This window comes from Herbaspirillum sp. GCM10030257 (assembly GCF_042666555.1).
GTDB lineage: Bacteria > Pseudomonadota > Gammaproteobacteria > Burkholderiales > Burkholderiaceae_D > Noviherbaspirillum.
This window is the reverse complement of the sequence record NZ_JBHTDH010000008.1, coordinates 1-57,671: the sequence shown is the minus strand read 5'-3', so window position 1 is coordinate 57,671 and position 57,671 is coordinate 1. Positions and strand designations below refer to the sequence as shown.

The 57,671-nt window shown below is 56.6% G+C and carries 50 protein-coding genes and 1 tRNA gene (1 of these 51 running past the window's edge); 36 read left to right on the top strand and 15 right to left on the bottom strand.

Annotated elements, in window-relative coordinates; translation table 11 throughout:
* The 9 genes from glpD to lpxC form a co-directional block, all read left to right on the top strand.
* Positions 1–1,512, top strand: partial view of a glycerol-3-phosphate dehydrogenase gene (gene glpD, locus ACFQUU_RS14035; RefSeq protein ID WP_382248104.1) — the 3' portion only. 24 nt of this gene lie to the left of the window's left edge; only the last 1,512 of its 1,536 coding nucleotides appear in the window; its start codon lies off the left edge, out of view; the stop codon is at positions 1,510–1,512.
* A gap of 85 nt (positions 1,513–1,597) precedes the next feature.
* Entirely contained in the window at positions 1,598–2,713 is a 1,116-nt protein-coding gene (locus ACFQUU_RS14030) for an ABC transporter ATP-binding protein (RefSeq protein WP_382248102.1), read from the top strand.
* Positions 2,701–3,786, top strand: a complete 1,086-nt coding sequence (locus ACFQUU_RS14025) for an ABC transporter ATP-binding protein (RefSeq protein ID WP_382248100.1) — start codon at positions 2,701–2,703, stop codon at positions 3,784–3,786. The genes ACFQUU_RS14030 and ACFQUU_RS14025 overlap by 13 nt, the downstream gene beginning before the upstream one ends.
* A gap of 1 nt (position 3,787) precedes the next feature.
* A complete protein-coding gene (locus ACFQUU_RS14020) occupies positions 3,788–4,657 on the top strand; it encodes a carbohydrate ABC transporter permease (RefSeq protein ID WP_382248098.1) in 870 nt (289 codons plus the stop codon).
* Positions 4,654–5,460 (top strand): carbohydrate ABC transporter permease, encoded by an 807-nt coding sequence (locus ACFQUU_RS14015; protein ID WP_382248096.1) that lies wholly within the window; start codon positions 4,654–4,656, stop codon positions 5,458–5,460. Before ACFQUU_RS14020 ends, ACFQUU_RS14015 begins: the two co-directional genes overlap by 4 nt.
* Before the next feature lies 1 nt (position 5,461).
* The gene (locus ACFQUU_RS14010; RefSeq protein WP_382248094.1) at positions 5,462–5,746 is read left to right on the top strand and encodes a DUF2160 domain-containing protein; all 285 of its coding nucleotides are present in this window, start codon (positions 5,462–5,464) and stop codon (positions 5,744–5,746) included.
* A 79-nt stretch (positions 5,747–5,825) separates the two neighbouring features.
* Entirely contained in the window at positions 5,826–7,550 is a 1,725-nt protein-coding gene (locus ACFQUU_RS14005) for an ABC transporter substrate-binding protein (RefSeq protein ID WP_382248092.1), read from the top strand.
* Positions 7,551–7,670: 120 nt separating this feature from the next.
* Positions 7,671–9,155, top strand: a complete 1,485-nt coding sequence (glpK, locus tag ACFQUU_RS14000) for a glycerol kinase GlpK (protein WP_382248090.1) — start codon at positions 7,671–7,673, stop codon at positions 9,153–9,155.
* Positions 9,156–9,288: 133 nt separating this feature from the next.
* The gene (gene lpxC, locus ACFQUU_RS13995; protein WP_382248088.1) at positions 9,289–10,224 is read left to right on the top strand and encodes a UDP-3-O-acyl-N-acetylglucosamine deacetylase; all 936 of its coding nucleotides are present in this window, start codon (positions 9,289–9,291) and stop codon (positions 10,222–10,224) included.
* A gap of 90 nt (positions 10,225–10,314) precedes the next feature.
* Here the strand turns inward: lpxC and ACFQUU_RS13990 are convergent, their stop codons facing one another.
* Entirely contained in the window at positions 10,315–10,827 is a 513-nt protein-coding gene (locus ACFQUU_RS13990) for a DciA family protein (RefSeq protein ID WP_382248521.1), read from the bottom strand.
* 51 nt (positions 10,828–10,878) lie between these two features.
* Between ACFQUU_RS13990 and ACFQUU_RS13985 the strand changes: the two genes are divergently transcribed.
* The 9 genes from ACFQUU_RS13985 to ACFQUU_RS13945 all read left to right on the top strand — a co-directional run bounded on the left by ACFQUU_RS13985 (position 10,879) and on the right by ACFQUU_RS13945 (position 22,616).
* Complete coding sequence (locus ACFQUU_RS13985; protein WP_382248086.1) at positions 10,879–11,829, top strand: M23 family metallopeptidase; 951 nt, start codon at positions 10,879–10,881, stop codon at positions 11,827–11,829.
* A gap of 236 nt (positions 11,830–12,065) precedes the next feature.
* Positions 12,066–14,831, top strand: coding sequence for a preprotein translocase subunit SecA (gene secA, locus ACFQUU_RS13980; RefSeq protein ID WP_382248084.1), 2,766 nt, complete (start codon positions 12,066–12,068; stop codon positions 14,829–14,831).
* 212 nt (positions 14,832–15,043) lie between these two features.
* Positions 15,044–16,282, top strand: a complete 1,239-nt coding sequence (gene argJ / locus ACFQUU_RS13975; RefSeq protein ID WP_382248082.1) for a bifunctional glutamate N-acetyltransferase/amino-acid acetyltransferase ArgJ — start codon at positions 15,044–15,046, stop codon at positions 16,280–16,282.
* 1 nt (position 16,283) lies between these two features.
* Positions 16,284–17,159, top strand: a complete 876-nt coding sequence (locus ACFQUU_RS13970) for an ATP-binding protein (RefSeq protein WP_382248080.1) — start codon at positions 16,284–16,286, stop codon at positions 17,157–17,159.
* Between the two features lie 10 nt (positions 17,160–17,169).
* Positions 17,170–17,580, top strand: coding sequence for an NUDIX domain-containing protein (locus tag ACFQUU_RS13965; protein WP_382248078.1), 411 nt, complete (start codon positions 17,170–17,172; stop codon positions 17,578–17,580).
* A gap of 321 nt (positions 17,581–17,901) precedes the next feature.
* Positions 17,902–19,062, top strand: a complete 1,161-nt coding sequence (gene alr / locus ACFQUU_RS13960; RefSeq protein ID WP_382248076.1) for an alanine racemase — start codon at positions 17,902–17,904, stop codon at positions 19,060–19,062.
* Between the two features lie 34 nt (positions 19,063–19,096).
* The gene (locus tag ACFQUU_RS13955; RefSeq protein ID WP_382248074.1) at positions 19,097–20,392 is read left to right on the top strand and encodes a D-amino acid dehydrogenase; all 1,296 of its coding nucleotides are present in this window, start codon (positions 19,097–19,099) and stop codon (positions 20,390–20,392) included.
* The gene (locus ACFQUU_RS13950; RefSeq protein WP_382248072.1) at positions 20,389–20,940 is read left to right on the top strand and encodes a hypothetical protein; all 552 of its coding nucleotides are present in this window, start codon (positions 20,389–20,391) and stop codon (positions 20,938–20,940) included. The genes ACFQUU_RS13955 and ACFQUU_RS13950 overlap by 4 nt, the downstream gene beginning before the upstream one ends.
* Before the next feature lie 110 nt (positions 20,941–21,050).
* The gene (locus ACFQUU_RS13945; RefSeq protein ID WP_382248070.1) at positions 21,051–22,616 is read left to right on the top strand and encodes a sigma 54-interacting transcriptional regulator; all 1,566 of its coding nucleotides are present in this window, start codon (positions 21,051–21,053) and stop codon (positions 22,614–22,616) included.
* Between the two features lie 169 nt (positions 22,617–22,785).
* Here the strand turns inward: ACFQUU_RS13945 and yacG are convergent, their stop codons facing one another.
* The 9 genes from yacG to ispB form a co-directional block, all read right to left on the bottom strand.
* Positions 22,786–22,971, bottom strand: coding sequence for a DNA gyrase inhibitor YacG (gene yacG / locus ACFQUU_RS13940; RefSeq protein ID WP_382248068.1), 186 nt, complete (start codon positions 22,969–22,971; stop codon positions 22,786–22,788).
* A gap of 8 nt (positions 22,972–22,979) precedes the next feature.
* Positions 22,980–23,735, bottom strand: a complete 756-nt coding sequence (gene zapD / locus ACFQUU_RS13935; protein WP_382248066.1) for a cell division protein ZapD — start codon at positions 23,733–23,735, stop codon at positions 22,980–22,982.
* Positions 23,736–23,883: 148 nt separating this feature from the next.
* A complete protein-coding gene (gene coaE, locus ACFQUU_RS13930) occupies positions 23,884–24,507 on the bottom strand; it encodes a dephospho-CoA kinase (RefSeq protein ID WP_382248064.1) in 624 nt (207 codons plus the stop codon).
* A gap of 10 nt (positions 24,508–24,517) precedes the next feature.
* Positions 24,518–25,387, bottom strand: coding sequence for a prepilin peptidase (locus tag ACFQUU_RS13925; RefSeq protein WP_382248061.1), 870 nt, complete (start codon positions 25,385–25,387; stop codon positions 24,518–24,520).
* Positions 25,388–25,694: 307 nt separating this feature from the next.
* The gene (locus ACFQUU_RS13920) at positions 25,695–26,927 is read right to left on the bottom strand and encodes a type II secretion system F family protein (protein WP_382248059.1); all 1,233 of its coding nucleotides are present in this window, start codon (positions 26,925–26,927) and stop codon (positions 25,695–25,697) included.
* A 13-nt stretch (positions 26,928–26,940) separates the two neighbouring features.
* A complete protein-coding gene (gene pilB / locus ACFQUU_RS13915; protein WP_382248057.1) occupies positions 26,941–28,671 on the bottom strand; it encodes a type IV-A pilus assembly ATPase PilB in 1,731 nt (576 codons plus the stop codon).
* A 179-nt stretch (positions 28,672–28,850) separates the two neighbouring features.
* Entirely contained in the window at positions 28,851–30,116 is a 1,266-nt protein-coding gene (locus ACFQUU_RS13910) for an HlyC/CorC family transporter (RefSeq protein WP_382248055.1), read from the bottom strand.
* A gap of 100 nt (positions 30,117–30,216) precedes the next feature.
* A tRNA-Pro gene (locus ACFQUU_RS13905) sits at positions 30,217–30,293 on the bottom strand.
* A gap of 37 nt (positions 30,294–30,330) precedes the next feature.
* A complete protein-coding gene (ispB, locus tag ACFQUU_RS13900; protein ID WP_382248053.1) occupies positions 30,331–31,320 on the bottom strand; it encodes an octaprenyl diphosphate synthase in 990 nt (329 codons plus the stop codon).
* A 232-nt stretch (positions 31,321–31,552) separates the two neighbouring features.
* Between ispB and rplU the strand changes: the two genes are divergently transcribed.
* The 4 genes from rplU to proB all read left to right on the top strand — a co-directional run bounded on the left by rplU (position 31,553) and on the right by proB (position 34,613).
* The gene (gene rplU, locus ACFQUU_RS13895) at positions 31,553–31,864 is read left to right on the top strand and encodes a 50S ribosomal protein L21 (protein ID WP_057290114.1); all 312 of its coding nucleotides are present in this window, start codon (positions 31,553–31,555) and stop codon (positions 31,862–31,864) included.
* Between the two features lie 42 nt (positions 31,865–31,906).
* Positions 31,907–32,164 (top strand): 50S ribosomal protein L27, encoded by a 258-nt coding sequence (gene rpmA / locus ACFQUU_RS13890; RefSeq protein WP_057290115.1) that lies wholly within the window; start codon positions 31,907–31,909, stop codon positions 32,162–32,164.
* A gap of 104 nt (positions 32,165–32,268) precedes the next feature.
* Positions 32,269–33,378 (top strand): GTPase ObgE, encoded by a 1,110-nt coding sequence (obgE, locus tag ACFQUU_RS13885; protein ID WP_382248050.1) that lies wholly within the window; start codon positions 32,269–32,271, stop codon positions 33,376–33,378.
* A gap of 116 nt (positions 33,379–33,494) precedes the next feature.
* Positions 33,495–34,613, top strand: a complete 1,119-nt coding sequence (gene proB / locus ACFQUU_RS13880; RefSeq protein ID WP_382248048.1) for a glutamate 5-kinase — start codon at positions 33,495–33,497, stop codon at positions 34,611–34,613.
* 59 nt (positions 34,614–34,672) lie between these two features.
* Here the strand turns inward: proB and ACFQUU_RS13875 are convergent, their stop codons facing one another.
* Both ACFQUU_RS13875 and ACFQUU_RS13870 read right to left on the bottom strand, forming a co-directional pair.
* Positions 34,673–35,203, bottom strand: coding sequence for a CNP1-like family protein (locus ACFQUU_RS13875; protein ID WP_382248046.1), 531 nt, complete (start codon positions 35,201–35,203; stop codon positions 34,673–34,675).
* Positions 35,204–35,282: 79 nt separating this feature from the next.
* Positions 35,283–35,867, bottom strand: coding sequence for an RNA pyrophosphohydrolase (locus ACFQUU_RS13870; RefSeq protein ID WP_382248044.1), 585 nt, complete (start codon positions 35,865–35,867; stop codon positions 35,283–35,285).
* 199 nt (positions 35,868–36,066) lie between these two features.
* Here ACFQUU_RS13870 and ACFQUU_RS13865 point away from each other — a divergent pair, with 199 nt between their 5' ends.
* Both ACFQUU_RS13865 and ACFQUU_RS13860 read left to right on the top strand, forming a co-directional pair.
* Positions 36,067–37,791, top strand: a complete 1,725-nt coding sequence (locus ACFQUU_RS13865) for a proline--tRNA ligase (RefSeq protein ID WP_382248042.1) — start codon at positions 36,067–36,069, stop codon at positions 37,789–37,791.
* Positions 37,792–37,804: 13 nt separating this feature from the next.
* Positions 37,805–38,413, top strand: a complete 609-nt coding sequence (locus tag ACFQUU_RS13860) for a lytic transglycosylase domain-containing protein (RefSeq protein WP_382248040.1) — start codon at positions 37,805–37,807, stop codon at positions 38,411–38,413.
* A gap of 153 nt (positions 38,414–38,566) precedes the next feature.
* On the opposite strand, the gene ACFQUU_RS13855 is transcribed toward ACFQUU_RS13860, so the two are convergent.
* Together ACFQUU_RS13855 and ffh are read right to left on the bottom strand one after the other, a co-directional pair.
* A complete protein-coding gene (locus ACFQUU_RS13855) occupies positions 38,567–39,082 on the bottom strand; it encodes an SWIB/MDM2 domain-containing protein (protein WP_382248038.1) in 516 nt (171 codons plus the stop codon).
* A gap of 856 nt (positions 39,083–39,938) precedes the next feature.
* Positions 39,939–41,309 (bottom strand): signal recognition particle protein, encoded by a 1,371-nt coding sequence (gene ffh, locus ACFQUU_RS13850; RefSeq protein WP_382248036.1) that lies wholly within the window; start codon positions 41,307–41,309, stop codon positions 39,939–39,941.
* A gap of 484 nt (positions 41,310–41,793) precedes the next feature.
* Between ffh and ACFQUU_RS13845 the strand changes: the two genes are divergently transcribed.
* The 12 genes from ACFQUU_RS13845 to ACFQUU_RS13790 all read left to right on the top strand — a co-directional run bounded on the left by ACFQUU_RS13845 (position 41,794) and on the right by ACFQUU_RS13790 (position 56,760).
* Complete coding sequence (locus ACFQUU_RS13845) at positions 41,794–43,647, top strand: ATP-binding protein (protein WP_382248519.1); 1,854 nt, start codon at positions 41,794–41,796, stop codon at positions 43,645–43,647.
* Positions 43,625–44,968 carry a sigma-54-dependent transcriptional regulator gene (locus tag ACFQUU_RS13840; protein WP_382248034.1) on the top strand — a complete coding sequence of 448 codons (1,344 nt, stop codon included), beginning with the start codon at positions 43,625–43,627 and terminating at the stop codon, positions 44,966–44,968. Before ACFQUU_RS13845 ends, ACFQUU_RS13840 begins: the two co-directional genes overlap by 23 nt.
* A 129-nt stretch (positions 44,969–45,097) precedes the next feature.
* On the top strand, positions 45,098–45,907 hold the full coding sequence (locus ACFQUU_RS13835; protein WP_382248032.1) for an inner membrane protein YpjD: 810 nt from the start codon (positions 45,098–45,100) through the stop codon (positions 45,905–45,907).
* Positions 45,904–46,149: a PP0621 family protein gene (locus ACFQUU_RS13830; protein ID WP_382248030.1), complete on the top strand. Its 246-nt coding sequence runs from the start codon at positions 45,904–45,906 to the stop codon at positions 46,147–46,149. Before ACFQUU_RS13835 ends, ACFQUU_RS13830 begins: the two co-directional genes overlap by 4 nt.
* Positions 46,150–46,185: 36 nt before the next feature.
* Positions 46,186–47,874 (top strand): nitrogen regulation protein NR(II), encoded by a 1,689-nt coding sequence (locus ACFQUU_RS13825; protein WP_382248028.1) that lies wholly within the window; start codon positions 46,186–46,188, stop codon positions 47,872–47,874.
* A 50-nt stretch (positions 47,875–47,924) separates the two neighbouring features.
* Positions 47,925–49,451: a sigma-54-dependent transcriptional regulator gene (locus tag ACFQUU_RS13820; protein WP_382248026.1), complete on the top strand. Its 1,527-nt coding sequence runs from the start codon at positions 47,925–47,927 to the stop codon at positions 49,449–49,451.
* Complete coding sequence (gene ampD, locus ACFQUU_RS13815; protein WP_382248024.1) at positions 49,448–50,041, top strand: 1,6-anhydro-N-acetylmuramyl-L-alanine amidase AmpD; 594 nt, start codon at positions 49,448–49,450, stop codon at positions 50,039–50,041. Before ACFQUU_RS13820 ends, ampD begins: the two co-directional genes overlap by 4 nt.
* Before the next feature lie 391 nt (positions 50,042–50,432).
* Positions 50,433–53,351 (top strand): ribonucleoside-diphosphate reductase subunit alpha, encoded by a 2,919-nt coding sequence (locus ACFQUU_RS13810; RefSeq protein ID WP_382248022.1) that lies wholly within the window; start codon positions 50,433–50,435, stop codon positions 53,349–53,351.
* Positions 53,352–53,484: 133 nt separating this feature from the next.
* Complete coding sequence (locus ACFQUU_RS13805; RefSeq protein ID WP_057290129.1) at positions 53,485–54,687, top strand: ribonucleotide-diphosphate reductase subunit beta; 1,203 nt, start codon at positions 53,485–53,487, stop codon at positions 54,685–54,687.
* Positions 54,688–55,220: 533 nt separating this feature from the next.
* Positions 55,221–55,826 (top strand): histone H1-like DNA-binding protein, encoded by a 606-nt coding sequence (locus ACFQUU_RS13800; protein WP_382248019.1) that lies wholly within the window; start codon positions 55,221–55,223, stop codon positions 55,824–55,826.
* 98 nt (positions 55,827–55,924) lie between these two features.
* Positions 55,925–56,467 carry a YggT family protein gene (locus ACFQUU_RS13795; RefSeq protein WP_382248017.1) on the top strand — a complete coding sequence of 181 codons (543 nt, stop codon included), beginning with the start codon at positions 55,925–55,927 and terminating at the stop codon, positions 56,465–56,467.
* Positions 56,467–56,760: a DUF167 domain-containing protein gene (locus ACFQUU_RS13790; RefSeq protein ID WP_382248015.1), complete on the top strand. Its 294-nt coding sequence runs from the start codon at positions 56,467–56,469 to the stop codon at positions 56,758–56,760. Before ACFQUU_RS13795 ends, ACFQUU_RS13790 begins: the two co-directional genes overlap by 1 nt.
* A gap of 145 nt (positions 56,761–56,905) precedes the next feature.
* Here ACFQUU_RS13790 and ACFQUU_RS13785 read toward each other — a convergent pair whose 3' ends face one another.
* Positions 56,906–57,277, bottom strand: coding sequence for a glycine zipper 2TM domain-containing protein (locus tag ACFQUU_RS13785; protein ID WP_382248013.1), 372 nt, complete (start codon positions 57,275–57,277; stop codon positions 56,906–56,908).
* Positions 57,278–57,671 lie beyond the last annotated feature (394 nt).

Below are 57,671 nucleotides of genomic sequence, written 5' to 3'. Positions count from 1 at the left end.
GATTGCGACTTGCTTATCGTGGGCGGCGGCATCAATGGTGCCGGTATCGCCCGTGATGCGGCAGGTCGTGGATTGTCCGTAGTCTTGTGCGAAAAAGATGATCTCGCCGCGCATACCTCCTCGGCGTCGACCAAGCTGATCCATGGCGGATTGCGCTATCTTGAATATTACGAATTCAACCTGGTGCGCAAGGCGTTGATCGAACGCGAAGTGTTGTTGCGCTCCGCCCCGCACATCATGTGGCCGCTGCGCTTTGTCATGCCGCACGATAAAGGGCAGCGGCCGGGCTGGATGATTCGCACCGGCCTGTTTCTTTACGATAGCCTGGCCAAGCGGGAAATCCTGCCAGGTTCCCAAGGCATCGATCTGCGCAGGCATGTTGTCGGCGAGCCGCTCAAACCGGAATTTACGCGCGGTTTCGTCTATTCGGATGGCTGGGTCGAGGACGCGCGCCTGGTTGTACTGAATGCGGTCGATGCTGCTGAAAAAGGCGCGAAGATATTTACCCGCACCCGATGCGAATCCGCACAACGCCAAGGCGACCGCTGGATAGCGCAACTGCGGACTGCCGACGGGTCCACGATCAACGCCAGGGCGAAATGCCTGGTCAACGCAGCAGGTCCCTGGACCGCTCACTTCCTGCAGACTGCGGCACAGCGACCGTCAGCCAAGTCGCTGCGATTGATCAAAGGCAGCCATATTGTCGTCAAGCGCCTGTTCGACCATCCGTATGCGTACATCTTTCAGCATCCGGACAGCCGTATCGTCTTCGCCATTCCCTATGAGCAGGATTTCACGCTGGTAGGAACGACGGATATTGATTACCAGGGCGACATGAACAAGGTCGAAATCGACCAGCAGGAAATTTCTTACCTATGCGAACTGGCCAATCGCTACTTCAAAAAAGGCATCACGCCGCAGGACGTGGTGTGGACCTATTCCGGTGTGCGACCACTGGTGGAAGACGAAGCCGCGAGCGCATCGGCTGTGACGCGTGATTACCGATTCGAACTGGATGAGGATGGGGCACCGCTGCTATCCGTGTTTGGCGGCAAGATCACTACCTTCCGCAAGCTGGCTGAAGAAGCGGTCGACATGATCGCGCCTAAACTTTCTGTACAAAAAGGTGCATGGACCGCTGATGCTTGCATGCCGGGTGGCGACTTGTTCGGCAGCAAGCCGAACAATCGTGCAGTGCTCGAATTCGACCGCTTCGTGCAGGAATTGCAGATGAAATATGCATGGCTGCCGGCGCCGCTGGTCGCGCGTTACGCCCGCGCTTATGGCACACGCACCCATGTCCTGCTGTCGGGGCGTACACGTATAGGTGACATGGGCGAAGAAATCGGACCCGGTCTGTATGTCGCGGAAGTGAATTATCTGATGGAGCATGAATGGGCGGCTACCGCCGCCGACATCCTCTGGCGTCGTTCAAAGCTCGGCCTGCATGTACCCGCAGGCACGGAAGCAAAGCTCGACGCCTGGATGCATACCGGTCGGGCAGTCGCATAGATGCAGGAATAGCCCGTCAAGCTGCGCCATAAGTATAACAACGGCGATAACAACGGCGCATAGGGATTTTTAGGAGGAAGACAGCGTGCTTCTAGCATTGGAAAACGTCAGCAAGAAATATGGCGCGGAAGATCACATCTATCCGTTGTCGTTCTCGCTGGTACCGGGGACCATCAATGTCCTGCTCGGAACAACCCGGGCAGGCAAGACAACCCTTATGCGGCTGATGGCCGGGCTCGACCGCCCGAGCACCGGCCATGTAATCGCCGACGGCAAGGATGTCACCGGCATATCCGTCCGCCATCGCGATCTGGCTATGGTGTACCAGCAATTCATTAACTATCCATCGTTCACGGTATTCGAGAATATCGCGTCGCCGCTGCGCATCAAGCGTGTACCCGAAGCCGAAATCAGGAAGCGTGTGCATGACATGGCGGAACGCCTGCACATCACACCTTACCTGCAGCGGTCGCCGGCTGAACTCTCTGGCGGCCAGCAGCAGCGCACCGCGCTCGCACGCGCACTGATCAAGGATGCCGGATTGCTGTTACTCGACGAGCCGCTGGTCAACCTGGACTACAAGCTGCGCGAAGAACTGCGCCGCGAACTCACCGAATTGTTTTCTGAAGGCCGTACCACGGTCGTTTATGCGACTACCGAACCGCTGGAAGCATTGCAACTCGGCGGTCACGTCGCTGTGCTGCATGAGGGCAGGCTGTTGCAGAGCGGGCCAACGGTTGATGTATTCAATACACCGATTTCGATCCAGGCCGCACGGACATTCAGCGATCCACCAATCAATCTGATGTCGGCCAGCATCAACGGCGATGGAACCGCGCATCTCGATGGCGACCTCGCCATTCGTCTTAATCCGGAGCAATTGCAAAAGGCGTCCGGCCACAAACAGGTGATGCTTGGCCTGCGTGCACACAGTCTTCGGCTTGCCGCACGCTATCCCGACGACGTCGCGATCGATGCGCAGGTAGACCTGTCCGAGATCAGCGGATCGGAGACCTACATACACGTACATCGGGGACCGATAGCACTGGTTGCGCAACTGCCCGGCGTGCACGATCTTGAAATCGGATCGCGCTGCAGCATGTACTGCCGCCCCGGGGACCTGTTCCTCTTCGCAGCAGATGGTGCGCTGTTATTCGCACCAACCCACATTCCGGCAGGAGCACAAGCATGGCCCGCATAGAACTCAAGGAACTGGCGCATGCCTACAGGCCGAATCCTTCGCAGCCGAGCGATTACGCGCTGCGCCCAATGGATATGCAATGGGACGATGGTGGCGCCTACGCGTTGCTGGGTCCTTCCGGTTGCGGCAAGACCACACTGCTCAATATCATTTCCGGGCTGGTGCGCCCGTCGCACGGACGGGTCCTGTTCGATGGCAAGGATGTCACTGAACTGCCCCCCGAGGCGCGCAATATTGCCCAGGTGTTTCAATTCCCGGTGATTTACGACACCATGACGGTGTTCGATAACCTCGCTTTTCCCTTACGTAACCGGGGCTGGAAAACCGCGGACATCAACAAGCGCGTGCATCAGATCGGCGAAATGCTGGAGCTGACTCCTGACCTCAAGCATCGCGCCAGCGGCCTGTCCGTTGATGCGAAGCAAAAGATTTCACTCGGTCGCGGTCTGGTGCGCCCTGATGTGGCCGCGGTACTGTTCGACGAACCACTGACGGTGATCGATCCGCACCTGAAGTGGCTGTTGCGCCGCAAGCTCAAGGAAATCCACCATGAACTCAAGTTATCGCTGATTTACGTCACGCATGACCAGGTGGAAGCGCTCACGTTCGCCGACAAGGTGGTGGTCATGACGCAGGGCGAGGTGGTGCAGGCGGGAAGTGCCCAGGAACTGTTTGAAGAACCGGCCCATACCTTCGTCGGCTATTTCATCGGCAATCCCGGCATGAATCTGTTGCCATGCTCCGTTCGTGATGGCCTTGCGCATATTGATGGCAGTGCCATTCCGCTTGCGCCCGCCGCGGCGTCGGTGCTGCGCGGCGCCGACGGCAAGATCACCCTCGGCATTCGTCCGGAGTTTGTCGAGCCGATGTTCGATGCACAGCCGGGAACCGCTGCCGCGACTGTCACAGCGGTACGCAATCTCGGCACACACTGCCTTGGCGAGTTCCAGGTCGGTGCCCATACCGTGTTTGCCAAACTGCGCCACCTGAGCGCAGCAGCTGGCGACAAGGTGTGGTTGCACCTGCCGATAGCCCGCACTCTTTACTACGTCAACGACAAGCGGGTGGCATGACATGAAAACCTATAACAACCGCGCATGGTTCCTGATTTTGCCCGTGATCCTCTGTGTCGCGTTTTCCGCGATCCTGCCATTGATGACCATCGTCAATTACTCGGTACAGGACATTCTGGGGCCTACGCAAAAAGTATTCGTGGGCACCGAATGGTTCAGGCTGGTGATGCGCGACGGGGAACTGCATGGCGCACTGTATCGCCAGATGCTGTTTTCGCTGTCGGTGCTGGCGATACAAATTCCGCTTGGCATCCTGATCGCGCTGGCGATGCCCGCACAAGGATGGAAAGCATCGATGTCCCTGGTGCTGATCGCCTTGCCGCTGCTGATTCCCTGGAACGTCGTCGGCACCATCTGGCAGATCTTTGGTCGCGGCGACATCGGCTTGCTGGGCTATGGTATCAACAGCCTTGGGGTGGACTACAACTACACTGGCGATTCCATCGATGCCTGGGTCACCGTTCTAGTCATGGATATCTGGCACTGGACGCCGCTGGTGGTCCTGTTGTGCTACGCAGGTTTGCGTGCCATTCCGGATGCGTATTACCAGGCGGCACGCATTGATGGCGCTTCGCGGTGGGCGGTGTTCCGATTCATACAATTGCCCAAACTGCGCAATGTATTGATGATCGCCGTGCTGCTGCGCTTCATGGATAGCTTCATGATTTATACCGAGCCATTCGTGCTGACTGGCGGCGGTCCTGGCAACGCGACGACTTTCCTGTCGCAATACCTGACGCAGAAGGCCGTTGGCCAGTTTGATCTTGGACCGGCAGCGGCGTTTTCACTGATCTATTTCCTGATCATCCTGCTGTTCTGCTTCGTGCTCTACAACTGGATGCAGCGCGTGGGAACGGGAGACCAAAAATGATGAGCAAACGCCTGACGGCACCCATACTCGTAATTTACCTGCTGCTGTCGCTGCTGCCGATCTACTGGATGCTCAACATGTCGTTGAAAACCAATGAAGAAATCATTGGTGCATTGACGATGTGGCCGAACAATCTCACCTTCGACAACTTCAAGACAATTTTTACCGACCCGTCATGGTATGACGGGTACATCAATTCGATCATTTATGTCGCGATCAATATGGTGTTGTCGGTACTGGTGGCCTTGCCGGCGGCGTATGCGTTTTCACGCTACTCCTTCCTTGGCGACAAGCATCTATTTTTCTGGTTGCTGACCAACCGGATGACGCCGCCTGCGGTGTTTCTCCTGCCGTTCTTCCAGTTGTATTCAACGGTAGGGTTGATGGACACGCATCTGGCAGTCGCGTTGGCGCACATGGTATTCAATGTGCCGCTCGCGGTATGGATCCTTGAGGGCTTCATGTCCGGCATCCCCAAAGAGATCGACGAAACCGCTTACATCGATGGATACAGCTTCCCGAAATTTTTCGTGAAAATTTTCCTGCCGATGATCAAGTCGGGTGTCGGTGTGACGGCATTCTTCTGCTTCATGTTCAGCTGGGTCGAACTACTGCTGGCACGTACGCTGACCTCAGTGAGCGCCAAGCCGATTTCGGCCACCATGACGCGCACCGTGTCGGCGGCCGGAATGGACTGGGGCGTGCTTGCCGCAGCAGGCGTATTGACAATCGTGCCTGGCGCGCTGGTGATCTGGTTCGTCCGGCATTACATCGCCAAGGGCTTTGCCATGGGAAGGGTGTGAAATGGAAAACACGTTTGCATGGATGGCGTGGACACCGCCGGTTGCCATCTTCTTTACTGCCATCGTATTGATGCTGTTCGGCATGACTCTCTGGCAGGTGCGTTTGCCGACCGTGGAGCGCAAGGGTTTTCTGCCGATCAGTACGACGCGCGGCGACCGCTTGTTCATTGGCTTGCTCGCCGCCGCCTATGTCAATCTGGCTTGGGCCGGTTTTACCGAGCTCGATCAGTGGATTGGCGCGGTCATCGGATTCGTGGTGTTGTTGATTGTGATGCGCTGGGGGTGACCCACGCCGCGGCACAGGATGGGTACCTTTCCCGCCATCCTGTGCTTCTGTCCAGGGGAAGGCATAAAAAGGTGGAGATATGAGACTGAAACTGACAGCATTAGCGGCTGCGGCAATGCTTGCCTCAGGCGCATCCTGGGCGGACATGAAGGCTGCCGAAAAATGGGTCGACCAGGAATTCCAGCCATCCACATTGAGCAAGCAGCAACAGCTCGACGAGATGAAATGGTTTATCGCCGCGGCCGAGAAGTTGAAAGCCAAAGGCGTCAAGGAAATCAGCGTGGTATCGGAGACCATCGATACCCATGTCTATGAATCCAAAACACTGGCCAAAGCCTTTGCCGAAATCACCGGCATTGCCGTCAACCATGACCTGATCCAGGAAGGTGACGTGGTCGAAAAGCTGCAGACATCCATGCAGTCCGGCAAGAGCATTTACGACGGCTGGATTTCCGACTCCGACCTGATCGGCACCCACTATCGCTATGGCGCGATCGAGCCACTGTCCGATTACATGGCAGGCAAGGGCAAGGACTTCACCAACCCGAATCTCGACATCAAGGATTTCATCGGTACCAGTTTCACCACCGCACCGGATGGCAAGCTGTACCAGCTGCCCGACCAGCAATTTGCCAACCTGTACTGGTTCCGTGCCGACCTGTTCGAGCGCAAGGACCTGAAGGACAAGTTCAAGGCAAAGTATGGCTATGATCTCGGCGTGCCGGTCAACTGGTCTGCTTACGAAGACATCGCCAACTTCTTCACCAATGATGTGAAGGAAATCGACGGCAAGAAGATTTACGGCCACATGGACTACGGCAAGAAAGACCCGTCGCTCGGCTGGCGCTTTACCGATGCGTGGTTATCGATGGCCGGTACCGCCGACAAGGGAATTCCGAATGGCCTGCCGGTCGACGAGTGGGGCATCCGCGTTGCAGACGACAAGTGCACGCCGGTTGGCGCATCTGTGTCGCGTGGTGGCGCAACCAACTCGCCGGCGGCCGTCTATGCACTGACCAAGTACGTCGACTGGATGAAGAAGTACGCGCCGCCGCAAGCCAACGGCATGACCTTCTCCGAGGCTGGTCCGGTACCGGGCCAAGGCGAAATCGCCCAGCAGATTTTCTGGTACACCGCGTTTACCGCACCCATGACCAAGGCTGCCGCCGTGATCAACCAGGATGGCACACCGAAGTGGCGCATGGCGCCCGGTCCGCATGGCCCGTACTGGAAAGAAGGCATGCAGAATGGTTATCAGGACGTCGGTTCCTGGACCTTCTTCAAGTCGACGCCGGATGACCGCAAGGCCGCAGCATGGCTGTATGCACAGTTCGTGAATGCGAAGACGACCTCGCTGAAGAAATCGATTGTCGGTGTGACCTTTGTGCGCGACTCCGACATTCGTCATGAATACTTCACCAAGAACGCAGCGAAGTACGGCGGCCTGATCGAGTTTTATCGCAGTCCGGCTCGCGTGGCATGGACACCGACCGGCACCAACGTTCCGGATTATCCGAAGCTCGCACAGCTCTGGTGGAAAAACGTCGCCACTGCCGTCACCGGCGAAAAGACACCGCAGGCAGCGATGGATAACCTGGCCGAGGAAATGGACCAGGTGATGGCGCGTCTGCAGCGTGCCGGCATGAAGGCTTGCGCACCAAAGCTTAATGCCAAGGGTGATCCGAACAAGTATCTGTCCGATACCGGCGCACCGTGGAAGAAGCTGGCGAACGAAAAGCCAAAGGGTGAGACGATTGCCTATGACAAGCTGCTTCAGGCATGGAAAGAAGGACGTGTGAAGTAATATCATGCACTTCAGGAAAGGCGCGGCGCTTGCCGCGCTTTTTTTAACCCGGGCCGTTTGGGTCCGGGTGTTGCATTTGTATCCGGCATTCGTACCCGGTTTAGTGATGGAGGCCTCACGGTGACCCAATACATACTCGCCCTTGACCAGGGCACAACCAGTTCGCGCGCCATTCTGTTTGATCACGGCGGCCGTTTGCATGGCATCGCCCAACAGGAATTCAGGCAGATCTTTCCTCAGTCGGGCTGGGTTGAACATGATGCCAATGAAATCTGGAGCAGCCAGCTGACGGTGGCGCAGCAAGTACTGAAGGACACTGGCGTTGCTGCCGAGGATATTGCCGCCATTGGCATCACCAATCAGCGCGAGACGGTGGTACTGTGGGATCGCGCTACCGGCGAGCCCGTCGCCAATGCAATCGTCTGGCAGGATCACCGCACCGCCGGACTGTGCGACGCCTTGCGCGAACAAGGCAAGGAACCCATCTTCCAGCAAAAGACCGGGCTAGTGCTCGACGCTTATTTTTCGGGCACCAAACTCAAATGGCTGCTCGACAATGTGCCCGGTGCGCGACAACGTGCGGAACATGGTGAGCTTGCGTTCGGCACCGTCGATTCATGGCTGATCTTCAAGCTCTGCGGCAAGCATGTCGTAGATACCAGCAATGCCTCGCGCACCTTGCTGTTCAATATCCATCGTATGCAGTGGGATGAAGAACTGCTTGCCCTGCTCGATATACCGACGAGTCTGCTGCCCCAGGTCGTGCCGGGCAGCGGCATCGTCGGGCATTGTGCAGCTGAGCTGCTGGGCCGGGAAATTCCGATTGCGGGCATTGCGGGCGACCAGCAAGCCGCCACTTTTGGCCAGGCTTGCCATCAGCCCGGCATGGCGAAGAACACTTATGGCACCGGTTGCTTCATGCTAATGAATACCGGCAAGCAGGCAATCACCTCGCACAATAACTTGCTGACAACGGTAGGCTGGACGCTCGGTCAGCAAACCGATTACATGCTGGAAGGCAGTGTCTTCAACGCTGGTGCAGCAGTGCAGTGGCTGCGCGATGGTCTTGGCATCATCAAGACTTCGGCAGAGGTCGAAGCATTGGCGCAAAGCGTGCCGGACACGGGGGGCGTGTTTTTTGTGCCAGCATTTGCCGGTCTGGGTGCACCGTACTGGGATGCCTATGCGCGCGGTACCATCGTCGGCATCAGTCGCGGCACCACCAGCGCGCATATCGCGCGCGCAACACTGGCTGGTATCGCTTACCAGAGCGCAGATGTACTGGAAGCGATGCAGCGTGATGCGGCGATCCAGTTGACCGAATTGCGTGTTGACGGCGGTGCGGCCCGCAACGACCTGCTGATGCAGTTCCAGGCGGATATTCTTGGGGTTCCGGTGGTGCGTCCAATGGTGACCGAGACGACCGCGTTGGGCGCGGCTTATCTGGCAGGGCTGGCAGTTGGATACTGGCAGTCTCAGGAAGAAATCGCCGCGCAATGGCAAGTTGAAAAGCGTTTTGAACCACAGATGTCGCAGGATGAGCGTGGGCAAAGAATGCATCAGTGGCGACGTGCGGTGCAGCGCTCTCAGCAGTGGCTGGAGTGAGACTGACTGCTTGCCCATTGGAAGGTAAACGCTGACGTTGGATAATGACCAAGATGGAAATAGCGTGGTGTAACCCCAACAAAGGTTACATCTCTAAACAATTGACCCGTGGGTTAGTTGCTATACTTCCACAATGCTCAAACAACGTACCGTCAAACAGCTTGTAAAAACCATTGGCGTCGGACTCCATTCCGGCACCAAGGTCGAACTTACGTTGCGCCCGGCAGCGCCGGATACCGGCATTGTCTTCCGCCGCGTCGACCTCGATCCTCCTGTTGACCTTCCGGCAAGCGCAACTGGAGTAGGTGATACCCGCATGGCCTCGGTCCTCGACCGCGACGGCGCGCGCGTATCGACGGTGGAGCACCTGATGTCCGCCTGCGCGGGACTTGGCATCGACAATCTTTACGTCGACGTCACCGCCGAAGAAATTCCTATTATGGACGGCTCAGCCGCATCCTTCGTTTTCCTGCTGCAGCAGGCCGGTTTGCAGGAACAGAATGTCCCCAAGAAATTCATCCGGGTTAAAAAACCAGTCGAAGTTCGCGAGGGCCAGGGCGCCCAGGAAAAGTGGGCACGTCTCGAACCGTATGACGGATTTCGCCTCAAGTTTTTCATCGAATTCAATCATCCCGCGGTTGATGCCACCGGACAGACTGCCGAAGTCGATTTTGCTATCGAATCGTATGTAAAAGAGATCGCGCGTGCGCGTACCTTCGGCTTCATGCAGGATGTTGAAACCCTGCGCGGCATGGGACTGGCGCGCGGCGGTTCGCTGGAAAACGCGATCGTGATGGACGAGTACCGAATCCTGAATGCCGATGGCCTGCGCTATGACAATGAGTTTGTGCGTCACAAGATTCTCGACGCGATTGGCGATTTGTACCTGGTCGGTCATCCATTGCTGGCCAGCTATGTCGCGCACAAGTCCGGCCACACGCTGAATAACCTGCTATTGCGCGAACTGCTGGCACATCCTGAAGCGTACGATATCGTCACGTTTGACTCGGATGCCGCTGCACCCCGCGCCTACGCACGCCAGACTGGGCAGGAGTGGGCTTTCAACTAGCATCGGTTTCCAATTGGGAGCCGGCGAAGCAATTTGCGGTACCACTACATCAATGTGGAATTCACTTCGACGCAAGGCCGAGGATCCCAATCAGCGACCGCCCCGATGTCGGTTGATCATCGCACTTAACGCTGCTTTAAGCGCCTCGTTACGCGGTGAATCGTCGAGCGATTCCGTCAGTGAAGCAAGCGCTGAAACTGCCTGTACAGGCAGGCTGATTTGCTTTACAGGTTTTGCCTTTTCGACAATCTTTCTAACTTGCACTTTAAGGCGTATTGCGTTAACCTGCCAACCCCGTTGCAATAGTGTTTCTTGAAGTTTAGGCAACTGTTGCTTCAGTTTGGCGGCGAGTGCAGCGTTCGGTGTCGAAAAAACAAGCTGTCCGGATTCGAACTGGATCACTGAACAGGCGTCAAATATCGCGGGCAGAATCGCCATGCAGTCCTGCTGCAGGGCGGCCATCCGAGTAATCGCCGGCAACAGCGCAGCCATTTTGTCGTTGGCACGCAGATAGTCGGTAATGCCCTGAGCAGACTTTTTCGCAGGGCTGCGTCCAGGCCGCGTACCTGAACCATAAGAGAGAAATGAGGACGAGCGGATCATGCTCAAACCTTATCACACCTCATCCACGATGGACGAATCGCAGGAGACGTAATGCAAATTATCCTGTTGCACCCCCGCTTCAATGCCAGGTCAGTCACGCTTACACACTGGCATCTGCTTCTGGCAGCACTCGGATTCATACTGGCCGTCATCATGGCCGCTTGCCTTCTCTATTATCTGACTTTTCGTCACGCGACCGAACTGAATATTCCAATGGTCAAGGAAGCTTTGGCCTCCGCTACTCAGGAAGATGCAAACAAGAAGGACAGGTATGTGAAGGAAAACCTGACCGCAATGGCGATGAAGCTGGGTGAAATGCAGGCGCAATTGATGCGCCTGGATGCCTTGGGCGAACGTGTTCAGGGATTGGCAGGCGTCAAGCCGCAGGAGTTCAATTTCAAGGAGTTACCGGGACGCGGTGGCGCAGAGCCTTCCAGCATCAAGGACCAGCCAATCAGTATGCATGATTTTCAGCAATTGCTGGATGCCACCGCAAAAGATGTGGAACATCGCGCGGACTACATGAATGTGGTGGAAACCACGCTCATGAGTCAAAAAATCAAATCCAAACTGTTGCCGACCATCCAGCCGGTGAACGTAAGTTATAACGCATCGGGATTTGGCTGGCGCCTCGACCCTTTTACCGGACGCAGTACTTTTCATGAGGGCATCGATTTTGCTGCCATGCCCGGTACGGCCATCGTTGCAGCTGCAGGCGGTGTGGTGATTGCCGCTGAATACCACCATCAGTTCGGCAACATGCTCGAGATCGATCATGGCAACAATATTGTTACCCGCTATGCGCATGCTTCCCGCTTGCTTGCCAAAGTGGGAGATATTGTCAAGCGCGGACAACATGTCGCCGATATTGGCTCGACAGGACGTTCGACCGGTGCCCATCTGCATTTTGAAGTGCTGGTCAAAGGCGTGCAGCAGGATCCGCATAAATTCCTGGCAGCGGGTGCCGATCAGGACAGGCTTGCCAACCTGGCTGCCAAATAACTTATTGCAATATTTGCAGTGTTCCAGAACGCCGGGTATTGTTTCCTGGCGACCAGGCCCCACTTAGTCCGTTGACTGAGATATATGCTGGCTATTATTTGCCTGCTAAAACAGTGTGCGCTGATTTTGCGTCAAGCGGCTTCGGCCGAGCCGCATGATAGAATCCGCAATTTAGCCTAGTCCGGAAAACGCCAGTGCCAACGTCGCACTTGCGGAACCATTTTCAGAATCCAAGCATGTCATTACTGACCCAGATTTTCGGCAGTCGCAACCAGCGGCTGATCAAACAGTACCAAAAGACCGTTCGCGAGATCAATGCGCTCGAGCCGGCAATGGAAAAGCTCTCTGATGCCGAGTTGCAGGCCAAAACGCCCGAGTTCAAGGATCGTATTGCCAAAGGCACTTCTCTGGACGACATCTTGCCAGAAGCCTTCGCGGTGTGCCGCGAGGCCAGCAAGCGGGTGCTGAAAATGCGCCACTTCGACGTCCAGCTGATCGGCGGCATGGTTCTCCACTACGGCAAGATTGCCGAAATGGGTACAGGCGAGGGCAAGACGCTGATGGCGACGCTGGCCGCCTACCTGAATGCCTTGTCCGGCAAGGGCGTGCACGTGGTGACGGTCAACGACTATCTTGCCCAGCGTGATGCGGAATGGATGGGGCGCCTGTACGGCTGGTTGGGCCTGAGCACCGGCATCAACTTGTCGCAGATGGCGCACGACACCAAGCAGGGTGCCTATGCTGCCGACATTACCTATGGCACCAACAACGAATTCGGCTTTGATTACCTGCGCGACAACATGGTGTATGACACCGGTGACCGTGTGCAGCGCAGCCTGAATTTCGCCATCGTTGATGAAGTGGACTCGATTCTCATTGATGAAGCACGTACGCCACTGATCATTTCCGGCCAAGCCGAAGATCATACCGACATGTATGTCCGTATGAACGAAGTTCCCCCAATGCTGACTCTGCAAATCGGCGAAGAGACACCGGATGGCAAGGGCAAGATTGAAGTGCCTGGCGACTATACCAAGGACGAGAAAGCGCACCAGGTGCTGTTGACCGAAGCCGGCCATGAAAAGGCAGAGCAGATCCTGACGGGCATGGGCCTGCTGCCCGAAGGCGCGTCGCTCTACGATCCGGCCAACATCACCCTGATTCACCATCTGTATGCGGCCTTGCGCGCGCACACGCTGTACCACAAGGACCAGCACTACGTGGTACAGAACGGTGAAGTCGTCATCGTCGATGAATTTACCGGCCGCCTGATGACCGGGCGTCGCTGGTCCGATGGCCTGCACCAGGCAGTCGAGGCCAAAGAGCGCGTGAAGATCCAGAACGAGAACCAGACACTGGCCTCGATCACCTTCCAGAATTATTTCCGCATGTACGGCAAGTTAGCCGGCATGACAGGCACCGCAGATACCGAAGCCTACGAGTTCCAGGAAATCTACGGCCTCGAAACCGTCGTGATTCCGCCTAACCGTCCGAGCCAGCGCAAGGACCGTCAGGACCAGGTGTACAAGAGCGCGCAGGAAAAATACAACGCGATGCTCACGGATATCCAGGACTGCTATGAGCGTGGGCAGCCGGTGCTGGTTGGTACCACCTCGATTGAGAATTCCGAACTGCTGTCAGGTATTCTCAATAATGCAAAGCTGCCGCACAACGTGCTAAACGCCAAGCAGCATGCGCGTGAAGCGGAAATCGTGGCGCAGGCCGGTCGTCCGAAGATGATCACCATCGCCACCAACATGGCCGGTCGCGGTACCGACATCGTCCTCGGCGGCAATGTCGAAAAGCAGATCCAGATCATTGAAGCCGATCCCAACCTGAGCGATGCCGACAAGCAGGCGCAGGCGAAGAAACTGCGCGATGAATGGCAGTCACTGCACGACCATGTGGTATCGGTAGGCGGCCTGCACATCATCGGTACCGAGCGACATGAATCCCGTCGCGTGGACAATCAGCTGCGTGGACGTTCAGGGCGCCAGGGCGACCCGGGCTCCTCACGCTTCTACCTCTCGCTCGATGACCCCTTGCTGCGCATCTTTGCCGGCGACCGTGTGCGCGCGATCATGGACCGTCTCAAGATGCCGGAAGGCGAGCCGATTGAAGCCGGCATCGTCTCGCGTTCCATCGAGTCTGCACAGCGCAAGGTTGAAGCCCGCAACTTCGACATCCGTAAGCAATTGCTCGAATACGACGACGTTGCCAACGATCAGCGCAAGGTAATCTATCAGCAGCGTAATGAGCTGCTCGAGTCGCAGGACGTCTCTGAGTTGATTGCCTCTTTGCGGCAAGGTGTGTTCACGGATCTGTTCCGCAGTTTCGTGCCGGCCGAGTCGATGGAAGAACAGTGGGACATCAAGGCCCTGGAGGCGGCGTTGGCCGGTGAATGGCAACTCGAGGTGCCGCTGTCGAAGATGCTGGAAGCCGAACCTGATCTTACCGACGATGATTTGCTCGAACGTGTGATCAAAGCTGCCAACGATACCTACAACGCGAAGGTGGATGTGATTGGCAAGGACGCTTTTGCCGGTTTCGAGCGCAGCGTGATGCTGCAGAGCATCGACACGCACTGGCGTGAACACCTGGCCGCGCTCGACCACCTGCGTCAGGGTATCCATCTGCGCGGCTATGCGCAGAAGAACCCGAAGCAAGAATACAAGCGCGAAGCCTTTGAGCTGTTTGGTCAGATGCTGGACCTGATCAAGAACGAGGTCGTACGCATTGTGATGACAGTACGCATTCAGTCTCGTGAGGAAATCGACGCGGCTGAAGAGGAACTGGCACATTCCCACGTCGAGAACCTACACTTCCAGCATGCGGACTTCAATCCGAACGCAGCGCCCGAAGAATTGCTTGCGCCGGTTGCGACTGCGAACGACGCCCGTCGGCAGCCTCTCGCCGACGGTCTGCCGAAGGTCGGTCGCAACGATCCTTGCCCTTGCGGCAGCGGCAAGAAGTACAAACAATGTCATGGCAAACTGGCCTAAGGCGTAATCAGCAGTAGGTCGTAAGACAGGCATGAAGTCATGCCTTGAAAAAAGGGCAGGGTAACCTGCCCTTTCTTTTTGCTGGACGTGGCCGCTGAATGGCTTTTATTTTGCGAAGGCAATTGCCTTCGCAAAATCCCGCCGTGGGGCATCTGCCGCACGAACCGTTTACAATATCGCTCTTCTCCAACCGTCCTACGAGCAACACCGCCATGGCCGTCAATCTTCCGCTTCCTGTTCCCGCCAATTTGAAACCTGTCGCCGGCATCGAGCTCGGCCATGCCGAGGCCGGTGTCCGAAAAGCCAACCGTAAGGATTTGCTGGTGCTGAAGCTGGCGCCGACCGCGAGCGTTGCCGGTGTCTTCACCAAGAACCGTTTTTGTGCGGCCCCGGTACAGATCTGCAAGACGCATCTCGGCAAGCTTAATCAAGGCGGCGCGCCGATTCGCGCACTGATCATCAATACCGGCAATGCCAATGCGGGCACAGGCGACACCGGTCTGGCGAATGCCAATGCAACTTGTGCCGCGCTCGCTGAATTGCTGGCTTGCGATGCATCGCAAATTCTTCCGTTTTCCACTGGTGTCATTCTCGAGCAATTACCGGTCGATCGGATTAAGGCAGGCATGCCGCAGGCAATCGCCAACCTGCAGGCTGATAACTGGTACAACGCCGCCGAAGCCATCATGACGACTGATACCCAGCCGAAGGCGGCTTCGCGTACCGTGACCATCGATGGCAAGAACGTGACCATGACCGGCATCAGCAAGGGCGCAGGGATGATCAAGCCGAATATGGCAACCATGCTTGGCTTCCTGGCGATCGATGCCAAGGTCGCGCAGCCGGTTCTGGAACGCATGGTAAAGGAAGCCGCCGACAAGTCGTTCAATTGCATCACCATCGACGGCGATACATCGACTAACGATTCCTTCATGCTGATTGCCACCGGCGCCGGTCAGCTTGAAGTGAATGACGCCAATACCACTGCGTACAATGAACTGTCGGCAGCAGTGACGGCAATTTCGCAGGAACTGGCGCAGATGATTGTGCGCGATGGTGAAGGTGCAACCAAGTTCATGACGATCACGGTGGAAGAGGGCGCGAATGTCGACGAGTGCCGCCAGATTGCTTACTCGATCGGCCATTCCCCGCTGGTCAAAACAGCGTTTTACGCGTCGGACCCGAATCTCGGCCGCATCCTAGCTGCGATCGGTTATGCCGGTATCAACGACCTTGATGTCAGCAAGTTAAACCTGTACCTGGACGATGTGCTGGTTGCCAAGAACGGCGGACGCAATCCCGACTACAAGGAAGAAGACGGACAGCGCGTCATGAAGCAAAGCGAGATCACCATCCGTGTTCAGCTTGCACGCGGCACTGCCGCAGCAACAATCTGGACCTGCGACCTGTCGCATGACTATGTAAGCATCAACGCCGACTATCGTTCCTGACATGACACAGCTTGATCAATTTCTGACGCGGGCGGAAGCCTTGCTTGCGCGCCTCGAAGCCGTTCTACCTCCTGCTAGTGCCACTCCTGACTGGAGCGCTGCTACTGCTTTCCGCTGGCGCAAGCGCGGCGGAAAGGACGGAAGCGGCTACCTGCAGCCAGTTGCCCATATCGCGCCGATTGCTCTTTCAGACCTGCACAACATCGAGCAGCAAAAATCGCAGATCGAACAGAACACCCGACAATTTGTCGAAGGCCGCCCCGCCAATAACGTGCTGCTCACCGGCGCACGCGGTACCGGCAAATCTTCGCTGATCAAAGCCTGCCTCAATCAGTACGCAGCACAAGGCTTGCGTCTGATCGAAGTGGATAAAGACGATCTCGGCGATCTGCCGGATATTGTTGACCTGGTGGCCGGACGCACTGAGCGCTTCGTGATTTTTTGTGATGATCTTTCCTTTGAGGAAGGCGAGAGCGGCTACAAGGCATTGAAGGTGGCGCTGGATGGCAGCATCGCCGCACAGTCCGACAATGTATTGATCTATGCGACATCCAACCGTCGCCACCTGTTGCCGGAGCGCGTCTCGGACAATGCTACCTACGTGCATACCGAGGATGGCGATCTGCATCCGGGTGAAACGGTGGAGGAAAAAATTTCCCTGTCCGAACGTTTTGGTCTCTGGGTCTCCTTTTATCCATTCAAGCAGGATGATTTCCTGGATATCGTCGCGCACTGGCTGCGGCACTTTGGCTGCAACGCCCAGCAGATCGAAGAAGCGCGAGGCGATGCATTGCGCTGGGCGCTGCAGCGTGGCTCAAGGTCGGGCCGGGTTGCCTGGCAGTTCGCCAAGGACCACGCCGGCAAGATCAATCGCTGAAATCATCTGTATGTCCACAAAGCCTGCTTCTCCTATTGATGTCGCCGTTGGCATTCTCATGAAACCGAACGGTGATGTCTTGCTTGGACAGCGCCCCCACGGCAAACCCTATGCCGGTTATTGGGAGTTTCCCGGAGGCAAAGTAGAGCCGGGCGAAGCGATCCTGGACGCGCTCAAACGTGAACTGCGGGAAGAACTTGGCGTTCAAGTGTTATCGGCAGAACCCTGGTGTGGAGTTGAGCATGTCTATCCGCATGCCCATGTCCGCCTGCACTTTTACATCAGCCGCGATTGGGAAGGCGAGCCGCAAAGCCTGGAAGACCAGGCGTTCGCATGGCAAGGGACTGTTGGTGTCGAACCTCTGCTTCCAGCAACGATCCCCTTGATCGAGTGGCTGGATAGACTGCGTTATCCAGCTTAAGAGAATCTTTAATCCGGTCAAGACCTGGACTAAACACAAAATTTGTCTATTGCATGGTTGCGTGCTGCTAGCAGAGCAGCGTGTATTAATTTTAATACATCGTAAACATTTTAATACACGAAGCTAAATACATGATTTTAAAAAGAAAAAATCTTTAATTCAACAACTTGTACAAAATAATATACACTCTCTAGTTGCAAGTTTATTATTTATAAGCTTAAGTCCTTGATTTCATTGTTGTTTGCCATTTGGCACGCATGTTGCTGAATGAACGTCCAGATGGAGAAGCCTTTTGCTTCTTCCGCACACTGGAGCAGACGAATGGGCACAAGGTCCCAGCATGCGGGCGCGGTACTCAGTATTGATCTGGGCGTAATTCAGGAAAACTACCGGATACTCCGGCAGCGGTCCGGGCGCGCCCAGTGTGCCGCAGTCTTGAAGGCGGATGCCTACGGTCTCGGTGCCGACCGTGTAGCCCCAGTGCTTTCCGCCGCAGGTTGCACCCAATTTTTTGTTGCTCACCTCGACGAGGCGCTCGCCCTTCGTCTGCACCTGCCCGAAGCGGCTCAGATCTATGTGCTCCACGGACCGCCTGTCGGCGCCGAAATGGAGTTCGTCGAAAATCGGCTGATCCCGGTCCTCAACAGTGTCACGCAGATTGCCGGTTGGCGCCGTGCCGCAAGTACCTTGAATCATTCCCTCCATGGTATTTTGCAAGTTGATACCGGAATGTCCAGGCTTGGGTTGGGCACGGAGGAAGTCGAGGAGCTGCTTGCCAACCCCGACAGCCTGCGTGGTATCGAGCTGCAGTATCTGATGAGTCATCTCGCTTGTGCCGAGCAGACCGATCATCCAATGAATCGGCAGCAGCTCTCCGCGTTCACAGCATTGCGCAAGGCGTTCCCGACTTGCCCTGCAAGCTTTGCCAACTCATCCGGCATTTTTCTCGGCCCCGACTATCAATTCGATCTGGTACGTCCCGGAGCAGCGTTGTACGGCATTGCGCCTGTATGTGGTGCCGCCAACCCGATGATGCCGGTAGTGCGTCTGCAGGGAAGGATTATTCAAACCCGCCATATCGATGCAGGCACCGGCGTCGGCTACGGAATGAGCTACCACGCCCAAGGCGCGCGCGCTATTGCCACTGTTGCGATCGGCTATGCCGATGGCTGGCTCCGTGCATTCAGCAATCGTGGTTCGGTCATTATCGGCGACACCACGGCACCGATCGTTGGCAAGATTTCAATGGACACCTGCACAGTCGACGTGACAGGCGTGTCTCCGGCTTTGCTGCAAGCCGGTGCGTTGGTCGATTTCATCGGCCCGCAGCAGCCGGTCGATGCAGTAGCCGCGCAAGCCGACACCATTGCCTATGAAATTCTGACCAGCCTCGGTCATCGCTACTACCGCCAGTACATCGGTGCACCGGTGCAGACAGCCAATATCGACGCATACCTGCCAGTCAAAGAACTGAGCATTTGAATCGTTACACCAATCGGATTTTGAAGGAGACATCGTGAAGATCATTATTTTAGGTAGCGGCGTTATAGGCACCGCATCCGCGTATTACCTGGCGCAGGCCGGGCATGAAGTTACGGTCGTGGACCGCCAGTCGGGCGCCGCGCTGGAAACAAGCTTTGCCAATGCGGGCGAAGTCTCTCCCGGATATTCTGCACCATGGGCCGCGCCGGGCATTCCGGCTAAGGCGCTCAAATGGCTGTTGATGCGCCATAGCCCACTAGTGATCCGACCTAGTGTTGACCGTGACATGTGGCGTTGGGTGTTCCAGATGCTGGCAAATTGCACCACATCCCGCTATGAAACCAACAAGGGCCGCATGGTAAGACTTGCCGAATACAGCCGCGACTGCCTGATCGAATTGCGAGCCGCTACCGGCATCAGTTATGACGAGCGGACACAAGGCACTTTGCAACTGTTCCGCACGCAGAAGCAGCTCGATGCGTCGGCACAGGATATTGCAGTTCTGCAGCAATATGGCGTGCCTTACGAGGTCCTCGATCCGGCCGGTTGCATCGGTGTCGAACCAGCCCTTGCACACGTAAAAGGAAAGTTCGTTGGCGCCTTACGCTTGCCGAACGATGAAACTGGCGACTGCTTCAAGTTCACGCAGCGTCTGGCAGAGTTGGCCGAACAAGCGGGAGTGCTGTTCAAGTACAACGTTAAAATAGAGAAATTGATTGCCGATGGCCGCAAGATTACCGCGATCAAGACCGCCACTGGTGAACTGCGGGCTGATAGCTATGTGCTCGCGCTTGGAAGTTACTCTCCGCTGCTTTTGCGTGACATTGGCATCCGCATTCCGGTCTACCCAATCAAGGGATATTCAATTACCGTACCCATCGAGAATGCTGCCGGCGCGCCAGAGTCGACCATCATGGATGAGACCTACAAGGTAGCGATTACACGTCTCGGTAATCGCATACGTGTTGGCGGCACCGCAGAGATTGCCGGTTATGACCTTACGCTGCGCAACGCACGGCGTGAAACGCTGGAGCATTCCGTTACCGATCTGTTTCCGCTAGGTGGCGATGTGAGCCGCGCAGAGTTCTGGGCGGGCTTGCGCCCCATGACGCCGGACGGTACACCTATGGTTGGTCCGACCCCGTATGGCAATCTCTTCCTGAACACCGGACATGGCACCTTGGGATGGACGATGGCGTGCGGCTCAGGTCGCCTGCTGGCCGACCTCGTTTCCGGAAGGCTTCCGGAGATCGACACGGAAGGGCTTTTCATGAATCGCTACAGCCGTGCAAACCGTAGCTTCGGTGTTCCGCAAGAGGTGCGTGCATGAGCCCGCATGGCGCGGAGCAGCCGTCGTCAGTGCAGGAATTCCTGTTCGGTGACGCCTTGCTGCATACGCGATTTTCCGTGGCGATCGATGTACTGGCGCGCCTTGTAATGGCGCATCCCCGCTCAATGACCACCGTGGCGCTTGCCGAGGCCTCCGGACAGACGGCGCGAAGTGTCCGGACCTTGCTGGGCAACATGCAGGTATGTGGACTGGTTTATCCCGACGACAAAATCAAGGATGCCTGGAGTTGCCCCGCCGCGCCAGGCAGGGTCACGTTGGCGGATGTCTTTCGCAGTGTCTCGATCGCGCGTCCCGATGCTGCATCAACGAAGAAAGCGGAAGGACCAAAAGATTCGTCAGACGATACCCATTCCCCGGCACGTGCCGGCGTTGACCTGTTGCTAATGCAGGCCACAATGGCAATCAATCAAGTCGTATTGCAGCATCTGCAGTCGTTTGATCTTGGCAAGCTCAAGGCGGTATCGGCAGGGGGTTCTTTTCAGATGTTGATGTCAAAGTCACGCGACTATATCCCGGAGCCGCTGTAGCCAAACTTCGGATGTGACTATTGTCGCATCCGAAGCGAGGAGGTAAAGTAAATTCTCAGTCCGTCACCTTTAGGGTGGCGCACATACCTGAAATATTGAAACGGGAGATTATGCGGATAGACGTCCAGTTCGCCGACCGCGTCGGCATCGCACATGAAATTCTCGCTGTTCTGGCCAGACGCAATATGAATGTCGTGGCGGTAGAAGTTGACTCATCAGACGTTTTTATCGACATCCCAGAGCTGACGCCGGATCTGCTGCCACCTCTGCGCGAAGATTTCATGCAGGTGGCGGGTGTCGCGGGCGTCGATGTGGTCGACGTGTTGCCGGGCGCGCGCAGGAGACTGCACCTAGATACCTTGATGGCGGTGATGGCCGATCCAGTAATGGCAGTCGATGCCAGTGGCAGCATTGTCGCTGCCAATGCCGCTGCAGCCGCTGTTGCCCATTTGCCTGAAAATGACTTGCACGGCAGGACTTTGCAAGCTCTATTCGGTGAAGCATCGCTTCACTCTGAACTTGTGAACGGAAAGTTCAATGCCCTTGCGCGTGAAGTGCGGCTACACGGTGAGCCTTTTCTACTGGAGGCCACTCCTGTATCAGAACCCGTTGATTCCAGCCTCGGCCAGACTGTCGGCGGCGTGATTACTCTGCATGCCCCACGTCGCCTCGGCGGTCGTCTGCATGCCCTCCAGCATGCAGGTGGAGGCTTTGACTCCATCATTGGAGAATCCGAAGCAATCCGTGCACTCAAAGCGCGCGGCGCCCGCGTGGCAACGGTCGACGCGCCCTTGCTTATTACTGGAGAAACCGGGACCGGAAAGGAGTTGGTCGCGCAAGCCTGCCATGCCGCCAGTCCGCGTGCCAACGCGCCATTCCTTGCGCTCAATTGCGCTGCTTTGCCGGAAAGTCTCGCGGAAAGCGAGCTGTTTGGCTATATGTCGGGTGCCTTTACGGGTGCTGAGCGAGGTGGCAAGCCCGGATTGATCGAGATGGCGGAAGGGGGCAGCGTTTTCCTCGATGAAATCGGCGAAATGTCTCTGTATTTGCAGGCCAAATTGCTGCGTTTCCTGAACGATGGAAAATTTCGCCGAATTGGCAGCGATCGCGAGATCAAGGTCAATGTGCGCATCATCAGCGCGACACACCGCAATCTGCGCAAGATGGTGGCTGAAGGCGCGTTCCGGGAAGACCTGTTTTACCGGCTCAACGTACTGCAATTAGAAATGCCCGCACTTCGGGAGCGCGCGGACGACATCCTGCTGCTTGCACGGCATTTCATTGAGCGCGCCTGCACGCAGGCGCAAAAGCCGATTTGTCGGCTCAATCCTCAAGCATGCAGTGCGCTGGTTGCCAATAGCTGGCCAGGGAATGTCCGTCAGTTGCAGAACGTGGTGTTCAGGGCGATCACCATGACGGACAAACGTATGCTGGATGTCTCGGATCTGGATCTTCCGGACCCGCACAACAAGTTCGGGTCGGTGGAGTTGAATGGGGACGTTGTACCCGCGGAGGATTGGGAGCATTCAATGGCAGGTTTTGAGCGCATGCTATTGCAGAAGTTGTATCCACAATTCCCGTCGAGCCGCAAGCTCGCTCAGCGGCTCAAGACGTCGCACTCCATGATCGCCAACAAGTTGCGCAAGTACGGTATTCCGGGTCATCGGGGGGATTGAGTTTTGAGCCGGCGACAGTGCCATGCCGGCTGAGGCCGGTATTGGCTCTGGTTCGGCCGATCGATTTGATTGGCGGTATCAATGGTGCCCATGATGCGGAAGCGAAGCAGCCGGGGTAAGTCAACCGCTCTAGGACGACAGGAAAGAGCCATCCCGATCGGAAGCTGCGTCAATGGGCAGACGTGTCGTCGTCCAGATCTTCAGGTGGATTTACTGCGGGAATGGTGTATTTCTCTTCCGCCCAGGCACCCAGGTCGATCTGCTTGCAGCGCTCGGAGCAAAATGGGCGGTACTTGTTTTTGTCGTTCCATTCGACCTTTTTGCCGCATGTCGGGCAATCTACTACGGTCGCCATCGTTTACCTCAAAAATTGCAAAGTGTTAATTCAAAGGGAACGTCACTCTCGAACGACTTTGGCTTCATATCGCCGTCCTGCGAAGTAAAGCGCACCCACAACATGTACTTGTTGGCCGATATTTCAGGAATCGCACCCAGTGCCCCATCAATGGTCAGGCGAAGCATCTGGTATACCTTTCCTTGCAACATTTGCTGATAGCTACCTGCTTGGGCTACCGTACTCACGGTGCGACCAGATTCACGCAGCAGCTTCAGGACGACGCCGATCGCATCGAACAGTGGGGCTAATGGTGCGAACCAGTGCGAAATATCGTCATAACGCTGCTGAGGCGTACGATGCTGCCACGCAAAATACGAGGGGAGGTCGAATTCGCAGGCGCCACCGGGAATGATGGTTCTTCCGCGAATGCTCATCAGCCATTCGTTCTCCCGTACGTTTTGTCCGGTCCTGCCCTGAGCTGCCATCAGCGCTGTGCTACTGCGGTCGATGTCGGATAGCACTTCATCCAACCGCTCGGAAAGAACGTTGGGATTGGACTTAAATCCTAAAAGAGTCTGTTTTTGCCGTTCGAGTTCCTGCAGCAAGTCGGACTTCAGGTCTGCCCGTCCGGCAACTTCCAGCATTTCAAAGATGGTCGACAACGCGACATGGTGCTGCAGGGCATGTTCCTGATGGAGAAAAAAAACGAACTTCTCGTACAGATCTTCCAGCCGCAGCAGTGTGCGAATACGCTCATTGAAAGGGTATTCGTAAATGATCAAAGTGACGTCTCTTTGGTGGAAAGGTGGGCTGGAAACATTTACGTGATTCTGAACGAAGCCATGAAAAATTACAAATCCTGCATGTCAAATGAATCGTAACGAAACGTGTCGCTTCAACAGCAAATCCATCGAGTCGCGATCCCTTCGGTCAGGAAGCGGTCGCCAGAGCCGAATATCGTGCGTGCAGCTGTGCAACCTGGGGTATCAGCGCGGATGCCTCGCCATCGTTGTCAATCACGTCGTCAGCCGCCGCCAGACGCTCCTCACGAGATACCTGGGCCGCCATGATGGCGCGTACCTGGGGCTCCGTAAGGCCACTTCGGCTCATGACACGTCTTACTTGCGTAACTTCCTGGCAATCAACCACCAATACCCGTGATACGCGATCCTTCCAGCCACGCGACTCTACCAGCAGGGGTACGACAAAAATCAGGTAGACGCCCCGCGCTTCCGCGGCAGCGCGCTCAGTTTCGATGCGGATCAGCGGGTGAAGTATTGCTTCCAGTCGTACTTTGGCGTCAGGCTCGGCAAAGACGTATTCCCGCATTCGTGCACGATTCATGGCGCCGTCGGGAGTCAGGAAAGCGGCACCAAACTGTGCATGAATCTCGGGAATGGCCAGACCGCCGGGCATCGTTAATTGATGCGCTATCAGGTCGGTATCGACGACGGCAGCGCCACGTGCGGCCAGCATGTCGGCAACGGTCGTCTTGCCGCTGCCGATGCCGCCGGTCAGGCCGACCGAAAATCTGCGTTTCGGGGTTGGTTCCATGCCCGTCATGTTAAACCGGAAAACCGAGGTATGCCTCGGCCAGCGGTTTGCCATACAGCAGAGCGATCACTCCTGCTGCCGCGAGGTAGGGGCCAAAGGGAATCGGGTTGTTTCGACCATGCCGTGCAAAGGCAATCAGCGAGATACCGACCACTGCGCCGACCAGGGAGGACAGCAGAATGATAATCGGCAGCATTTTCCAGCCCAGCCAGGCACCAAGCGCGCCGAGAAGCTTGAAGTCGCCATATCCCATCCCTTCCTTGCCAGTCGCCAGTTTGAATAGCCAGTACACGGCCCACAGCACCAGGTAGCCAGCCGCGGCGCCAATCACGGCTTCATTGAGCGGAACAAATACGCCATTCAAATTGACCAGGAGACCACACCAAAGCAGCGGCAGCGTAAGGTCATCAGGCAGCAACTGCGTATCCGCGTCGATAAAGGTCATTGCGATCAGCAGGTAGGCGAATAACAAAGTGGCAAGTCCCGCCGCGCCGCTGCCGAACCGCCAAACCAGAAAGGCGGACAAGGTGCCGGTCAGCAGTTCAACGATCGGGTAACGTGCCGATATCGGTGCCTTGCACCCCCTGCATTTACCGCGCAGAACCAGATAGCTGATCACGGGGATGTTTTCGAGAGCCGTGATCTGGTGGCCACAATGCGGGCAGCAGGAACGCGGCACCATCAGGTTGTAGCGATCGGTATGCGGCAAGGGCTTGCCGCTTTCATGCGCAACATAGTTATCGGATTCACGCTGCATCATCTTGGGCATGCGATGAATCACGACGTTGAGGAAACTACCGATCAGCAAGCCGAATACGCCTGCCAATATTGTTGGAAGCAGGCTGCCAGGTGGCGCGAAAAGATACGGGTCAAACAACATTCAGCCTACCTCGCTATGCTGCACACCAAAACCAGCGCTTTGCGATGGTTTCTGAATGATGTGCTTTGATGATTTAATTGATACAGGGTTAATGAAGTACTACCGTCGGTCACTCGCCGCAATGTCTGCGTTGTGGTCTACGAGAAGCGAGGGCATATTAAAACATAAGGCGCGAAAGTGAACTAGCAGCAATGCCTTCTATGCGTCAGTCGCCTCAGATCCGTTCCCGATTCACGTATGCCAAACAAAAAACTCCTTCGGCTTTGCGGCGGAAGGAGTTTCGAGAGATGTCATGCTGTATCGTGGGTCAGACGACTGCGCCCAGTTTAAAGATCGGCAGGTACATCGCAATAACCAGGCCGCCAATCAGCACCCCGAGAATGGCCATGATGAGCGGTTCCATCAAGCTGGACAACGATGCGACGGCCTCATCCACCTCTGCTTCATAGAAATCCGCCACTTTGCCGAGCATTTGGTCAAGCGCACCGGATTCCTCACCAATGGACACCATCTGAGTCACCATATTCGGAAAGACATTTGAGTTTTGCATTGCAGAGGTGAGGCTGGTACCGGTACTGACTTCCGTCTGAATCTTTTTAGTGGCATCCATATAAATGGTATTGCCCGATGCGCCGCCAACCGAGTCCAGCGACTCGACTAATGGAACACCGGCCGCAAACATTGTCGCCAGCGTTCGCGTCCAGCGTGCAATTGTCGCCTTGCGAATCACCGCACCGAAAATCGGCGCCTGCAGCAGGACCTTATCCATGAAACGCTGCACCTTCTGGGACCGTCGCCATGATTGAAAGAACAGGTACAGTCCCGAGAACAGGCCGCCAAAAATAATGTACCAGTAACTGACGAAGAAATCGGAAATTGCCATCACAAACAAGGTTGGCGCCGGCAAGTCCGCACCAAAGCTTTTGAACACTTCCTTGAACGCAGGGACCACCCAGATCATGATCACCGAGGTCACCACGAAGGCGACCACCAGGATGGAAATCGGATAGAACAGTGCCGACTTGATCTTGCCCTTGATGGCCTGTGTCTTTTCTTTGTAGATCGCAAGCCGCGTCAGCAGGTCCTCAAGGATACCCGCCTGCTCTCCTGCGGCGACCAGATTGCAGAACAGGTTGTCGAAATACAGCGGAAACTTGCGGAACGCCTGATTCAGGCTGCTGCCGGTTTCGATATCGGTACGGATATCCTGGATCAGCTTCGCCACCGAGGGGTTGGAATGTCCCTTGCCGACGATATCGAAGGACTGCAGCAGCGGCACCCCGGCCTTCATCATGGTGGCGAGCTGACGCGTGAACAGAGTAATGTCCTTGTCGCTGATCTTCTTCCCGCTGCGGAAGGTTTTCTTCTTGAGCTTGGTGACCAGAATGCCTTGACGGCGCAGTGTCACGTTGACAATGGTTTCGCTGCCCGCGCGTAACTCGCCCTTGACGACCTTGCCGGCCTTGTCCTTGCCCTCCCAGAGATAGATAGTTTCCTTGACGGCGGTTGCCATCGCACCTTTACTGGCACTGGTTGCCATACGTTTCCCCTTACTATTCGTTGGTGCAGCCGAGTACTTCTTCCAGGCTGGTCAGGCCCTGCTTGACCTTGACCAGACCTGATTCACGCAGTGTCTTCACACCGTCGCGGCGGGATTGTTCTTCGATTTCCAATGCGGTGCCGTGGGCCAGAATAATGCGCTCGATCTCTTCGGAAATCGGCATGATCTGATAAATGCCCACTCGGCCCTTGTAGCCGCTGCCGCTGCATCGTTCGCAGCCGACCGGCTTGTACGGCATCCATGTGCCGTCAAGTTCCTCTTCCTTGAAGCCGGCTTCCAGCAGGGCTTCGTCCGGAATCGATACCGGTTGCTTGCAGGTGCACAGACGCCGTGCAAGGCGCTGTGCGGTAATCATAATGACCGAGGATGCGATATTGAAGGGTGCCACGCCCATGTTCATCAGGCGGGTCAGTGTCGACGGCGCATCGTTGGTATGCAGGGTGGAAAACACCATGTGACCCGTCTGTGCGGCCTTGATGGCAATGTCGGCGGTATCGAGGTCGCGAATCTCGCCAACCATGATGATGTCGGGATCCTGACGCAGGAAAGCCTTCAGTGCCGCGGCAAAGGTCAGGCCCGCGCGGTCATTGACGTTGACCTGGTTGACGCCGGGCAGGTTGATTTCCGCAGGATCCTCGGCCGTCGAAATGTTAATTCCCGGTTTGTTCAGGATATTGAGACAGGTGTACAGCGAGACGGTCTTGCCGGAGCCGGTCGGCCCGGTGACCAGCACCATGCCGTACGGGCGCTCGATCGCCTTGAGTAGAAGCTCCTTCTGGTCCGGATCGTAACCCAGCGCCTCAATGCCCATCTGCGCCTGGCTGGGATCAAGGATACGCATGACGATCTTTTCGCCGAATAGCGTGGGCAGGGTGCTGACTCGGAAGTCGATTGCCCGGTTCTTTGATACCACCAGCTTCATGCGGCCATCTTGCGGCACGCGCTTTTCGGAGATATCGAGCTTGGAAATTACCTTGATGCGCGACGCCAGCTTTTCCTTGATTGCTAGCGGTGGTTGCGCAATTTCTTTCAACACCCCATCGACGCGAAAACGAATGCGGTAAAACTTTTCGAACGGTTCGAAATGAAGATCGGATGCGCCCATATTGATTGCATCCAGCAAAATCTTTTGCAGGAACTTGACCACCGGCGCATCATCGATATCTGCGCTTTGTGCTTCACTTGAGGCAGCGGCGGCGACTTCTTCATCGGTCAGGTCGATATCGAGGTCATCACCGATCAGGTCGCTCAGGTTTTCTTCGGTGCTTTTGCCCAGTTTGTCGATTAGCTGCACCAACGCCCGATGTTCAACAATCACCGGTTCGACTGTCAGCTCGGTTTGGAACTTGATCTGGTCGAGAATGTGGGTGTTGGTTGGGTCCGAAATAGCAACCGAGAGCTTGTTGCCTCGTTTGGCGAGCGCGACCACACGCTGTTTCTGCACCAGCTTGAGGTCGATGACGTTCTCTGGCAGATAGCTCAGGTTGAAAACTGAAAAATCGACCAGCGGATAACCAAACGTATCGGAACAAAACGCAGCAAGGGCGCGCGCGTCGACGCTGCCGCTATCGATCAGCACATCGATGAATGGCGTTTTCTCTGCGGTCGCCTGCTTGTTGAGGGCGTCGGCTTGCTGTGCAGTGAGCTTGCCTGCCTGTACCAAAGCACGGGCAAGGCTGGGAAGGGCCGCACTTGTGGGCTGATTAGGAAGTACCGCCGCCATGTATGTTATTGAGCCGTGTTGAGGTCAGAATCGTCCAAGTTGCATTAGATAATGCCTACAGGCATCTGATTTGTAAAGGTATTGTGCCAAAGTGACATCAAGATGGTGCCATGTGTGTCTTGTGTGTGTTACTTCCATGAAACAGATGCCGCGCCCAGCGGGTGCGGCAGGTGCCGGCATCAGACTTTGATGAGTTTGACTACCTTGATGGACTGGTTCTGAACCTGCACGACTTCGATGACGCAGTTGGCGATCTTCAGACTGACCAGTGCCTCTGGAATGTCGCGCAATTCCTCCAGCAGAAGGCCATTGAGTGTCTTGGGGCCGTCGACAGGCAGCGTCAGCCCAAGATGTTTATTAATGTCACGCAGCGTGGTCGTTCCTTCAACCAGGCATTCGTTCCTGTCATCCCAACAAAAACCTTCCGCCCGTGCAGCACCTGGCATGGAAGTAGTGAATTCTCCAATCATCTCTTCGATGATGTCTTCCAGGGTTACCAAGCCCTGAACCTCGCCGTACTCATCGACGATGATACCCAGGCGCTCATGATTTTCCTGAAAATACTGGAGTTGCGTGAAGACTCCGATGTCTTCGGGAATGAAGTAGGGTGGCGTCAGAAGTTGGCGAAAATGTTCGGCAGTAAGTTCATCTTCCTGATCAAGTAATGCAATCGCCTTGCGCACGTGAAGAATGCCAATGACGCGGTTGATTTCTCCTTCGTAGACCGGCAGCTTGTTGTGGTAGCACGTCGTCAGCTGGTGCAGAATTTCCTCGACTGGCATCGCGATGTTCAGGGCTTCGATCTGGGCACGCGGTGTCATGACGTCCTCGACCGACAGGTCTTCGAGTGCAAACAGATTGAGCAGGATGCTTTTATGTTTTTGCGGAATGAAGTGTCCGCTTTCCATGACAATCGAGCGCAACTCTTCTGTTGATACTGCAGTATTGTCGCTTCTTTGCTGTACTTGCAGTATGCGGAGCAGGAAGCCGACGATCAGGTTGGTCAGCCACACCAGCGGATTCATGATCACCATTAGCAATCGCAGGACCGGCGCGACGAGCATGGCAATCCGTTCCGGATGTGCGGCGCCGATCACCTTCGGCGTAATCTCGGCGAAGATAATGATGGCGAACGAGACTCCGGTCGATGCAACGGCGAGCGCGTATTTGCTTTGACCGAAATAATAGATGGCAAAGGCTGCAGCCAGTGCGGAGGCGGCCGAGTTGATCAGGTTATTGCCGAGAAGGATGACGCCGAGCAGACGTTCAGTTTCCTCCAGTAACTGGAGGACCAGGGTGGCGCGCCGGTTTCCGGCCGAGGCAAGATGCCGCATGCGATAGCGGCTCAAGGCCATCATCGCCGTTTCAGAAATCGAAAAAAAACCAGATAGAAGGAGGAGTAAGACAAGCCCAAGTACTTGAGCCCATAAGGGAACGGCATCCAAAGGGTCACCGTAAGAAAGATTGCAGGAGGTTATTTGGGCTAGCTTGCGGACCGCCATGATGCTGGCTAATTGTCCGAAGCATCCCGAACCATAAAAGAATTGGTCGGGGTGAGAGGATTCGAACCTCCGGCCTCTACGTCCCGAACGTAGCGCTCTACCAGGCTAAGCTACACCCCGCTTGCAGTAGCGACGAAACACTAACAGGCGGATTCGCCTAGTGGTTACGGTCTACCGCGAAAGCGCATAATTGTAGCAGGGAATCCTTGAATTTGCTATTCGTGAGCGCTGCGATCGCGTCCGATGCGCGTTTCGCCGCATTCTCAGCTTGCTGCTTTGTGTACTCAAGCGCACCGGAATTTGTGATGGCGGACAGGATCTCGTCAAAGTGCTGTTCATCACCGTTTTGTATGCAGGCACGAACCAGTTGGCGCTGCTCATCGGTGCCATGTTGCATGAGATAAATCAGCGGCAGGGTAGGCTTGCCTTCCCGCAGGTCATCGCCCACGTTCTTGCCGATGTCATCGGCATTGCCACTGTAATCAAGCACATCGTCGATCAGCTGGAATGCCGTGCCGACGGAGCGTCCATATTCTGCGGCAGCATCGATTTCGTTCTCACTGGCACCAGCGATCAGGGCGCCAAGCTGTGCCGCTGCTTCAAACAGCTTGGCGGTCTTGGAGCGGATAACCTGCAGATAGCGTTCTTCGGTGACGTCCGGGTCGTGCATGTTCAGTAATTGCAGCACTTCACCTTCTGCGATTACATTCGTCGCATCGGCCAGGATTTGCATCACCCGCATATTGCCAACGGCAACCATGATCTGAAATGCCCGGGAATAAACGAAGTCCCCAACCAGCACTGAAGCAGCATTGCCGAACATCGCATTCGCTGTTTCGCGCCCGCGTCGCATCGACGATTCGTCAACCACATCGTCATGCAGCAGGGTGGCGGTATGGATAAATTCCACCACCGCCGCGAGGTCATGGTGATGCGAACCACGATATCCGAAGGCATTTGCAACCAGCAGGACGAGTACTGGCCGGATGCGCTTGCCGCCGGCACTGATGATGTACTCCGCAATCTGGTTGACCAGGGGTACTTCGGAATGAAGTTGCCGGCGGATGACCGTGTTAACGGCTTCCATGTCGGCGGAAATCGGTTCGATGATGCTGTTTTGGGTAGCGGGTTGTGGAGCGGCAGACAAGATAAAACCTGCGGAATCGTGAATTTGCGGAATTATACGATGACAAGAGGGACTCACCAGCATTGCTTTTATCGTCACGGCGTTGATGATATCCAGCCGGCATTTCTGAAAACGCCTTTTGACGCACATTCTAAGTCTATGTATAATCAGGGGTTTTCCCGAATCCAACCGGTTTGACAGGGGCGGAAGCGGAAAAGAATAGTTCATTTACACATATTTGATGAGGTTTCACATGTACGCGGTCATAAAAACCGGTGGCAAACAGTACAAAGTTGCTGCTGGCGAAAAACTCAAAGTAGAACAGATACCGGCAGACATTGGTTCCGAAATCACCCTTGATCAAGTGCTCGCAGTGGGCGCTGGTGACACCATTAAATTCGGTGCACCGCTGGTTGAAGGTGCCAAGGTCCAGGCTACGGTAGTGGCGCACGGTCGCCACGATAAGGTCAAAATTTTCAAGATGCGCCGCCGCAAGCACTACCAGAAGCGTCAAGGGCATCGTCAAAATTACACCGAATTGCAAATCGTCTCGATCAACGCCTGATTCAAGCGAACATCGAGCTAACCGGATACCAAGGAGTCTTAAATGGCACACAAAAAAGGCGGCGGCACCACGCGCAACGGTCGCGATTCCGAGTCGAAACGACTGGGCGTCAAAGTCTACGGCGGCCAAAGCATCAATGCAGGCGGCATCATCATTCGTCAGCGCGGCACACGCGTGCATGCTGGTGAAAACGTCGGCATGGGCAAGGACCACACCCTGTTCGCGTTGATCGACGGCAAGGTGCAGTTCACCACCAAGGGCGCACTGCAGCGTCACACTGTGATGGTAGTGCCGGCGTAATCGCCGACCCTGCAACAACACAAGCAAAGGCGAAAGCCTTCGATAAAAAGGCTCTGCCGACGGTAGGGCCTTTTTAGTTTTTATGGGTATTTTTGGCGGCAATTATGAAGTTTATCGACGAAGCAAAAATTGAAGTCATTGCTGGGGACGGCGGTAACGGCGTCGCGTCGTTTTGCCGAGAAAAATTCCGGCCATTCGGCGGACCCGACGGCGGTGACGGCGGCAAAGGCGGCAGCATTTGGGCGATTGCGGATCGCAATATCAATACGCTGGTCGACTACCGGTATTCCAAGCTGCACAGGGCGAAGAATGGCGAGAATGGTCGCGGTTCCGATTGCTACGGTAAGGGCGCGGACGACGTCATGCTGCGCATGCCGGTCGGTACACAGATCAGCGATTTCAATAGCGGCGAAATCATCGCCGACCTGACCGACCACGGACAAGTAGTCTTGCTGGCAAAGGGCGGCGAGGGTGGCTGGGGCAATATCCATTTCAAGACCTCGACTAACCGTGCACCGCGACAGAAGACTGACGGCAAGGAAGGCGAACATCGCGAGCTCAAGCTGGAGCTGAAAGTGCTGGCCGATATCGGTCTGCTCGGTATGCCGAATGCTGGCAAATCAACTTTCATCACCGCGGTTTCGAATGCTCGTCCCAAGATCGCCGACTATCCGTTCACGACCCTGCATCCCAATCTGGGTGTGGTGCGCGTCAGCCACGAAAAGAGCTTCGTCATTGCCGATATTCCAGGCCTGATCGAAGGCGCGGCGGAAGGCGCCGGTCTCGGTCATCAATTCCTCCGGCATTTGCAGCGCACACGTCTGCTGCTGCATATTGTCGACCTGGCCCCATTCGAAGATACCGTCGATCCGGTCAAAGAGGCGAAGGCTATCGTCAAGGAACTGAAGAAGTACGATGAATCCTTGTATGAGAAGCCGCGTTGGCTGGTGCTGAACAAGCTCGACATGGTGCCCGAAGACGATCGCAAAAAGCGCGTCAAGGATTTCATCAAGCGCTTTGGCTGGAAAGGCCCGGCATTCGAAATTTCGGCACTCACCCGTGAAGGCTGTGAAGATTTGATCATCGCCATTTATGAATACCTTGCAGAGCAGCGACAGCAAGAACATCGTGCGGAAGAAACGCAGATGGTCGAAGAAGCGCGAGGCATTGCGTCAATTGATCCGGACGATCCACGCTTTAAAGTCATAGAATAGAGTCTGTTTCGCTGGCCGACGCATTGGTCAGCGTTGGCTGATGCGCCGGGCGACGGGAGATGTTCACGTAATCGCCGTGTCCGTCATCTCTGCTGTCTCCGCTGTCGTCACCTAATATGAATTCTGTTATTCAAAAAGCCAAACGCATCATCATCAAAGTCGGCTCGTCGCTGGTCACCAACGACGGCAAGGGGCTAGACAGTAACGCGATTGCCAAGTGGGCCGAGCAGATCGCGCAGCTGCGGGCACTTGGCAAGGAAGTGGTATTGGTCAGTTCAGGTGCGATTGCCGAAGGCATGCAACGTCTGGGATTTGAAAAACGGCCGACCGGCGTGCATGAATTGCAAGCCTGTGCCGCCGTCGGGCAAATGGGTCTGGCACAGATCTACGAGACCAGCTTTCGACATCATAATTTGCGTACCGCGCAAGTGCTGCTTACGCATGCGGATCTTGCCGACCGCGAGCGTTACCTGAATGCGCGCTCCACGTTGTTCACGTTGCTGCGATTCGGTGTCATCCCTATCATTAATGAAAATGATACGGTGGTTACCGATGAAATCAAGTTCGGAGACAACGATACCCTCGGCGCCTTGGTAGCCAACCTGATCGAGGGTGATGCACTTGTCATTCTCACGGACCAGAAAGGCTTGTACACAGCCGATCCACGCAGAAATCCCGCTGCCGAATTCGTCCATGAAGCAAAAGCTGGAGATCCCACGCTGGAAGCGATGGCAGGCGGGGCCGGAACCGGTATTGGCCGCGGCGGCATGCTGACCAAGATTCTCGCTGCCAAGCGTGCAGCAACGTCGGGCGCACATACAGTGATTGCCTGGGGGAGGGAAGAGCAGGTATTGACCAGGCTTGCGACCGGCGAAGCAATCGGTACCCAATTAACAGCGCAGACAGCGCAACTGACCGCCCGCAAGCAATGGATGGCGGATCATCTGCAGACCGCAGGTAAAGTGGTACTGGATGCAGGTGCGGTTCAGAAGCTCACTTCGGAAGGCAAGTCACTGTTGCCTATCGGTGTCATTGAAGTCGCAGGCGACTTCGGACGAGGGGACGTGATTACATGTATCGACGAAAACGGACGCCCGGTAGCGCGCGGCATGAGCAATTATTCAAGTTCCGAGGCCCGCCGCATCATGCGGAGGCCATCGACTGAAATCCAGTCCATTCTCGGCTTCGTCGAGGAACCGGAACTTGTGCATCGGGATAATATGGTGCTGTTGTAACAAGCCAGCGCAAAGCGCCTTACCACGCTTTGCCGTGTCAACTCATTAAGCGAAGCCGGTTAGCGGTAATTTTCTGACGTCATCGGTTTTTTCTCCCGAATACGGTCAACCATTTGCTTGGCATTGCCAGCAACCATCAACTGCTCACAAAAGTAGTCTTTTGCCAACACCGCATGTTGGCGGTTGAGGCTATTACCTGTGATACGCTCCCACTGATCGCGGCGCGAGCGTGACCAGGAGCCATCCTGTTGACCAAACGCATACAACTTGCGTTCGAACGCCGCACAACGGATACCTTCATAACTGACATTTCTGGCACCGCCAGTGCTCGACGCCACCAGTACATAGCGAACTACACCGTCGGTACCGACCGAGACGGAAGTCGAATCAATGGCGAATGATTGTGATGGACTGGAGAAAAACGGCAACAGGTTTTCTTGCCTTGGCGCAGGCGGGAGCTGGACCGCAATTTCCTGCCACGGTTTGTCTTCATCGTTGAAATCTTCTTCGAAACGCGATTGCGCCTGAACGGAAGCGGCGGCGAGCACGAGTGCGCACAACGCAGCTGCGCGGATGACTCCTGCGGGCATTGCAATATCCTTTCTTTGAGCCATGCCGAATTCTTCGGCATGGCTCACCATTAATTTGAGCTTGAAGGCAAGGAACCGATTATTCCTGCTTCGGCTTGGCGGCGGGAGGTTGTAGTTCACCCGTCTGACGCGCAGCATGGTTCTGCCGCAGGTATCTCGCACCGTGGCGCTGTCCACCTCCACCATGAGAAGGCCGGGTCAGGAAGCGTGATAGTTCCTGCAATGCCTTTTGGTACACCTCGCGCTTGAACTCGATTACAACATCCAGCGGCACCCAGTAATCATGCCAGCGCCACGCATCGAATTCCGGATGATCAGTACCACGCAAGTTGATATCACAGTCACGGCCCACCATGCGCAACAGGAACCAGATCTGCTTCTGTCCACGGTAATGGCCACGGATTTCCCTTTTAATAAAGCGGTCGGGAACTTCGTAGCGCAGCCAGTCGCGCGTACGTCCGATGATTTTTACATGTTCAGCCTTCAGGCCGACTTCTTCCTCCAGTTCGCGGAACATTGCCTGTTCGGGTGTCTCTCCGAACTTGATGCCGCCTTGCGGAAACTGCCACGAATGTTCGCGCACCCTTTTTCCCCACCACACCTCGTTATGGGTGTTCAGGAGGATAATGCCGACGTTCGGGCGGAAGCCTTCACGGTCCAGCATGTTGCACCTCAAAACTTTCTGCGGCTAGATCACCCTCATCGTTACAAATTTTGCATGCGCCGGATAGCGCAGGCATCATGCGCCACCCGCTTTCGGGTGGCAGCGTGAATCAAATATGTCGGTAATGGATGCATCAGCCAGCTAATCCTTTAAAATTGAGTTGATTATAACCCTCTCTTTTTAAAAAGAATTCACCGTCATGCGCGCATCACGATTTTTTATTTCTACCCTTAAAGAAGCCCCATCGGACGCCGAAATCATCAGCCATAAACTCATGATGCGTGCCGGGATGATCAAACGTCTCGGCTCCGGTATCTATACCTATATGCCCATGGGTTTGCGCGTGATCCGCAAGGTCGAAAATATCGTGCGCGAAGAAATGAATCGCGCCGGTGCCGTCGAGATGCTGATGCCGGTCGTGCAACCCGCAGAGCTTTGGCAGGAAACCGGCCGCTGGGACAAGATGGGGCCGGAACTGATGCGCGTCAAGGATCGCCACGGCCGCGACTATGCGATCCAGCCGACTTCCGAAGAGGTCATCACCGATGTTGTCCGCATGGACATCAAGTCCTATCGCCAGTTGCCGATCAACTTCTACCATATCCAGACCAAGTTCCGCGATGAACGCCGCCCGCGTTTCGGTCTGATGCGTGGTCGTGAATTCACGATGAAGGATGCGTATTCGTTCGACCGGGATGTTGATGGGATGCAGAAGTCTTACAAAATCATGTACGACGCCTATGTCCGGATCTTCGATCGCTTTGGTTTGCAATTCCGCGCTGTCGCCGCAGATAACGGTGCGATCGGTGGTTCCGGTTCACATGAGTTCCACGTGATCGCCGACACCGGCGAGGACGCCCTCGTGTATTGCCCGCAGTCCGACTATGCGGCCAATATGGAAGCAGCGGAAGCCGTCGCCCCTTTAGCTCCGCGCGCTGCGGCCACACAGCCGCTTGTGAAGACGCCGACACCGGGCAAGGCAAAATGTGAACATGTCGCCGAGTTGCTGAATCTGTCTTTATCGCAGACGGTAAAGTCCATCGTACTGACCGTCGAAAAGGAAGACGCAGACAAGGAAGTCTGGCTGTTATTGCTACGCGGCGACCATGAACTTAACGAAGTCAAGGCCAGCAAGATTCCTGGCCTGACCAATTATCGGTTCGCCAGCGAAGCCGAAATCCTGGAGTGGTTCGGCACCAAGCCTGGATACCTTGGACCCATTGACCCCAAAAAACCGATAAAGCTTGTTGCCGATCGGACGGTCGCCGCCATGGCCAACTTTGTTTGCGGCGCCAACGAAGAGGATTTCCACTATACCGGCGTCAATTGGGGACGTGATATTCCTGAGCCTGTCGTTGCCGACTTGCGCAACGTGGTGGAGAGAGATCCGTCTCCGGACGGCAAGGGTGTGCTCGCGATTCAGCGCGGTATCGAGGTTGGTCATGTATTTCAACTTGGCACCCGGTATTCGAAAGACATGAACGCAACCTATCTGGACGAAACCGGCAAGCCGCAGTTCATGCAGATGGGCTGCTACGGCATTGGCGTCACGCGCATCCTGGGTGCGGCAATCGAGCAGAATTTTGACGACAAGGGCATCATCTGGCCTGCCTCGATCGCGCCATTCGCAGTCGTCCTGTGCCCGATGGGTTACGACCGCAGTGAAGCCGTGAAGGCCGAAACAGACAAGCTGTATGAGACCATGCTTGCTGCCGGCGTTGATGTCATTCTCGATGACCGAGGCGAACGTCCGGGTGTCATGTTCGCCGATTGGGAGTTGATCGGCGTGCCGCATCGCGTGGTGGTCGGCGAGCGCGGACTCAAGGAGGGCAAGCTTGAATATCAGGGACGTCGTGATGCTGCTGCGACCCCGGTGCCTGCCGCCGAGATGCTCGCTTTCCTTCAGGCGCGTCTCTGCGCGTGAGGGTAGCCCCGACGTGACGCATTTTTACTTGCGCCTGCTGGCAGCCGCCCTGGCGCTGTGGATAGCTGCTGACTCCCGTGCCGGCAACCAGAAGGAGGAAGCGCTGGCCGACTCGGTTCGGTTGGCGCTGGCACGGTCCATCAGCGACACCCGCCCCCCCAGGATCGAATTCCCGGATATCCAGGAGCGCATCAAATACCTGCACTGGTTGGGTGAAATGTCCGAGCGGCTGAAGAAGCGCATGCCTGACATGCAGATCCGGCGCGAATTCCTGCAGACAGCGTGGTACGAAGCCAAGCGGGCCGGCCTTGACCCTGCCATGGTTCTTGGCTTGATCCAGGTCGAGTCCGCCTTCCGGAAATATGCCGTGTCTCCGGTAGGCGCACACGGTTATATGCAAGTCATGCCGTTCTGGACCCGTGTCATCGGTGACGGCGATCGCAAAAAGCTGTTCCATATGCAGACCAACCTTCGTTACGGTTGCTCTATCTTGCGGCTTTACCTCGACATTGAGCGCGGCAACCTCTATCTGGCGCTCGGTCGTTACAACGGTAGTCGGGGCAAGCCAGAGTATCCGAATGCCGTACTGGCGGCATGGAAGAATTGGGAATTCAAACAATAAATCGCTGGAGCGCGTTCATCCTGCTGCGGCCAGGTAAGGCCAAGGTGAACAGCCGACTGTCCTGCCAGAGGTTTACTCAGCGGTATTTTCAGCTGTAAAAACAAAAACGCCCGCGCGATGCGGGCGTTTTTGTTTGGCCTCTGGAAAGAGAGATTATTGCAGGTGATTGGAAATGAGTTTCGTCATTTCGAACATCGACACTTGCTTCTTCCCGCCAAACACAGCTTTCAGCTTGTCATCCGCATTGATCATGCGCTTGTTGGCATCATCTTGCAGCTTGTTCTTCTTGATGTAGTCCCAAACCTTCTTGGTGACTTCAGTACGCGGCAGCGGATTGGCACCAATCACTGCACCCAAGGTGGCGGACGGCGTCATCGGCTTCATGAACGCTGCGTTCGGCTTGCGTGCGGCCTTCGGTTTTGCTGCGGCTTTCTTTGCTACCGGCTTGGCTGCTGCCTTTTTAGCAGGAGCTGCTTTCTTTGCCGGAGCGGCTTTTTTTGCTGCGGGTTTTGCTGCGGCTTTTTTTGCTACCGGCTTGGCTGCTGCTTTTTTAGCAGGAGCTGCTTTCTTTGCCGGAGCGGCTTTTTTTGCTGCGGGTTTTGCTGCGGCTTTCTTCGCAGCGGGCTTCTTAGCGGCTGTCTTGGCCGCGGGTTTTTTGGCTGTTGCCATCTTCAAGCCTCCTTCACAAAGTGTGTTGGGAAATTGCGTCATATCACGCAACGCTAATAGTGGTGCGGTTTTTCAAGGTATGCAAGTGTTTTTTGATCGTTTTCATATGATTTTTTAGCGTGCGCGAGATGCGATCTTCATAGGAGAAAATGCGATATCGACCTTATGTGAAAGGGGCGTGGCACAGTGAGGCGTACGAGGACGTCGTCACAGTGCACCGCCTCGAGAGGCCATATCGAAGTGACGCGACAAATGTCGATAGGCCGGAGAGCCGCACTGGGCGGGGCTCTCCAAGGGGGTAGGGGGTGTAAGGACAGGGCAGCGGCGCTACTTCGGCACGACGAATATGGCGTTCTGGCAGACGTTATCTCCCGTGCTTGAGCACCAATTTGGTAATGCGGCATTCGCCATTTGAATGCGTCTCTTCTCCTCTGACAGAGCCGTTTTCAGAGCGAGACGCGCTACCGGTCCGCGCTGTGTGCGTTGGATGCAAGCCACGCTTAAGCCGTTGGACTTGAATCGATAGTCGTGAATGGGGATTCGCCAGAGACAGGCTTCGCAGTCACGAACAGGTTTCCGGTGAAGCGATTCGCGCGAACAGCCAAGGTCTTCCTGGGCTGCAAAGAGACCTATCCAGCGGCGGTCGCAGCTTGTTCTGCGGCGCTGCGACAAAGGGAGATTTCGCTCCGAAAGGCTGTCCGGAGGAACGCATTCTCGGTCAGCATGTCCACGGTGGAGAGGAACGTTTGAGCCCGTCAGACGCTATAGCATCCTGCAAGGCGCAGCACTACCGCGCAGACAGGGCGAAAAAAAGCCGGCTTGGTCCGCCGGCTTCCAGTGCAATCGCGAAAGCGACTTAACGCATGCCCCCCGGCAGCATGCCTTTCATGCCGCGCATCATTTTCATCATGCCGCCGCCCTTAAGCTTTTTCATCATCGACTGCATTTGCTCGAACTGGGCGAGCATGCGATTGACTTCCTGGACCTGGACGCCCGCGCCTGCGGCAATCCGGCGCTTGCGCGATGCCTTGATCAGGTCGGGTTTGGCACGTTCCTGCGGGGTCATGGAGTTGATGATGCCTTCCATCCGGCGTACCTGCTTTTCGGCTTGGTCCATGTCGGCATTTCCCGCTGCCTGCTGGAATTGGGCCGGCAGTTTATCGAGCAGGCTGGACAGTCCACCCATCTTTTTCATCTGGCTGATCTGGGACTTGAAATCGTTCAGGTCGAATTTACCGCCGCCCTTGATCTTATCCGCCAGGTCTTTAGCCGCGGCAACGTCGACGCCTTTCTTGGCTTCTTCAACCAGCGCCAGGATATCGCCCATGCCGAGAATACGGTTGGCCATGCGGTTGGGGTCGAAGGCTTCGAGGCCGTCCAGCTTTTCCGCCACGCCCGCAAACTTCACCGGCTTGCCAGTGATATGGCGCACCGAGAGCGCGGCGCCTCCCCGGGCATCGCCGTCGAGTTTGGTGAGTACCACGCCAGTCAGGGGCAGGGTGTCGTTGAAGGCTTTGGCGGTATTGATCGCGTCCTGGCCGAGCATCGCGTCGACCACGAACAGGGTTTCGATCGGCTTGAGCGCAGCGTGCAGTGCCGCAATTTCCTGCATCATCGCTTCGTCGATACCAAGGCGGCCGGCGGTGTCGACGATCAGGACGTCATGGTAGTGCTTCTTTGCATAGTCGAGTGCGGCGAGGGCGATATCGACCGGCTTGTCGGTTGGCTTGGACGGGAAAAAGTCCGCGCCGACCTGTCCGGTCACCGTCTCCAGCTGGCCAATCGCGGCCGGGCGATACACGTCGGCGGAGACTGTCAGCACCTTTTTCTTTTTCTGTTCCTTGAGAAATTTTGCAAGTTTACCGACGGTGGTCGTCTTACCTGCGCCCTGCAGGCCGGCCATCAGGATGACTGCCGGCGGCTGGGTCGCAAAGTTGAGTTGCGATGCTTCGGGGCCGAGATCGGCACCCATGATGGACGCCAGTTCACGCTGCACCACGCCGACCAGCGCTTGGCCGGGTGTCAGGGAGCCGACGACTTCCTCGCCGACGGCTTTTTCCTTCACGCGGGCGATGAATTCGCGGACCGCAGGCAGAGCGACGTCCGCCTCAAGCAGCGCGAGCCGTACTTCGCGCAGCATTTCCGCGGTATTCGATTCAGTCAGACGCGCTTCACCGCGCATCGTTTTCACAACTTTGGCTAGCCGTTGGGTCAGGTTATCGAGCATGGGTTAGGGTATCTCTGGATATTTCTGGAAATGGAAGGTCGCTGCAAGAATGGAAACAGCAGCGGGGAAGCCATCATTTTACCCGATGGCGCTCTTTGGTCTGGTGTTGTCAAGGTCTGCAGCACCGGACTGAAAATGCCTGAATGCAAACTTCGCCAACCCCTGTGTCATGGTGTCCTGCATCGTCTCTGTGCGAGATTCCGCATCTGGCGGACAGGAATGTCCGGCAAACCGCTCTATGGATAAACCGGACGATCATGAGTTCGGGCTTCAAGCCGTGGATTGCCTTGCTGGCGAAATCAATCGGTCTTCTCGCGAGGATATTGCCCTGCATGGCACAAAGCCTGCGTTGGCATAACACACAACTCCGACACAACTTCGCACAATCACACCGCGAGTCTTACACGCGGGTAATATGTGGTCTGCAGCACGCGACGGCAAGGCCGTCGATTTCAACCTGGATGACTGCCGACTAGACGAGCACATGAATACGGCCAAGCAAAAGGCAAGACTATTTCTGGCAGTTGCCGGCGCATGCCTGATTGTCATCGCGGTATACCTGCTCGGTGCAAGCAAGGCCCGCAATGACATACATGCCGCCGGCGACCGGCAACTGCAGATTATCGCCCTCGACCTGGAATCGATGCTTGAGCGTTATGAGACCCTGCCATTTACGCTGGGAGTGAATCCGGAAGTGGTGCAGGTGTTGCTGCAGCCTGCCGACCGCGCCGCGATCCAACGGCTCAACCTGCTGCTTAAGCTGATCCAGCGACAGGCGAAAGTCAGCGCCATTTATCTGATGGATCGGGAGGGCAATACGCTCGCGGCAAGCAACTGGGACGAGGCGATGACCTTCGTTGGAAAAAATTTTGCGTTCAGGCCGTATTTCCGCGACGCGGTTCGTGGAGGGGCAGGACGCTTTTATGGCATTGGAAATGCCACCGGCGAACCAGGATATTTCATCGCACAACCGGTCTATGCTGACAGCATGCACAGGCGGGCGGCCCCGATCGGGGTGATCGCAGTCAAGATCGGTCTGGCGGAATTCGAGCAGACCTGGCGCAGCAGCCAGGAACCGATCGCGCTGGCGGATCGCAGCGGGGTAGTCTTTTTGAGCAACCGTCCGGACTGGCGCTATCACAGCATGACACCGCTCAACGAGCAGGCACAAAGGCATCTGGCGGGCACCCTGCAATACGCAGCCCAAACCATCTACCCGATTGCATCCCTGCCCAGAAGCGCGCGAGCCGGATTCGGGGATCATGTCAGCAAACCTGTCGGCCGGCTGGGATGGCAGTTGATGATGTTTCCCGCGCAGGCAAGGATACATCGTGCAGCCCTGCTGTCCGCGCTCGGTGCCTTTCTGGTGCTGGCGGCGACGGCAATTGGCTATTGGGCGGTCCATCAGCGCCGCCGTCGCCTTGAAGAACGGCAGCAGTCGCGCAAGGCCCTGCAGCAGGCGGCAGAAGAGCTGGACAGAAAAATTGTCCAACGTACCCAGGAATTGCTGCAGGCGAACCAGCATCTCGAATCCCGTTACGCCAAGCTGCAGGAAGCCGAACATCTGCTACGTTCGACCCAGAACGAGCTGGTGCAGGCAGGCAAGCTTGCAATGCTCGGCCAGATGGCAGCCGGCGTCACGCACGAACTCAATCAGCCATTGGCAGCGATCCGGGCCTTCGCGGACAATGCTGTGACGTTCCTGACACGCGGACAAGCCGACAAGGCAGCTGAAAATCTCGGGCATATCAGCTCGGCCAGTGCACGCATGGGCGCCATCATCGGGCAACTCAAGGGCTTTGCCCGCAAGAGTCACGACACGGCCGCCGCGGTAGCGACGGTCGATCTGGCGCAATCGATTCGCGCATCGGCCATGCTGCTGGAAAGCGAATTCCGCCGTCATGACGTGCGGCTCGACATGGACATCGATACCTCGGCGGCGGTGCTGGGAGACGCGGTACGTACCGAACAGGTGCTGATCAACCTGTTGCGCAATGCGCTCGACGCGGTGGAAAACGCAGAGCAGCGCACGGTTGTCGTGTCGCTCGACCGTCAGGAAAAAGATGCGCTGGTGCGGATCCGCGACTCGGGTCCCGGCATCCCGGAAGATGTTGCACAGCATCTGTTCGAACCTTTCTTTACCACCAAGCCTTCTGGTAAAGGTCTCGGCCTTGGGCTCGCCATTTCCTCGTCCATCGTGCAGGCAATGAATGGTCAACTAAGCGCATACAACCTGCCCGAAGGCGGCGCCGAATTTACGGTCAGGTTGCCGCTGGCGGCCGATCAGCATAATGAACACGGAGGAGCACTTGCCAATGCAGGAAGTCATACTGATTGAAGATGAACAAACGGTGCGTCTGGCGACTACCCAGACGCTGGAACTCGGTGGCTTCCAGGTACAGGCCTGCGAAAGCGCCGAGCGGGCACAGAGCATATTGCAGCCCGGCTTTCCCGGAGTCGTGGTGACGGACGTCCGCCTGCCCGGCAAATCCGGACTCGATCTATTGTCGGAAATCGTAGCCGCCGATGCGGATTTGCCCGTGATCGTTGTCACCGGTCATGGCGATGTCGACATGGCGGTAGAAGCCATGCGTGCCGGCGCTTACGACTTCATCGAAAAACCCTTTGCCGCAGAACGGCTGGTGGAAACGGTACGGCGGGCTCAGGAAAAACGCCGCCTCGTGCTGGAAAACCAGCGACTCAAAGCAGCATGGGCATCCCATCCCGACATGCCTGCGCTGATCGGAGAGTCGGCGGCGATCGAACGTGTGCGCACGCTGATCCGTGCGGTCGGTCCGACCGCCGCCGATGTCCTGATCAATGGCCAGACCGGTTCCGGAAAGGAAGTCGTTGCCCGTCATTTGCATGCAGCCAGCGGACGCAAGGGTCCTTTTGTCGCGCTCAATTGCGGCGCTTTACCCGAGGCGATGTTCGAAAGCGAAATTTTCGGGCATGAGGCTGGCGCTTTCACCAGCGCGCAGAAGCGGCGCATCGGCAAGCTGGAGTATGCCAATGGCGGCACGGTATTTCTCGATGAAATAGAAACGATGCCGCTGGCGCTGCAGGTCAAGCTGTTGCGAGTGCTGCAGGAGCGCAGGCTGGAACGGCTCGGCGGAAATGATCCGATCAGCATCGATTGTCGGGTGATTGCAGCCAGCAAGGCCAATCTGCTCGACTTGAGCGCGCAGGGAAAGTTCAGGGAAGACCTGTACTACCGTATCGGTGTCGTGAGTATCGACCTGCCACGTCTGGTCGACCGGCGTGACGACATTCCGCTGCTGCTTGCCCATTTCGTGCAGGGGGCGGCGATTCGCTACCAGCGTCCGGTGCTGGCCTGGACCCATGCGCAGATCGCCCAATGGAAAGCGCGGGACTGGCCCGGCAATGTCCGGGAGTTACGCAATTTCGCCGACCGCATGGTGCTCGGCGTGCTCGATCAGCCCGGTTCCCTGGAAGAGCCGGCGACGATGGCGGCGAATACACTCCCGCAGCAGGTCGACGCCTATGAGCGCATGCTGATCGCCGATGCTCTGACTACCCATGACGGCAACGTCGCGGCAACCGCCGACCATCTTGGTGTGCCGAAAAAGACCTTGTATGACAAACTAAAAAAGTATCAGCTGCCGACCGGAAGGGCGGTCGATGAGAAAGTGACATGACAAATAGCATGACAGCTCGGACAGACTGGCGCGCGCTTGCGACAGTAGCGTAAGCGAGGCAACAGCTTGCCGGGTTGGCGGCCGGACATGGTGTAAACTCAGGAGTCTGTCCATAACCGTCCTTGCGCGATGCACATCACCTTTTTTGTATTGGCAGCGCTGCTCTACGCGACTTGCGCCGTTTTGCCTTCCCGGCAACGGATTGCCATTTCCGCCGGGACTGCGGTCGGCTGGCTACTGCATGGCGGTGCGCTCTGGGCTGACATGGTCCAACCCGGATCGCTGCGTATCGGGTTTGCCTTCGTACTGTCCGCCACGCTCTGGATTTCCGTCGCCGCGTACTGGCTCGAGAATCGTAACTTCTCGCTCGATAGCCTGCGCGTAATGGTCTTGCCCACGGCTGCCGTCGCTGTCATCCTGCCCGGTCTGTTTCCGGGTAGCCTGATTCCTCTCGAGGGCAAATCATCATTGTTCCCATGGCATGTCGTGATTGCCATTCTTGCGTATAGCTCGCTGACCATCGCCGCCTTCCATGCGGTACTGATGGCGCTGCAGGAGGCGCAACTGCACGCATCCCCTGGCGAAGCGCGCGGCCGCTGGCTGGCGCGCGCCATCGACCGGCTGCCAGCGCTGCTGACCATGGAGAAAATTCTGTTCCGCATGATCGCTTTTGGTTTCGCACTGCTGACCATGACGGTCTTATCCGGTATCGTGTTTTCAGAACAACTGTTCGGCATACCGATCAAGTGGGATCACAAGACCATTTTTACCCTGTTGTCATGGATACTGTTCGGACTGCTGCTCGCTGGCCGGTTCTGGCGTGGATGGCGCGGCAAAATGGCCTTGCGCTTTACCCTGACTGGATTTGCGACCCTTTTGCTTGCGTATGTCGGTAGCCGCTTCGTCCTGGAAGTGGTGTTGCATCGGAGCCTGGCATGAAGTTCCTCCTTTGGGCGGTGATTATTGTCTTGGTCGTGATGTGGATCATGCGCGAAAAAAAGGTCAGCGGCGCCGTGCGCGATGCGCAAAAAGGCACCGGACGAGAGGCGCTCCCTGAGCCGCAGCCGATGATACAGTGCGCGGAATGCGGTCTTCACCTGCCGGCATCCGAAGCGCTGGCAGGTCCGCACGGCATGATTTTTTGCAGCGAAGAACACCGGTTGCGACATGCCGGTCGTTGACTTGCGGGCAATGGCAACACGCATGTCGGCGAGCCGATGATGGGCACCGTACTGCAGCGGCGGGAAAGCCGCGAAACCTTTTGGCGCACCCTGCAAACCTTCTGTGCGACGCGTGTTGTGATCACGGTGGTGCTGCTTGTCTATTTCGGCATCAACGCATTCCGCGAATCGCAGGTCGGCAATGGCTATGCCGAATGGCAAACCTGCCTGCTCTATCTTGTGCTCGCCTTCGGTTTCGGATCGCTCTCCATCTATGTACAGCGGCGCTTCATGTTGCAACTACTGGCGCAACTGGTGGTCGACATTAGTGCGATTTCGATTTTGTACATTGCCGCCGGTGGCGCGCGCAGCGGCCTGGCGATTCTTTACCTGTTTCCATTGTCCGGTGCGGCGGTCCTGGCGCCGCTGGTGCCGGCGCTGTTCTTTGTCTCCATCGTCACGCTGATCCTGCTGGGCGAAAGCCTGTACCAGTTACTGTATTCAATGGTGGATACCTCGCCTTCTCAGGCGGGCCTCTACGGCGCTGCATTTTTCGCCGCGATCTTTGTCATCAACCGCCTTGCGGCCAAGCTGATCAAGCAGGAAGACCTTGCGGCACAGCGAGGCAGGGACCTGCAATTACAGGAGGCAATCAATCGCCTGGTGATCGCGGACATGAACGATGGGATTCTCGTGGTTGGTGACGACACGGAAGTTTTCGCCGGTAATCCCGCTGCCGAACGCATGCTGGGCATGTCGGTTGCATATGGTCAACCACGCTACAAACTGACCGACCGCGAGACCCTGACACCGATCGCCGATGCCTTCTTTGCATGGCAGCAAGCCGCCGTTGGCCGCACAGCAGATGACGGATCGTCCACTTATGTCAGGGTGAAGCCGGGCGACGATATGGGAGTGACGCGGCCAATGTTGACGCGCGATCGTCGGCGCGACCTGCATACACATCTGAAATTGCGCTTTGCTTCGGTGAAGAGTGCCGGTCTCAGCAATGACCGTACCGTGATTTTCCTGCAGGACGTCAGCGAAATCGAAAACCAGGCGCAGCAACTCAAACTGGCATCGATGGGCCGTCTGACCGCGAGCATCGCTCACGAAGTGAGGAACCCCCTGTCGGCGATCTCCCATGCGGCTTCCCTGCTGAGCGAAGACCTGGTCCAGCCGACCGAAAAGCGTCTGCTCAATATCGTCAGCGACAATGTGGTCCGACTGAATCGCATGATTGAAGACATTCTGAAACTGTCTCGCAAGGCGCATACGCAGGCCGAGCCGCTGCAGTTGGCGCCCTTCCTGTCGGAAGCGGTGCTCGAACTGCGGGAAACCCACAAACTTGCGCCCGACATGATTGCCGTCGGTCCGATGGACAACGCCCGGGTTTGGTTCGACCCGCTGCATTTGCGCGAGGTAGTCATGAATCTGTTAACCAACGCACTGCGCTACGCCAGCGGACGGTCTGGGAGTATACGTCTGCTGGCGGTGTCGCCGACTTCCGAGCGTTTCGAGTTGCATGTGCAGGACGATGGGCCGGCCATCACGCCCGAAGTGAGGGCGCATCTGTTCGAACCGTTTTACACTACGTCCAGCAAGGGGACCGGACTGGGGCTATATGTCGCCCGAGAACTGTGCCTCAACAATGGTGCGATGCTCGATTATGAATACCGGATGGATCTCTCCGGTGATGGCCGCGACGAGCCGAGCGGACGTTTTGTGATTACCTTCGCCGTATAGCGTGCCGGGTACAGCGCCTGGCACACCAATGATTGATATGAATATTATCCATGACAGCACCCCGTATCCTGGTTGTCGATGATGAAGCTGACCTGCGTGAACTGCTAGAGATCACGCTGATTAAAATGGGGCTGGATGTCGATTGCGCCGACTGTTTGGACGCGGCACGCCGGCTTTTGCAGCAAACCGAGTATGCCCTGGTCCTGACCGACATGCGCCTGCCCGATGGACTGGGCATTGAACTGGTGCGCGAAGTCGCCTCTCTATATAAGAACACACCGATTGCCGTGATCACTGCTTTCGGCAGCACGGACAATGCCGTTTCCGCCTTAAAAGCGGGTGCGTTCGATTATCTGACCAAGCCGGTCGCGCTCGATCAGTTGCGCCAGATGGTGCGGTCGGCGTTGCGGATCCATACGACCGAGGCCGGTGGTTCTGCATCGGGCGTCTCCGCGACGGGAGGCGATTCCTGTCTGGTCGGCCAGTCCGTCGTCATGCGCGACTTGCGTGCGCAGATTGTGCGCCTTGCGCGCAGCATGGCGCCGGTGTCAATCACCGGCGAATCGGGCAGCGGCAAGGAATTGGCGGCACGCGATATCCATGCGCACAGCGCCCGGGCCGACAAGCCTTTCATCGCCGTCAATTGCGGTGCTATTCCGGAGGCGCTGATGGAAGCCGAGTTTTTTGGCTACCGCAAAGGCGCCTTTACCGGTGCAACCGACGATCGCGACGGTTTTTTCCAGGCTGCGAACGGCGGCACGCTGATGCTCGACGAAGTCGCCGACCTGCCACTCGCCATGCAGGTAAAACTGCTGCGCGCCATCCAGGAACGCCGGGTGCGCAAGGTCGGCGCCACGGTCGAAGAGCCGGTTGACGTGCGTATCATCAGCGCGACGCACCAGAATCTGGCCGAATGCGTGGAGCAGGGAAGATTCCGTCAGGACTTGTTTTACCGGCTCAATGTCATCGAGCTGCGCTTGCCGCCATTGCGTGAACGGCTCGACGATATCGGCTTGCTCTCCGATGCCATTCTTGCGCGCCTGGCACTTGGCGGTACGCCTGCGGTATTGAGTCCCGCCGCACTGAATGCCTTGCGTGCCTATTCATTTCCCGGCAATGTGCGAGAACTCGAGAACGTACTGGAGCGCGCGATGGCATTCGCCAACGACAGTGCCATCGAGGTGGAAGACCTGGCACTGAAGCAGACCGGTCCGGGAGCTTCAGCGAGCGTGCGCCCCGCCACAGCCGCCGCGTCTTTGTCGGGACAGCCCGAACCTGTCTTGATTCCACCGGCACCGTTGCCGGTGCCGCCGGTGCCGCCGGTGCCTGTGGGGCCGAAAATGGACGTGGCCGACACCGCGGAGGGGAGCAACGATGATGTGTGTACGGCCCAATCCGGTAACGACTTGCCTGCGTCGCTTCCCGACTATCTCGACCAGGTCGAGCGTGAAGTGATCTGTCGCGCGCTCGCCAAAACGCATTTCAACCGGACCCAGGCCGCCGAACTCCTGGGCATCAGCTTCCGCCAGCTACGCTATCGCATGCAGCGCCTGTCCATCCACGAACCCGAATCATGAACCGATTCCAGATTGATGCCGACGGCTGGTCTTCCGGCGTGGAGCGCCAGCCTTCACCCAACTTCGATCCACGAGCACCCGGTACCGTGGTGGACCTGCTCGTGATCCACAATATCAGCCTGCCGCCGAGCCAGTTTGGCGGACCCTATATCGCCGATCTGTTCGGTAACCGGCTCGACTGCGATGCGCATCCGTACTTCGATCAATTGCGGGCGTTGCGGGTGTCGGCGCACTTCCTGATCCGGCGCGATGGGCATGTCATGCAATTTGTGTCGGCGAACGATCGCGCATGGCATGCCGGCGCGTCCAACTTTTGCGGCCGTGAGCGCTGCAACGATTTCTCGATTGGAATCGAGCTGGAGGGCACGGACTTCGATCCCTTTGAGGATGCGCAGTACGATGCACTGGCTGACCTGACCTCTGCGCTTGAGGCTCGTTATCCGTTAACCGCCGTTGCGGGACATGAACATATTGCGCCCGGACGTAAAACCGATCCCGGTCCGCACTTCGACTGGGACCGTTTCCGCAAGTCCTTGATTCGAAACAAGTGCGTTTCCATCACACAATCGAATCTGCGTTTTCCAGCTTGAAGCGAGGAAAAGTCAACCCTGTTTACGCAGGAAATTTGTTGTGCATCCCATAAAAAAGATATTGCAACATCCTAGGCCAGCCACTAGAATTAGTCTCAATCACAGCGGGAACCACTAGATGTAGTAGTTGCTCTAACGGGTGCTGTGAGTCCCTTACAGGGCTGTTCAAGTAGTTCATTAGCGTAATAGTTGTTATGTAGCGGGTGGGCAGTGAACAGCTCTCCCCATTAAATGCAAGCCGTGCGGAACGATGCCAGATGTCAGGCAGAGACTCGTTCGCGCCATAAATGCATGGTTTGCACGAATACGTGAACGCTGCCCGCATGGGGTGTTCTAAATCAATAACCATAGACAACAGCTGCACGGCTGTCGCGTTACGTCAGGAGGCAAGATGCTCGCAAATCAAGAAATCAATCAAAAATCCACCGCCGAATTCGGTCTGATCCCTCCGCATGCTCCTACCTCCGCTTCCACAGCCAACATGAACGTCAACCTCGGCGACTACAAAGTCATTCGCCGCAACGGTGCGGTCGTCGGCTTCGAGCCGTCCAAGATTTCGATCGCCATGACCAAGGCTTTCCTCGCCGTGAACGGCGGGCAGGGCGCGGCATCGGCGCGCGTGCGTGAACTGGTCGAACAGCTGACGAACGGCGTGGTCTCGGCATTGGTGCGTCGCCAGCCGGCAGGCGGCACCTTCCATATCGAAGACGTACAGGACCAGGTTGAACTGGCGTTGATGCGCTCGGGCGAACATGATGTGGCCCGTGCCTACGTGCTGTACCGCGCCAAGCGGATGGAAGAACGTGCGCAGCAGCAAGCCGCCAAGCCGACCGACGCACCGCAATTGCATGTCACCGAAGATGGTCAGCGTCGTCCGCTCGATCTCAACCAGGTCCGCGACCTGATCACCGCTGCCTGCGTCGGCCTCGAAAAGCATGTTGACGCGGAAGCGATCCTGGCTGAAACGGTCAAGAACCTGTACGACGGCGTGCCGGTCGAGGAACTGCACAAGTCCGCCATCCTGGCTGCCCGCGCGCTGATGGAAAAGGACCCGGCCTATAGCCGCGTGACCGCTCGCCTGCTCATGCACACCATCCGTAAGGAAGTGTTCGGTCAGGAAGTTGCACAAGCCGATGCCGCTGCACATTACGTCGAATACTTCCCGAAATACATCAAGAAGGGAATCGAAGCCGACCTGCTCGATACCAAGCTGGCCCAGTTCGACCTGAAGAAACTGGCTGATGCACTGCAACCCGACCGCGACCTGCAATTCGGCTACCTCGGCCTGCAGACTCTGTACGACCGCTACTTCCTGCATATCGAAGGCACCCGCATCGAAATGCCACAGGCTTTCTACATGCGTGTCGCGATGGGCCTGGCACTGAACGAGATCAACCGCGAAGCCCGCGCGATCGAGTTCTACAACCTGCTGTCGTCCTTCGATTTCATGAGCTCGACACCAACCCTGTTCAATTCCGGTACACAGCGCTCGCAACTGTCGTCCTGCTACCTGACCACGGTTGCCGACGATCTCGACGGGATCTACGAAGCCATCAAGGAAAACGCGCTGCTGGCTAAATTCGCTGGCGGCCTGGGCAATGACTGGACGCCGGTGCGTGCACTCGGCGCCCATATCAAGGGCACCAACGGCAAATCGCAGGGTGTGGTTCCCTTCCTGAAAGTCGTGAACGACACCGCCGTCGCCGTCAACCAGGGTGGAAAGCGCAAGGGCGCAGTCTGTGCCTACCTGGAAACCTGGCACATGGATATCGAGGAATTCCTCGATCTGCGCAAGAACACTGGCGATGATCGCCGCCGTACACACGACATGAACACCGCGAACTGGATTCCCGACATGTTCATGAAGCGCGTGATGGAAAAGGGCGAGTGGACCCTGTTCTCGCCGTCGGATGTGCCTGACCTGCATGAAAAGTTTGGTAAGGCCTTTGAAGAAGCCTACACCGGCTACGAAGCCAAGGCTGCCCGCGGCGAACTGAAGTTGTTCAAGAAGGTTCAGGCGCTCGACCTGTGGCGCAAGATGCTGTCGATGCTGTTCGAGACCGGCCACCCATGGATCACATTCAAGGACCCATGCAACATCCGTTCCCCGCAGCAGCATGTTGGCGTCGTTCACAGTTCCAACCTGTGCACCGAGATCACGCTTAACACCAACGAGTCCGAAATCGCGGTCTGTAACCTCGGTTCGGTCAACATGCCGGCCCACATGAAGGACGGCAAGCTGGATCACGTCAAGCTGCAAAAGACCATCCGCACCGCGATGCGCATGCTCGATAACGTGATCGATATCAACTATTACGCAGTCAAGAAGGCACGTGATTCCAACCTGCGCCACCGTCCGGTCGGCATGGGAATCATGGGTTTCCAGGATTGCCTGCACATGATGCGCATTCCGTACGCCTCGATGGATGCGGTTGAATTTGCTGACCGTTCGATGGAAGCCGTCTGCTACTACGCTTACTGGGCATCGACCGAACTGGCGGAAGAGCGCGGCCGTTACAGTTCCTACCGTGGCTCGTTGTGGGATCGTGGCATCCTGCCGCAAGACTCCCTGAAACTGCTGGCCGAAGAGCGCGGCGGGTACCTCGAAGTGGACACCACCGAGACCATGGACTGGGCATCGCTGCGTGCACGCATCAAGGAACATGGCATGCGCAATTCGAACTGCGTGGCAATCGCGCCGACTGCAACGATCTCGAATATCATCGACGTGTCTGCCTGCATCGAGCCGACTTATCAGAACCTGTACGTGAAGTCGAACCTGTCCGGTGAATTTACCGAGATCAACGAACACCTCGTGCGTGACCTGAAGGCGCGCGGCCTGTGGGATGAAGTGATGGTTGCCGATCTCAAGTACTTCGACGGCAGCCTGGCCAAGATCGACCGCATTCCGCAAGACCTGCGCGAGATCTACGCCACCGCATTCGAGGTCGAGCCGAAGTGGCTGGTCGAAGCCGCATCGCGTCGCCAGAAATGGATTGACCAGGCGCAATCGCTGAACATCTACATGGCCGGCGCCTCGGGCAAGAAACTCGACGAAACCTACAAGCTTGCATGGTTGCGTGGCCTGAAGACCACGTACTACCTGCGCACCATCGGCGCGACACACGCCGAGAAGTCGACCACCAAGGCAGGTGCGTTGAATGCGGTATCCGCTAGCGGCAGCATGAACAGCGGCATGTCGTCCGCACCGGTCGCGACAGCGTCCGCGGCGACCGAAGAGCTCGCAGGTCCTGCTTGCATGCTGCGTCCGGGCGACCCGGGCTTTGAAGAATGCGAAGCCTGCCAGTAACATTCGGGACCTGAAGACCCGAAGCAAAAGCCGGTCGGCGACCACGGATCGCCGCCGGCTTGAAAGTGCCGCGCAAAAACCGCGCTTGAACAACACACAAGTACAACTACAATACCTGTAAGGAAGATCGACCATGCTTAGTTGGGATGACGAAGTAACTCCAGTCGCAAGACCCGCTCAGGCTCCGCAACCGGCGCTGGCGCCGGCGTCCTCGTCGGCATCGCATGCACTGTCCCCCAATGCGCAAATGAATGCGCAGCTCACCAATACCCCGATGAATCCGGCCCTGGTCGCCAAGCCAACCGCCGCCGAGGAGTCGCGCCGCGTGAACGCTGCGGACAAGCGCATCATCAACGGCCAGACTGACGTCAATCAGCTCGTTCCGTTCAAATACAAATGGGCATGGGACAAGTACCTGGCCGGTTGCGCCAACCACTGGATGCCGCAAGAGATCAACATGCAGCGCGACATCGAGCTGTGGAAGAACCCGAACGGCCTGACCGAGGACGAGCGTCGCCTGGTCAAGCGCAACCTCGGCTTCTTCGTCACTGCCGACTCGCTGGCCGCCAACAACATCGTGCTGGGCACCTACCGCCACATTACGGCGCCCGAGTGCCGCCAGTACCTGCTGCGCCAGGCATTCGAGGAGGCAATTCATACCCACGCTTATCAGTACATCGTGGAATCGTTGGGCCTGGATGAAGGCGAGATCTTCAATGCCTACCATGAGGTTGCATCGATCCGCGACAAGGATGAATTCCTGATCCCCTTCATCGACGTGCTCACCAATCCTGAATTCAAGACCGGTACCGTAGAAGCAGACCAGACGCTGCTGCGCTCGCTGATCGTGTTTGCATGCCTGATGGAAGGCTTGTTCTTCTATGTCGGCTTCACGCAGATCCTCGCGCTCGGTCGTCAGAACAAGATGATGGGTGCAGCTGAGCAGTATCAATACATCCTGCGCGATGAGTCGATGCACTGCAACTTCGGGATCGATCTGATCAATACAATCAAGCTCGAGAATCCGCATTTGTGGACTGCAGAATTCCGTGAAGAGATTAAATCGTTGTTTTTGCGCGCTGTGGAGTTGGAATATCGCTACGCAGAGGATACAATGCCGCGTGGAGTGCTTGGTTTGAATGCGCCGATGTTTAAAGGGTACCTGCGATTCATCGCAAATCGACGCGCGCAACAGATCGGTCTTGATCCGATGTTCCCGCAGGAAGAAAATCCTTTCCCGTGGATGAGCGAGATGATCGATCTGAAAAAAGAACGCAACTTCTTCGAGACTCGTGTGATCGAATACCAGACCGGTGGTGCACTGAACTGGGAATAAGCAAGAACAGAAAGAATAAGCCCGTCTCGAAATGAGCGGGCGGTCGGAGACAAAGCAGTTGACCGGAATAAGACCATGAGGTGGCCGGTGGCTGAAAACCTGAAGGACTATCACCTAAGTTAATGGACAGTAGACGAACGACCAGATCATCTCTGTTATCGCCGCTGAACCCGACGCTGTCGGGAAAGGCGGCTTTTTCCCTGAAAAACCTGTTGGTTTTTGTGAAAGAGTATTCCTGCGCCGGCTTTGTTGCCGGCGTTTTTTTTGGCTACGGCAATCGCGACGCCCTTTGCGCGCGATAGAAGTCCTCCGTCACGACCGACGCGCGGCGTGATTTTCAGAAGAGAGGCGTAGTTGAAAAAGGCTGAAGTGCTGCATGAATGAGGTGATGCAGCAGTTCAGCTGGTGCCGAATTCATTAGCGCAAGCAGAAGCTTGCTTGCGCCGATGAATAATCCGCATGACCCATCGCGATGGGGCAGGCGGGTTTACAACCTCGTAGTTTGAATTTTCCATCACGTGAAGGAGAAACAAATGGCAACAGCAAAGAAAGCGGCTGCGAAAAAAGCAGCCTCGGCAAAGAAGCCGGCAGCAGCAAAGAAGCCTGCAGCTAAGAAAGCAGCAGCTCCAAAGAAGGCAGCAGCAGCGAAGAAGCCGGTAGCTAAGAAGGCCGCAGCTCCTAAGAAAGCAGCAGCAAAGAAGCCAGTAGCCAAGAAAGCTGCAGCTCCTAAAAAAGCAGCAGCAAAGAAGCCGGTAGCCAAGAAGGCAGCAGCTCCTAAGAAAGCCGCAGCGAAAAAGACTGTAGCCAAGAAAGCTGCAGCTCCTAAAAAAGCAGCAGCAAAGAAGCCGGTAGCCAAGAAGGCAGCAGCTCCTAAGAAAGCCGCAGCGAAAAAGACCGTAGCCAAGAAAGCAGCAGCTCCTAAGAAAGCCGCTGCGAAGAAGACTACAGCCAAAAAAGCTGCAGCTCCTAAGAAAGCCGCCGCCAAGCCTGCTGCGAAAAAAGCTGCAGCACCCAAGAAGGCTGCTCCGAAAAAGGCCGCTGCGAAGAAATCCGCTGCCAAGCCTGCCGCTGCACCTGCGGTAAAGACAGTGTTGAATCCGGCAGCGGCATGGCCGTTTCCGACCGGCACACGTCCGTAATAGCTGAGCTTGCTCGCAGGCCTGATTAAGTTCAGGCAAAATGCCCGTTGCGTGGCCCTCGGCCGCACAACGGGCTTTTTTCATGTGGAGACCAGATAGTGCTGACTAGCATTCTTACTTTGATTGTCGATGCCATTGCAGGCATATTGGGTGGCGTCCTGTTGCTCCGATTCTGGATGCAGGTGGTGCGCGTACGCCCACCAAATTCGCTGGGCCAATTCATTTTTCAACTTACCGACTGGTTCGTGCGGCCAATGCGCCGTATTCTCCCTGGTGTCGGCGGCTACGACTGGGCCAGCCTGATCGGCGCCATTCTTGTCATTGTCCTGGCTGTCGCGATCGATCTCGCCATCGTCTCGCGTTTCTCGGTCGATTTCCTGGTCGTGCTGTCACTAATTCGGTTCTTTGAGTGGATCTTCTATGGCTTCATGGGCCTGCTGATCATTGAAGCCATATTTAGCTGGGTCAATCCGCATGCACCCCTGGCGCCCTTCATCCGTGCGCTCAACGACCCCTTGCTGCGGCCGCTGCGTCGCGTGGTACCGTTGATCGGCAATGTCGACCTCAGTCCACTGGTTGCGCTGATCCTGCTGCGTATCGCCCTGATGCTGGTTACCACCCTCATCACTTCGCTGGCCTGATGAAAGAGTGGTGCGCCCCGATGCCCGGCGGTGTGCGCATCACCGTGCAGGTTCAGCCCAATGCGAAGAAAAGTGAAGTCGTTGGCGTACATCTTGATGCCCTGAAGATCCGGTTGCAAGCGCAGCCGATCGAGGGCAAGGCAAATGATGCGCTGGTGAAGCATCTCGCCGACACGCTGGGTTGCCCAAAAAATCGCGTCACGATCACGCATGGACACACCAGTCGGCGCAAGAGTGTGGAACTTGTCGGCGTAACGCCAGAAGAAGTGCAGCGTCTGCTCACATCGGCATGATGCGGTTGCAGTCATTCAAAAGGAAGCCATCGCGCTGATGACGGGGCATGGCGGTATGCTGAAAACCGGAAATGTTTGATATCCCGCATACGTCGCAGCCGCATCAGCAAGAACGAAGACCGGTTATAGTATTGTCGCCGCACCGTCAGCGGGTCAGTCGCATTTGCCCATTGTTGGTTGTTACTTTCACGATCTCGCCAACACGAAAGCTCTCGTTGGGGGCTACCGCAAAAGTACGCAGCTCGCCATTGTCGAGGCGGACTGTGACCTCGGTGCTGCTGCGGCCGGAACTCGACTGTTCAGCATGCTGGCCCGCCATACCGCCAGCAACCGCACCGCCGATTCCTGCAATCGCGCTGCCGGTGCCGCTACCAATACGGCTTCCGGCGACGCCACCCAGAATGCTGCCGACAAAGGAGCCAATACCGGAGTTGTGGCCGTCCCGCAGGACGACGTCCTTCACTTGCGTTACTTGCGCGTTCTGTATCAGAAAGCTGCCTTGAGTAGAGGAAACCATAGGCGGAACCGGAGGAGGCGATGTACAGCCGACAAGCGCAATGCTCGTCAACAGGAACATCAACATTCTTCCATTATTACGCATGCCGCCTCCAACACAATATCTGCTTGCGCTATCCGAGAGCATGCAGCTACGTGACTGCTACAGGAAGTCACGAGCCGGAAGCGGATCTCGATTTACGCAAAGCGATAACCGAATGCCTTCTGGAACTGCTCTTCGATTTCGACACGGGTCAGAGCGTGATTCTGCCCACCCTGATAAGCGATCTGACCCTGCCTCGGTTTCACGTACAGCATGTCATGCATCCATCAGCGTTTCCTCAGCTTGAACCGGAGTGCGATATCCGGTTGAGGAATGAATTCGCTGACGATTGTAATACCCTTCGATCCAGTTC

Bases quoted from the DNA above. Each gene is read 5' to 3' on its own strand.
- ACFQUU_RS14025 (WP_382248100.1), top strand. From the start codon at position 2,701: ATGGCCCGCATAGAACTCAAGGAACTGGCGCATGCCTACAGGCCGAAT.
- ACFQUU_RS14020 (WP_382248098.1), top strand. From the start codon at position 3,788: ATGAAAACCTATAACAACCGCGCATGGTTCCTGATTTTGCCCGTGATC.
- ACFQUU_RS14015 (WP_382248096.1), top strand. From the start codon at position 4,654: ATGATGAGCAAACGCCTGACGGCACCCATACTCGTAATTTACCTGCTG.
- ACFQUU_RS14010 (WP_382248094.1), top strand. From the start codon at position 5,462: ATGGAAAACACGTTTGCATGGATGGCGTGGACACCGCCGGTTGCCATC.
- ACFQUU_RS14005 (WP_382248092.1), top strand. From the start codon at position 5,826: ATGAGACTGAAACTGACAGCATTAGCGGCTGCGGCAATGCTTGCCTCA.
- lpxC (WP_382248088.1), top strand. From the start codon at position 9,289: ATGCTCAAACAACGTACCGTCAAACAGCTTGTAAAAACCATTGGCGTC.
- ACFQUU_RS13990 (WP_382248521.1), bottom strand. From the start codon at position 10,827: ATGATCCGCTCGTCCTCATTTCTCTCTTATGGTTCAGGTACGCGGCCT.
- ACFQUU_RS13985 (WP_382248086.1), top strand. From the start codon at position 10,879: ATGCAAATTATCCTGTTGCACCCCCGCTTCAATGCCAGGTCAGTCACG.
- secA (WP_382248084.1), top strand. From the start codon at position 12,066: ATGTCATTACTGACCCAGATTTTCGGCAGTCGCAACCAGCGGCTGATC.
- argJ (WP_382248082.1), top strand. From the start codon at position 15,044: ATGGCCGTCAATCTTCCGCTTCCTGTTCCCGCCAATTTGAAACCTGTC.
- ACFQUU_RS13970 (WP_382248080.1), top strand. From the start codon at position 16,284: ATGACACAGCTTGATCAATTTCTGACGCGGGCGGAAGCCTTGCTTGCG.
- ACFQUU_RS13965 (WP_382248078.1), top strand. From the start codon at position 17,170: ATGTCCACAAAGCCTGCTTCTCCTATTGATGTCGCCGTTGGCATTCTC.
- alr (WP_382248076.1), top strand. From the start codon at position 17,902: ATGGGCACAAGGTCCCAGCATGCGGGCGCGGTACTCAGTATTGATCTG.
- ACFQUU_RS13950 (WP_382248072.1), top strand. From the start codon at position 20,389: ATGAGCCCGCATGGCGCGGAGCAGCCGTCGTCAGTGCAGGAATTCCTG.
- ACFQUU_RS13945 (WP_382248070.1), top strand. From the start codon at position 21,051: ATGCGGATAGACGTCCAGTTCGCCGACCGCGTCGGCATCGCACATGAA.
- yacG (WP_382248068.1), bottom strand. From the start codon at position 22,971: ATGGCGACCGTAGTAGATTGCCCGACATGCGGCAAAAAGGTCGAATGG.
- coaE (WP_382248064.1), bottom strand. From the start codon at position 24,507: ATGGAACCAACCCCGAAACGCAGATTTTCGGTCGGCCTGACCGGCGGC.
- ACFQUU_RS13925 (WP_382248061.1), bottom strand. From the start codon at position 25,387: ATGTTGTTTGACCCGTATCTTTTCGCGCCACCTGGCAGCCTGCTTCCA.
- ACFQUU_RS13920 (WP_382248059.1), bottom strand. From the start codon at position 26,927: ATGGCAACCAGTGCCAGTAAAGGTGCGATGGCAACCGCCGTCAAGGAA.
- pilB (WP_382248057.1), bottom strand. From the start codon at position 28,671: ATGGCGGCGGTACTTCCTAATCAGCCCACAAGTGCGGCCCTTCCCAGC.
- rplU (WP_057290114.1), top strand. From the start codon at position 31,553: ATGTACGCGGTCATAAAAACCGGTGGCAAACAGTACAAAGTTGCTGCT.
- rpmA (WP_057290115.1), top strand. From the start codon at position 31,907: ATGGCACACAAAAAAGGCGGCGGCACCACGCGCAACGGTCGCGATTCC.
- obgE (WP_382248050.1), top strand. From the start codon at position 32,269: ATGAAGTTTATCGACGAAGCAAAAATTGAAGTCATTGCTGGGGACGGC.
- proB (WP_382248048.1), top strand. From the start codon at position 33,495: ATGAATTCTGTTATTCAAAAAGCCAAACGCATCATCATCAAAGTCGGC.
- ACFQUU_RS13875 (WP_382248046.1), bottom strand. From the start codon at position 35,203: ATGCCCGCAGGAGTCATCCGCGCAGCTGCGTTGTGCGCACTCGTGCTC.
- ACFQUU_RS13870 (WP_382248044.1), bottom strand. From the start codon at position 35,867: ATGCTGGACCGTGAAGGCTTCCGCCCGAACGTCGGCATTATCCTCCTG.
- ACFQUU_RS13865 (WP_382248042.1), top strand. From the start codon at position 36,067: ATGCGCGCATCACGATTTTTTATTTCTACCCTTAAAGAAGCCCCATCG.
- ACFQUU_RS13855 (WP_382248038.1), bottom strand. From the start codon at position 39,082: ATGGCAACAGCCAAAAAACCCGCGGCCAAGACAGCCGCTAAGAAGCCC.
- ffh (WP_382248036.1), bottom strand. From the start codon at position 41,309: ATGCTCGATAACCTGACCCAACGGCTAGCCAAAGTTGTGAAAACGATG.
- ACFQUU_RS13845 (WP_382248519.1), top strand. From the start codon at position 41,794: ATGAATACGGCCAAGCAAAAGGCAAGACTATTTCTGGCAGTTGCCGGC.
- ACFQUU_RS13840 (WP_382248034.1), top strand. From the start codon at position 43,625: ATGCAGGAAGTCATACTGATTGAAGATGAACAAACGGTGCGTCTGGCG.
- ACFQUU_RS13835 (WP_382248032.1), top strand. From the start codon at position 45,098: ATGCACATCACCTTTTTTGTATTGGCAGCGCTGCTCTACGCGACTTGC.
- ACFQUU_RS13830 (WP_382248030.1), top strand. From the start codon at position 45,904: ATGAAGTTCCTCCTTTGGGCGGTGATTATTGTCTTGGTCGTGATGTGG.
- ACFQUU_RS13825 (WP_382248028.1), top strand. From the start codon at position 46,186: ATGATGGGCACCGTACTGCAGCGGCGGGAAAGCCGCGAAACCTTTTGG.
- ACFQUU_RS13820 (WP_382248026.1), top strand. From the start codon at position 47,925: ATGACAGCACCCCGTATCCTGGTTGTCGATGATGAAGCTGACCTGCGT.
- ampD (WP_382248024.1), top strand. From the start codon at position 49,448: ATGAACCGATTCCAGATTGATGCCGACGGCTGGTCTTCCGGCGTGGAG.
- ACFQUU_RS13810 (WP_382248022.1), top strand. From the start codon at position 50,433: ATGCTCGCAAATCAAGAAATCAATCAAAAATCCACCGCCGAATTCGGT.
- ACFQUU_RS13805 (WP_057290129.1), top strand. From the start codon at position 53,485: ATGCTTAGTTGGGATGACGAAGTAACTCCAGTCGCAAGACCCGCTCAG.
- ACFQUU_RS13800 (WP_382248019.1), top strand. From the start codon at position 55,221: ATGGCAACAGCAAAGAAAGCGGCTGCGAAAAAAGCAGCCTCGGCAAAG.
- ACFQUU_RS13790 (WP_382248015.1), top strand. From the start codon at position 56,467: ATGAAAGAGTGGTGCGCCCCGATGCCCGGCGGTGTGCGCATCACCGTG.
- ACFQUU_RS13785 (WP_382248013.1), bottom strand. From the start codon at position 57,277: ATGGTTTCCTCTACTCAAGGCAGCTTTCTGATACAGAACGCGCAAGTA.